At 45.9% G+C, this 57671-nt stretch carries 54 protein-coding genes and 2 tRNA genes (2 of these 56 cut by a window edge); 31 read left to right on the top strand and 25 right to left on the bottom strand.

Translation table 11 applies throughout. The annotated features are described in order from the left end of the window. Positions 1 to 851 carry the 5' portion of a tRNA dihydrouridine synthase gene (locus BMX05_RS05570; protein ID WP_093308980.1) on the bottom strand. The gene continues 166 nt to the left of window position 1, outside the view, so the window shows 851 of its 1017 coding nt (coding positions 1–851); it begins with the start codon at positions 849 to 851; its stop codon lies off the left edge, out of view. 41 nt (positions 852 to 892) lie between these two features. Further along, complete coding sequence (locus BMX05_RS05565) at positions 893 to 1615, bottom strand: pseudouridine synthase (RefSeq protein WP_093308979.1); 723 nt, start codon at positions 1613 to 1615, stop codon at positions 893 to 895. A gap of 128 nt (positions 1616 to 1743) precedes the next feature. Between BMX05_RS05565 and BMX05_RS05560 the strand changes: the two genes are divergently transcribed. Beyond that, positions 1744 to 2949 carry a phospholipase D-like domain-containing protein gene (locus BMX05_RS05560; protein ID WP_093308978.1) on the top strand — a complete coding sequence of 402 codons (1206 nt, stop codon included), beginning with the start codon at positions 1744 to 1746 and terminating at the stop codon, positions 2947 to 2949. Positions 2950 to 2984: 35 nt separating this feature from the next. Here the strand turns inward: BMX05_RS05560 and BMX05_RS05555 are convergent, their stop codons facing one another. Beyond that, positions 2985 to 3653 carry a YecA/YgfB family protein gene (locus tag BMX05_RS05555; protein WP_143051945.1) on the bottom strand — a complete coding sequence of 223 codons (669 nt, stop codon included), beginning with the start codon at positions 3651 to 3653 and terminating at the stop codon, positions 2985 to 2987. Positions 3654 to 4050: 397 nt separating this feature from the next. On the opposite strand from BMX05_RS05555, the gene acs reads away from it, so the two are divergent. Continuing rightward, positions 4051 to 6000: an acetate--CoA ligase gene (gene acs / locus BMX05_RS05550; RefSeq protein WP_093308976.1), complete on the top strand. Its 1950-nt coding sequence runs from the start codon at positions 4051 to 4053 to the stop codon at positions 5998 to 6000. A gap of 252 nt (positions 6001 to 6252) precedes the next feature. Then, on the top strand, positions 6253 to 6927 hold the full coding sequence (locus BMX05_RS05545) for a LuxR C-terminal-related transcriptional regulator (protein ID WP_093308975.1): 675 nt from the start codon (positions 6253 to 6255) through the stop codon (positions 6925 to 6927). 70 nt (positions 6928 to 6997) lie between these two features. Here the strand turns inward: BMX05_RS05545 and BMX05_RS05540 are convergent, their stop codons facing one another. The 3 genes from BMX05_RS05540 to BMX05_RS12475 are packed head-to-tail and all read right to left on the bottom strand — an operon-like array spanning position 6998 to position 7755. Next, positions 6998 to 7282, bottom strand: coding sequence for an antibiotic biosynthesis monooxygenase family protein (locus BMX05_RS05540; RefSeq protein WP_093308974.1), 285 nt, complete (start codon positions 7280 to 7282; stop codon positions 6998 to 7000). A gap of 9 nt (positions 7283 to 7291) precedes the next feature. Further along, positions 7292 to 7594 carry a hypothetical protein gene (locus BMX05_RS05535; protein WP_093308973.1) on the bottom strand — a complete coding sequence of 101 codons (303 nt, stop codon included), beginning with the start codon at positions 7592 to 7594 and terminating at the stop codon, positions 7292 to 7294. After that, on the bottom strand, positions 7591 to 7755 hold the full coding sequence (locus BMX05_RS12475) for a hypothetical protein (RefSeq protein ID WP_177166806.1): 165 nt from the start codon (positions 7753 to 7755) through the stop codon (positions 7591 to 7593). Before BMX05_RS12475 ends, BMX05_RS05535 begins: the two co-directional genes overlap by 4 nt. On the opposite strand from BMX05_RS12475, the gene gltX reads away from it, so the two are divergent. The 5 genes from gltX (at position 7742) to BMX05_RS05510 (ending at position 12488) form a co-directional block, all read left to right on the top strand. Then, positions 7742 to 9226, top strand: coding sequence for a glutamate--tRNA ligase (gene gltX, locus BMX05_RS05530; protein ID WP_093308972.1), 1485 nt, complete (start codon positions 7742 to 7744; stop codon positions 9224 to 9226). The two genes, BMX05_RS12475 and gltX, sit on opposite strands and share 14 nt — an antisense overlap. A 54-nt stretch (positions 9227 to 9280) precedes the next feature. Beyond that, positions 9281 to 9356: transfer RNA gene (locus BMX05_RS05525), tRNA-Ala, on the top strand. 17 nt (positions 9357 to 9373) lie between these two features. After that, positions 9374 to 9449: transfer RNA gene (locus BMX05_RS05520), tRNA-Glu, on the top strand. Positions 9450 to 9817: 368 nt separating this feature from the next. Continuing rightward, entirely contained in the window at positions 9818 to 11656 is a 1839-nt protein-coding gene (locus tag BMX05_RS05515) for an HDOD domain-containing protein (RefSeq protein WP_093308971.1), read from the top strand. A gap of 121 nt (positions 11657 to 11777) precedes the next feature. Further along, positions 11778 to 12488 (top strand): OmpW/AlkL family protein, encoded by a 711-nt coding sequence (locus BMX05_RS05510; protein ID WP_093308970.1) that lies wholly within the window; start codon positions 11778 to 11780, stop codon positions 12486 to 12488. Between the two features lie 51 nt (positions 12489 to 12539). On the opposite strand, the gene BMX05_RS05505 is transcribed toward BMX05_RS05510, so the two are convergent. Beyond that, positions 12540 to 12932, bottom strand: coding sequence for a DUF423 domain-containing protein (locus BMX05_RS05505; protein ID WP_245710442.1), 393 nt, complete (start codon positions 12930 to 12932; stop codon positions 12540 to 12542). A gap of 66 nt (positions 12933 to 12998) precedes the next feature. Between BMX05_RS05505 and thiS the strand changes: the two genes are divergently transcribed. Genes thiS through trmB form a run of 3 tightly spaced genes read left to right on the top strand, consistent with a single transcriptional unit; the run spans position 12999 to position 14838 of the window. Then, complete coding sequence (thiS, locus tag BMX05_RS05500) at positions 12999 to 13202, top strand: sulfur carrier protein ThiS (RefSeq protein WP_093308968.1); 204 nt, start codon at positions 12999 to 13001, stop codon at positions 13200 to 13202. A 52-nt stretch (positions 13203 to 13254) separates the two neighbouring features. After that, positions 13255 to 14037 (top strand): thiazole synthase, encoded by a 783-nt coding sequence (locus tag BMX05_RS05495; RefSeq protein WP_093308967.1) that lies wholly within the window; start codon positions 13255 to 13257, stop codon positions 14035 to 14037. 9 nt (positions 14038 to 14046) lie between these two features. After that, complete coding sequence (trmB, locus tag BMX05_RS05490) at positions 14047 to 14838, top strand: tRNA (guanosine(46)-N7)-methyltransferase TrmB (RefSeq protein WP_093308966.1); 792 nt, start codon at positions 14047 to 14049, stop codon at positions 14836 to 14838. 60 nt (positions 14839 to 14898) lie between these two features. Here the strand turns inward: trmB and BMX05_RS05485 are convergent, their stop codons facing one another. After that, positions 14899 to 15783 (bottom strand): LysR family transcriptional regulator, encoded by an 885-nt coding sequence (locus BMX05_RS05485; RefSeq protein WP_093308965.1) that lies wholly within the window; start codon positions 15781 to 15783, stop codon positions 14899 to 14901. A 201-nt stretch (positions 15784 to 15984) separates the two neighbouring features. Here BMX05_RS05485 and BMX05_RS05480 point away from each other — a divergent pair, with 201 nt between their 5' ends. Continuing rightward, positions 15985 to 16902, top strand: coding sequence for a LysR family transcriptional regulator (locus BMX05_RS05480; protein ID WP_093308964.1), 918 nt, complete (start codon positions 15985 to 15987; stop codon positions 16900 to 16902). Between the two features lie 59 nt (positions 16903 to 16961). Here BMX05_RS05480 and BMX05_RS05475 read toward each other — a convergent pair whose 3' ends face one another. The 3 genes from BMX05_RS05475 to BMX05_RS05465 all read right to left on the bottom strand — a co-directional run bounded on the left by BMX05_RS05475 (position 16962) and on the right by BMX05_RS05465 (position 19456). Continuing rightward, a complete protein-coding gene (locus tag BMX05_RS05475) occupies positions 16962 to 17555 on the bottom strand; it encodes a rhodanese-like domain-containing protein (protein WP_093308963.1) in 594 nt (197 codons plus the stop codon). 64 nt (positions 17556 to 17619) lie between these two features. Beyond that, positions 17620 to 18408 (bottom strand): hypothetical protein, encoded by a 789-nt coding sequence (locus tag BMX05_RS05470; protein WP_093308962.1) that lies wholly within the window; start codon positions 18406 to 18408, stop codon positions 17620 to 17622. A 25-nt stretch (positions 18409 to 18433) separates the two neighbouring features. Then, a complete protein-coding gene (locus BMX05_RS05465) occupies positions 18434 to 19456 on the bottom strand; it encodes a zinc-dependent alcohol dehydrogenase family protein (RefSeq protein WP_218138989.1) in 1023 nt (340 codons plus the stop codon). Positions 19457 to 19744: 288 nt separating this feature from the next. Between BMX05_RS05465 and BMX05_RS05460 the strand changes: the two genes are divergently transcribed. From BMX05_RS05460 to BMX05_RS05450, 3 genes are all read left to right on the top strand, one after another. Further along, positions 19745 to 21382, top strand: a complete 1638-nt coding sequence (locus BMX05_RS05460) for a methyl-accepting chemotaxis protein (RefSeq protein ID WP_093308961.1) — start codon at positions 19745 to 19747, stop codon at positions 21380 to 21382. Positions 21383 to 21466: 84 nt separating this feature from the next. Then, complete coding sequence (locus BMX05_RS05455) at positions 21467 to 21889, top strand: hypothetical protein (protein ID WP_143051944.1); 423 nt, start codon at positions 21467 to 21469, stop codon at positions 21887 to 21889. Between the two features lie 69 nt (positions 21890 to 21958). Continuing rightward, positions 21959 to 23308, top strand: a complete 1350-nt coding sequence (locus tag BMX05_RS05450; protein ID WP_093308959.1) for a glycosyltransferase family 4 protein — start codon at positions 21959 to 21961, stop codon at positions 23306 to 23308. Here the strand turns inward: BMX05_RS05450 and purT are convergent. Genes purT through BMX05_RS05435 form a run of 3 tightly spaced genes read right to left on the bottom strand, consistent with a single transcriptional unit; the run spans position 23289 to position 25483 of the window. Further along, a complete protein-coding gene (gene purT / locus BMX05_RS05445) occupies positions 23289 to 24473 on the bottom strand; it encodes a formate-dependent phosphoribosylglycinamide formyltransferase (protein ID WP_093308958.1) in 1185 nt (394 codons plus the stop codon). The genes BMX05_RS05450 and purT overlap by 20 nt on opposite strands. A gap of 23 nt (positions 24474 to 24496) precedes the next feature. Then, a complete protein-coding gene (locus BMX05_RS05440; RefSeq protein WP_093308957.1) occupies positions 24497 to 24688 on the bottom strand; it encodes a DUF1289 domain-containing protein in 192 nt (63 codons plus the stop codon). Between the two features lie 9 nt (positions 24689 to 24697). Beyond that, positions 24698 to 25483, bottom strand: a complete 786-nt coding sequence (locus BMX05_RS05435; RefSeq protein ID WP_093309066.1) for a GntR family transcriptional regulator — start codon at positions 25481 to 25483, stop codon at positions 24698 to 24700. Positions 25484 to 25990: 507 nt separating this feature from the next. Here BMX05_RS05435 and BMX05_RS05430 point away from each other — a divergent pair. The 11 genes from BMX05_RS05430 (at position 25991) to BMX05_RS05380 (ending at position 39416) form a co-directional block, all read left to right on the top strand. Then, positions 25991 to 27067, top strand: coding sequence for a TRAP transporter substrate-binding protein (locus tag BMX05_RS05430; protein WP_093308956.1), 1077 nt, complete (start codon positions 25991 to 25993; stop codon positions 27065 to 27067). A 91-nt stretch (positions 27068 to 27158) separates the two neighbouring features. Continuing rightward, positions 27159 to 27698, top strand: a complete 540-nt coding sequence (locus BMX05_RS05425; RefSeq protein ID WP_093308955.1) for a TRAP transporter small permease subunit — start codon at positions 27159 to 27161, stop codon at positions 27696 to 27698. 32 nt (positions 27699 to 27730) lie between these two features. Further along, positions 27731 to 29116 (top strand): TRAP transporter large permease, encoded by a 1386-nt coding sequence (locus BMX05_RS05420; RefSeq protein WP_093308954.1) that lies wholly within the window; start codon positions 27731 to 27733, stop codon positions 29114 to 29116. A 37-nt stretch (positions 29117 to 29153) separates the two neighbouring features. Next, positions 29154 to 29981: a (Fe-S)-binding protein gene (locus BMX05_RS05415; RefSeq protein ID WP_093308953.1), complete on the top strand. Its 828-nt coding sequence runs from the start codon at positions 29154 to 29156 to the stop codon at positions 29979 to 29981. Continuing rightward, entirely contained in the window at positions 29971 to 31407 is a 1437-nt protein-coding gene (locus BMX05_RS05410; RefSeq protein WP_093308952.1) for a LutB/LldF family L-lactate oxidation iron-sulfur protein, read from the top strand. The genes BMX05_RS05415 and BMX05_RS05410 overlap by 11 nt, the downstream gene beginning before the upstream one ends. Further along, the gene (locus BMX05_RS05405; protein WP_093308951.1) at positions 31404 to 32123 is read left to right on the top strand and encodes a LutC/YkgG family protein; all 720 of its coding nucleotides are present in this window, start codon (positions 31404 to 31406) and stop codon (positions 32121 to 32123) included. The genes BMX05_RS05410 and BMX05_RS05405 overlap by 4 nt, the downstream gene beginning before the upstream one ends. Further along, positions 32113 to 34938: an FAD-binding and (Fe-S)-binding domain-containing protein gene (locus BMX05_RS05400; RefSeq protein ID WP_093308950.1), complete on the top strand. Its 2826-nt coding sequence runs from the start codon at positions 32113 to 32115 to the stop codon at positions 34936 to 34938. The genes BMX05_RS05405 and BMX05_RS05400 overlap by 11 nt, the downstream gene beginning before the upstream one ends. A 129-nt stretch (positions 34939 to 35067) precedes the next feature. Beyond that, positions 35068 to 36972 (top strand): methyl-accepting chemotaxis protein, encoded by a 1905-nt coding sequence (locus tag BMX05_RS05395; RefSeq protein WP_093308949.1) that lies wholly within the window; start codon positions 35068 to 35070, stop codon positions 36970 to 36972. A 16-nt stretch (positions 36973 to 36988) separates the two neighbouring features. Continuing rightward, the gene (locus tag BMX05_RS05390; RefSeq protein WP_177166805.1) at positions 36989 to 37495 is read left to right on the top strand and encodes a universal stress protein; all 507 of its coding nucleotides are present in this window, start codon (positions 36989 to 36991) and stop codon (positions 37493 to 37495) included. 83 nt (positions 37496 to 37578) lie between these two features. Continuing rightward, a complete protein-coding gene (locus BMX05_RS05385) occupies positions 37579 to 38847 on the top strand; it encodes an ATP-binding protein (protein WP_093308947.1) in 1269 nt (422 codons plus the stop codon). A gap of 14 nt (positions 38848 to 38861) precedes the next feature. Continuing rightward, complete coding sequence (locus tag BMX05_RS05380) at positions 38862 to 39416, top strand: response regulator transcription factor (protein WP_395855066.1); 555 nt, start codon at positions 38862 to 38864, stop codon at positions 39414 to 39416. Between the two features lie 67 nt (positions 39417 to 39483). On the opposite strand, the gene BMX05_RS05375 is transcribed toward BMX05_RS05380, so the two are convergent. The 3 genes from BMX05_RS05375 to BMX05_RS05365 all read right to left on the bottom strand — a co-directional run bounded on the left by BMX05_RS05375 (position 39484) and on the right by BMX05_RS05365 (position 43095). Then, a complete protein-coding gene (locus BMX05_RS05375) occupies positions 39484 to 40812 on the bottom strand; it encodes a sodium ion-translocating decarboxylase subunit beta (protein ID WP_093308945.1) in 1329 nt (442 codons plus the stop codon). A gap of 18 nt (positions 40813 to 40830) precedes the next feature. Beyond that, positions 40831 to 42612, bottom strand: coding sequence for a sodium-extruding oxaloacetate decarboxylase subunit alpha (gene oadA / locus BMX05_RS05370; protein WP_093308944.1), 1782 nt, complete (start codon positions 42610 to 42612; stop codon positions 40831 to 40833). Positions 42613 to 42843: 231 nt separating this feature from the next. Continuing rightward, positions 42844 to 43095, bottom strand: coding sequence for an OadG family protein (locus BMX05_RS05365; protein WP_093308943.1), 252 nt, complete (start codon positions 43093 to 43095; stop codon positions 42844 to 42846). A 590-nt stretch (positions 43096 to 43685) separates the two neighbouring features. On the opposite strand from BMX05_RS05365, the gene BMX05_RS12870 reads away from it, so the two are divergent. Both BMX05_RS12870 and rsgA read left to right on the top strand, forming a co-directional pair. Further along, positions 43686 to 44789, top strand: a complete 1104-nt coding sequence (locus BMX05_RS12870) for a methyl-accepting chemotaxis protein (RefSeq protein ID WP_093308942.1) — start codon at positions 43686 to 43688, stop codon at positions 44787 to 44789. A gap of 8 nt (positions 44790 to 44797) precedes the next feature. After that, positions 44798 to 45853, top strand: a complete 1056-nt coding sequence (gene rsgA, locus BMX05_RS05355; protein ID WP_093308941.1) for a small ribosomal subunit biogenesis GTPase RsgA — start codon at positions 44798 to 44800, stop codon at positions 45851 to 45853. Here the strand turns inward: rsgA and BMX05_RS05350 are convergent. The 8 genes from BMX05_RS05350 to BMX05_RS05310 form a co-directional block, all read right to left on the bottom strand. Next, the gene (locus tag BMX05_RS05350) at positions 45850 to 47121 is read right to left on the bottom strand and encodes a GGDEF domain-containing protein (protein ID WP_177166804.1); all 1272 of its coding nucleotides are present in this window, start codon (positions 47119 to 47121) and stop codon (positions 45850 to 45852) included. The two genes, rsgA and BMX05_RS05350, sit on opposite strands and share 4 nt — an antisense overlap. A gap of 75 nt (positions 47122 to 47196) precedes the next feature. Next, entirely contained in the window at positions 47197 to 47964 is a 768-nt protein-coding gene (locus BMX05_RS05345; protein WP_093308939.1) for a substrate-binding periplasmic protein, read from the bottom strand. 158 nt (positions 47965 to 48122) lie between these two features. Next, complete coding sequence (locus tag BMX05_RS05340) at positions 48123 to 48824, bottom strand: ABC transporter ATP-binding protein (RefSeq protein WP_093308938.1); 702 nt, start codon at positions 48822 to 48824, stop codon at positions 48123 to 48125. A gap of 12 nt (positions 48825 to 48836) precedes the next feature. Continuing rightward, positions 48837 to 49604, bottom strand: coding sequence for a high-affinity branched-chain amino acid ABC transporter ATP-binding protein LivG (gene livG, locus BMX05_RS05335; protein ID WP_093308937.1), 768 nt, complete (start codon positions 49602 to 49604; stop codon positions 48837 to 48839). Further along, positions 49597 to 50856 carry a high-affinity branched-chain amino acid ABC transporter permease LivM gene (locus BMX05_RS05330; RefSeq protein ID WP_093308936.1) on the bottom strand — a complete coding sequence of 420 codons (1260 nt, stop codon included), beginning with the start codon at positions 50854 to 50856 and terminating at the stop codon, positions 49597 to 49599. Before BMX05_RS05330 ends, livG begins: the two co-directional genes overlap by 8 nt. Then, a complete protein-coding gene (livH, locus tag BMX05_RS05325) occupies positions 50856 to 51779 on the bottom strand; it encodes a high-affinity branched-chain amino acid ABC transporter permease LivH (RefSeq protein WP_093308935.1) in 924 nt (307 codons plus the stop codon). Before livH ends, BMX05_RS05330 begins: the two co-directional genes overlap by 1 nt. A 166-nt stretch (positions 51780 to 51945) precedes the next feature. Then, positions 51946 to 53085, bottom strand: coding sequence for a branched-chain amino acid ABC transporter substrate-binding protein (locus BMX05_RS05320; protein ID WP_093308934.1), 1140 nt, complete (start codon positions 53083 to 53085; stop codon positions 51946 to 51948). A 419-nt stretch (positions 53086 to 53504) separates the two neighbouring features. Beyond that, positions 53505 to 54401: a MurR/RpiR family transcriptional regulator gene (locus tag BMX05_RS05310; RefSeq protein ID WP_177166803.1), complete on the bottom strand. Its 897-nt coding sequence runs from the start codon at positions 54399 to 54401 to the stop codon at positions 53505 to 53507. A 213-nt stretch (positions 54402 to 54614) separates the two neighbouring features. On the opposite strand from BMX05_RS05310, the gene BMX05_RS05305 reads away from it, so the two are divergent. The 3 genes from BMX05_RS05305 to asd form a co-directional block, all read left to right on the top strand. Continuing rightward, positions 54615 to 55892: a pyridoxal phosphate-dependent aminotransferase gene (locus tag BMX05_RS05305; RefSeq protein WP_093308931.1), complete on the top strand. Its 1278-nt coding sequence runs from the start codon at positions 54615 to 54617 to the stop codon at positions 55890 to 55892. 279 nt (positions 55893 to 56171) lie between these two features. Further along, the gene (locus BMX05_RS05300; protein ID WP_093309065.1) at positions 56172 to 57332 is read left to right on the top strand and encodes an ammonium transporter; all 1161 of its coding nucleotides are present in this window, start codon (positions 56172 to 56174) and stop codon (positions 57330 to 57332) included. 101 nt (positions 57333 to 57433) lie between these two features. Further along, positions 57434 to 57671, top strand: partial view of an archaetidylserine decarboxylase gene (asd, locus tag BMX05_RS05295; RefSeq protein ID WP_093308930.1) — the beginning only. Its footprint extends 632 nt past the window's final position; 238 of the gene's 870 nt are visible here — the first part of the coding sequence; it begins with the start codon at positions 57434 to 57436; its stop codon lies off the right edge, out of view.

The following is a 57671-nucleotide window of genomic DNA, read 5'->3' as shown; positions in this document are numbered from 1 at the left end:
TTCAAGCTGTCACGTATGATTTTTTCCATACGTAAAGGCGCATATAAATCAGCATAGTGCACTAAAACCGCAGCTCTTTGCGGCCAAGTAGACACCCCATCCCAGTGCCCTGTTTGTAAATAAGCTTTTAATCTGACAGCTAAAAATGGATCTGCTAATAAACCACGCCCGAGCATCACATCTTCACACCCGCTGGCTTGACGGCAGGTAAGGTATGTCTGTAAATCAATAATATCCCCATTGGCAATTAAAGGGATCTTCTGTTGTGCTAATTGTTCACGCAAAGGGGCCAACAAATGCCAATGTGCTGGCGGCTTATATCCTTGTACTTTGGTACGCGCATGAATACAGACACTGGCAGCACCAGCACGTATCACAGCATCAACATTTTCCTGACTTAATGCAGCATCTGCATATCCTAAACGCATTTTGACATGCACGGGGACTTGTAAATCCACCAAGGCTTGCTGTACCTCAGCAACGATCTGATATAAGCGTTCTGGCGTTTGCAATAACACCGCACCACCTTGATGGCGATTGACGGTTTTTGCTGGACAGCCAAAATTTAAATCAATCACAGGTGCGCCTAGCTGAGCCGCACGCCGCGCATTGACAGCCAACATATTGGCATCACTGCCTAACAGCTGCACATGGACCTGGGTCCGCGAACGTGTACGACATCCATGATGTAGCTCAGGCGCTAGACGATAAAATACCCGCTTGGGCAACAACTGTTGGGTAACACGCACAAATTCGGTCACACAGAAATCAAGGTCACCGATAGCTGTTAATAAGTCGCGCACACTGGCATCGACAACGCCCTCCATTGGGGCAAGCGCGATTTTTGGCATGAAAAAAACTCGTACAAACAAGAAAATAAGGCAAGGGCCAATTAGGGAATACGTTTAGGCTCAGCAAGTTGCTGTACTTCTGCTGTTGTTAAAGCACGTGCTTGCCCAGGAGCTAAATCTGCATCTAAGATCAAAGTTCCAATTTGCTCACGATGTAAATGCACTACTTGAGTACCTAAGGCTGCTAACATGCGTTTGACTTGATGATAACGTCCTTCTTGTACGCTTAAACGGATACAAGTCGGATGAATGATCTCTAACTGTGCTGGGCGGGTTGGTTGTTTTTCCCCATGTAACATAATGCCTTGTAAACAGGCCGTTTTTGCTGCCTCCACATCCGTCAGAGGCGTGGCAATTTCAGCACGATACACCTTGGTGCATTGATAACGTGGTGAGGTGATTTGATGCGACCAATGGCCATCATCGGTAATAAGCAATAAACCACTGGTATCTGCATCCAAACGTCCAACTGTGTGTAAACGATCAGCATGCGTCACCTTGAGCAAGCTTAATACCGAAGGATAACTCCCCCATGTTTCTAAGTGTGTACACTCATAACCTGTGGGTTTATGTAGCATCCAATAGCGTAAACCAATGCAATGGAGCTGATCTTGGCCCCAATAGACCTGATCTTCTGGGTTGAGCGAAAAAGCCGCATCTTTAATAATCTGTGCTTGTACGCGAATTTGCCCCTGCTTAATCAAGCGTTTGGCTTGACTGCGGCTTAAGTCTGTACTGTGACAAAGAAATTTATCTAAACGCATGTTAAGGGGTACTCATAGCAACAAGTAACTAGGGTAAGGGGGAAGCTTGCAACCAGCGCAGAGTAGCACTTTGCAAGCATGGCGAGAAGTCTTGGCTGGATGGCAGCGTTCAGGCAAGTGGAGGGTTTATGTTACCTAGGGCACAGGAAATTTATTGGCGTGATGGTCACCAAATACAACTGCTTTCTGAAGGTGAAATTTATATTCCTGCGATGTTAACAGCGATTACCAATGCAGAAGATTTTATTCTGGTGGAATTGTATTTAGCTCAGGATGGGCGCTTATGGCGTCAGTTTCGTCGTGCTTTAATCCAAGCCGCTTTACGTGGTGTCCGTGTTTATATTTTGCTCGATCATTTTGGTAGCCAAGGCGTCAGTCGCCAAGAACGTGCTTACCTATCGCAAGCTGGGATACGACTACGATTTTTTAATCCACTGCACTGGCGCAAACTCAGCCATAATTTAGTACGGAATCACCGCAAACTTTTATTAATTGATGGGGATCTTGCTTTTGTCGGTGGTTTTGGTTGGTCAGATGAATTTTTACCCTATGCTTGGCACCCTAATCCTAAAGATGGTGACAAGGTCGCTTGGAAAGAAGTTGCTGTTCAAGTGCAAGGGCCTTCTGTACATCAATGGTTGAATTTATTTGTGCATACTTGGCAACAAGGACAAGCAGAAAGCGCCACCAGCGCAGCCATTCCAGAAGATTTTTCCTTAGCTTTTTTTACTCGTGCCGCTGATCAACAGCAACCTCTAGGTTTATTGCACCTAGGGCGTGTTGTGTGTGGCCAAGGTTTATTGCTACAAGGGGTTAAACGCTCCCTTTTATACCGCATTTTGCGCGCGCGCGAGTGTATTTGGATTGCGACCCCTTATTTTGCACCTTCTTGGCGTTTGAGGCGTTATCTCAGGCTTGCTGCACGCCGTGGTGTCGATGTGCGTTTATTACTAGCGGGTCCAAGACATGATCATCCTGCGGTACGCTATGCTGGGCAGCGTTTTTACTTACGTTTATTGCTTGCAGGTGTACGTATTTTTGAGTATCAGCCAAGGTTTACGCATGCTAAAGTCTGCCTCTGTGATACTTGGGTGTCTATTGGTTCTTGCAACTTTGATTCTTGGAGTCTGCATTGGAACTTAGAAGCCAATCAGGAAGTTTTATCCGCAGAATTTGCCCAAGAATTAAGCCAGTGGTTTGCCCGTGCTTGGCCAGAAACGCAAGAGATCCAATTAGAAACTTGGCTTAAACGCTCTTGGTACCGCAAAGCACGCCAATGGTGGTGGGGACGCGTCGACACTTGGCTAACACGTCTCACCAAAGCTAGCAGATAAATACCCATTATTGTCTTTGTAAAACGAGCTCCGCTTTAGCGTTTTTTACCACCAGAACGCGTTTTTTTCTTGCTACTTTTCGCCATTGTTGTAGGCGATTTAGGCTTTTGCTTTTCTTCTGGCGCATGGAGTACCACGTACAAATCAATCAAAATTTGCGGGACTTGCAATGCCATTTGTTGAAGTAAGGGAAAATTTTCTTGCAAAGAAGCCACTTCCGCTTCTTCCTCGAATAAGCCAGATAATGCCATTAAAGGGAGTAATAATTCAGCAATGTCTTGCTCTGCTTTGCTAAACCAAAGCGCTTCTTGCAAAAGTACGCTTTCAACAAAGCCTGCACACCAATCACATAAGGGGGATTCATAAGCTTGAATCTCGCCTTCATCTAAATTCAAGCTAACAGGCAGTTCAATTTCGTGTCCACGATAACAGGCGCTAGCAGCCGCTTGACGCAACTGAATTAAAAGATCACTTAATTGTTGGTAGGCTTCTTTTGGTAAGCTGGTTTCTCCATTGCAAACGGTGGCAATAAGATCTGCAGTTTCTAAAGGTTGTGGACTAAGCGCCTGAGCTACCATAAAACCATGCGCATATACCGCATCCATGGCTTCACTGTCGAGGTTATCATCATCTAACAAGTGATCCAGTAGCTCAAATTCTTCATCGCTCAAAAGTGCATAACTTGGTTCGGGTAAATCAGACATGGTACAAATCCCCAAAAATACATCAAGCAAAAATAAATCGTGTTTGCATAATAGCACCAAGCAGCATCCGACAAGATGAAAACTCTCCTTTCACTAGATGACTCATGAGTCGCTTTTATAGGGCTTTGGTCTAATACCCAAAATGGATTTTTCGTTACTTCAAGTGACTTCTGAGTCATGCATCCTTCACCAAATTGAAACCATTTTTTAAGTCATTGTTTTTAAAGAATAAAATGTTAATACCAATGTCTAATATGGTTTAGGTGGCTCGGGCGGTTATAACTGGAAGGGATTTTTAAGCCTTGGATGAGGCTTATGGCTGGAGTGACATAAGCTTAATGGCATAACAATAATTCCCATCCAAGAACAATATGACTGGCACAGAGGCATAGTCGAGATGAGTGAACAAGAAAAAATCTATCCAGTAACGGCAGAGTTTGCAGCTAACGCTTGGATCAATAACGAAAAATACCAAGAATTGTATGCTCAGTCGGTCGAAAATCCAGAAGCCTTTTGGGCGGAGCAAGGTAAGCGTATCACTTGGTTTAAAGAATATACCAAGGTAAAAAATACCAGCTTTGACCCACATAATGTCTCTATCAAATGGTACGAAGATGGCGAACTTAACGCCGCTTATAACTGTTTGGATCGCCACCTAGAAACCCGTGGTGATCAAACAGCCATTATCTGGGAAGGGGACAACCCAGAAAGCTCGAAAAATATTACTTATCGTGAGCTTTATGAAGATGTTTGTCAGTTTGCCAATGGTCTGAAAAAGTTAGGCGTACATAAAGGGGATGTGGTCACCATTTATATGCCTATGATTCCAGAAGCTGCAGTCGCTATGCTCGCTTGTGCGCGTATTGGTGCAGTGCACTCTGTGGTCTTTGGGGGTTTCTCTCCAGATGCGATTGCTGGTCGTATCATTAACTCAGATTCAAAAATTGTCATCACTTCGGATGAAGGCCGTCGCGGCGGCAAGCAAGTGCCTTTAAAAGAAAACGTTGATGAAGCCCTCACGAATCCACACGTTAAAACGGTAGAAAAAGTCGTTGTGGTCAAGTGTACAGGTGGCGATATTCATTGGCATGATCACCGTGATCTATGGTGGCATGATGTGGTGGCAGGCTGTGCCAAAGAATGCCCAGCCGAACCCATGAATGCAGAAGACCCTCTATTCATTCTTTACACTTCAGGTTCCACTGGTGCGCCTAAAGGCTTGAAGCACACCACAGGTGGTTACATGGTGTACGCTTCTTTAACGCACCAATATATCTTTGATTATAAAGAAGGTGACGTTTATTGGTGTACTGCTGATGTCGGCTGGATCACAGGCCACTCTTACATTCTGTACGGACCTTTAGCCAATGGGGCAACCACCTTAATGTTTGAGGGTGTACCTAGCTATCCGACACATGGCCGCATGGGCGATATCTGTGATAAGCATCAGGTCAACATCCTATATACCGCCCCAACCGCAGTACGTTCTTTGATGGCACAAGGTGATGATGTGATGAGCTCATCAACACGTCAAAGCCTACGTTTGCTAGGTTCTGTGGGCGAGCCCATCAACCCAGAAGCTTGGGAGTGGTACCATCGTGTGATTGGCAACGGCGAATGTCCTATTGTTGATACTTGGTGGCAAACAGAAACCGGCGGCATCATGATTGCGCCTTTGCCTGGTGCAACGGATCTAAAACCTGGTTCTGCAACCCGTCCTTTCTTCGGTGTGCAGCCGGCACTTTTTGATAGTGAAGGTAAAGAACTGCAAGGTGCCACCGATGGTAACCTCGTGTTGCAAGACTCTTGGCCAAGCCAAGCGCGCTCTATCTGGGGCGATCATGAGCGTTTTGTGCAAACCTACTTCTCCACTTATAAGGGTGTGTACTTCACTGGTGATGGCTGTCGCCGTGATGAGGATGGTTATTATTGGATCACTGGCCGTGTCGATGACGTGATCAATGTCTCTGGTCACCGTATGGGAACCGCAGAAATCGAATCTGCTTTGGTCGCCCACAAAGCGGTTGCAGAAGCTGCCGTAGTTGGTTATCCACATGATATTAAAGGTCAGGGTATTTATATTTATGTCACCCTGGCAGAAGGTCTAGAGGCTTCCGATGAGTTACGTATTGAATTAGTGAAGTGGGTACGTAAAGAAATCGGTCCTATTGCAACGCCAGATGTGATTCAATGGGCACCGGGCCTACCAAAAACACGTTCAGGTAAAATTATGCGCCGCATTTTGCGTAAGATTGCTGCCAACGAATGCGATGGTTTAGGTGATACCAGTACCTTGGCTGATCCAGGTGTGGTTGATGACTTGATCGAGCACCGTGCAAATCGCTAAGCTTTAAGCTTTCGCTGATTTGTGCAAGGCCCCCTGTAGATGCTACAGGGGGTTTTTTGTGCCTACCTTTACTCAACATTTTTTACAAAGCATTTGCTAGGTTATGAACAACAGAAAACCCTTCTACGACTTAAGGTGAGATAAACAGTAAAATAATGTATTTATTACACAGAGAAGGTAACCTTTGGCGCTCGACTAACGTATAATGCAACATAATTATAAGCTGGATTACAGGGACCTGGAGGAGAGTGAATGGCACTAGCCCACAAAATAATTATTGCAGATGACCATCCCCTGTTTAGAGCAGCCTTGCAGCAGGCCGTACAGCAGGCCGTACAGCAGGCGGTTGCAGATGTTGAAATTGTCGAAGCAGACACCCTTGATGCAGTACAAAATGCAGTAGCTCAGCACCCTGATGCGGACTTGATCTTACTTGATTTACATATGCCAGGTGCGCATGGTTTTTCTGGGCTGGTGTTTTTACGCGGACAAGCCGCAGATATTCCTGTGATTGTCGTTTCAGGTAGTGATGAGGCCCGCGTTGTGCGTCGTGCACTTGACTATGGTGCATCAGGCTTTATTCCCAAATCTGCTTCTTTAGAAACCCTAGCGGAAGGTGTTAAATCAGTGCTTGAAGGCAATCTCTGGTTACCACCTGAATTTGCACAAGGTTTAGAAAGCCTTTCTGAAGAGGAAATGCGCTTTGCTGAATCTTTAGCCTCATTAACACCACAACAGTTTCGTGTCCTTAATATGCTCACCGAAGGCTTGCTTAATAAGCAAATCGCCTATGAACTTAAGGTTTCGGAAGCCACCATCAAAGCGCATGTTACTGCAATTTTACGTAAATTAGGCGTGCATTCGCGTACTCAAGCCGTGATTGCAGCTAAACAACTCGAAGTTGATCCACCACGGATTGAAAGTTAAGGCAACACCTACATACAAAAGCCTGCAAGATGCAGGCTTTTTTAGATGCTTATTTTACAGTGCAAAAAAATTATAAGTGTTCCAAAATGGTCACTTTCTCGTCCCCACTAAGCAAAGGTGCAATCCCTGTCAGCACTTGATAACGCTCTTCCGAGGTTTCCCAACGGTGCCATGCCGTCTTATCACGCCATAAAGTAATAATAAAGCGGTGATTTGGATTATTGGCGTCTTTTAGTGATTCACCAGAAATATACCCTTCCGCACGCAAAGTTGCTTGCAAGATGGCACGTGCAGCCTGCTCATACTCAATCTCTAAACCTGGGGTCAGGGTACGCTCAATAATGACTTTAATCATGCGACTGTCCTAATCTTGGTTTTTAGCTTCTACATCAAGATGATGTGTTTCAATTGATATATCAACAATATTACAGGCACCAGGGCGTAAAACAATCATGCCATAGTCTGTAAGGTGATCTGCTTCATCTTCGCCACTACCTACTTCTAACGACATGCTGGCACCGGTCAGATGTTCAGGACTCAAAACTAAAGTTGCAGGTAACAAGCTAGCATCCCACTCTAAGCGTAATTCGCTTAATAAGGGCAGGTTAATCACCTGACCATCTGGGGTTACGCCTTGCAAACGGGGTAAGCGAGATTCATGACTCATGCAACTTCTCCATACAGGCATAACTGCCAAATGAGTTGATTGACTTTGATTTCTAGTATAGCACTGCCATCAACGAATATAATACCCTGTTCACTTACAGCACTGAGTGCTTGAATCGACATTCCCTTTTGCATACCGAGAGAAATCATGAGCATACGCACACGTATCGCCCCATCACCTACTGGAGATCCTCACGTAGGTACCGCTTACATTGCTTTATTTAATTTATGTTTTGCGCGCCAGCATGGCGGCCAATTTATTTTACGTATTGAAGATACGGATCAAACGCGCTCGACCTCAGAATCAGAACAAATGATCTTTGATTCGTTACGCTGGCTGGGCTTAAGCTGGGACGAAGGCCCTGATATTGGTGGTCCACACTGGCCTTATCGTCAAAGTGAGCGCCAACATATTTATCAAGAACATGCACAATATTTGCTAGATCAAGGGTATGCTTTTAAATGCTACCGCACCCCAGAAGAACTAGATGCACTACGTGAAAGCCGTCGTGAGCAAGGTTTACATACAGCCCTTAAACCTTCTGATTTAAAGCTAGATGCACAAGAAACGGCACGCCGTGAGGCTGCGGGGATGCCTTATGTTGTGCGTATGTATGTGCCTGAAGATACAGGGGTTTGTGTTGTAGAAGATTTACTGCGTGGTCGTATCGAGCTAGATTGGAGTATGGTCGATGCGCAAATTCTACTCAAATCAGATGGTATGCCTACTTATCATTTAGCCAATGTGGTTGATGATCATTTGATGCAAATTACCCATGTTTTACGTGGGGAAGAATGGATTAATTCCGCCCCTAAACACAAGTTGCTGTATGAATATTTTGGCTGGGATATGCCAGTCCTTTGTCATTTACCTTTACTACGTAACCCAGATAAATCCAAGTTATCTAAACGCAAAAATCCAACCTCGATCAATTATTACCGGCGTATGGGATATTTACCACAAGCTGTGGTGAATTATTTAGGGCGTATGGGCTGGTCCATGCCAGATGAGCGTGAAAAATTCTCGCTCGAAGAAATGATTCAAGCATTTGATATTCAACGTGTTTCTTTAGGTGGACCTGTCTTTGATGTAGAAAAACTTTCTTGGCTTAATGGACTGTATTTACGTGAAGATTTAAGCGATCACCAGTTAATGCAAGCGTTAATCGAGTGGGCTTTTAACCCTGAATATGTAGGTAAAATTCTCCCACAAGTTAAACCAAGGATTGAAAAGCTCGCTGATATTGCGCCTTTAGCAGGCTTCTTTTTTAGTGGACGCCTCTCATTAAGTGCACAGGATTTTGCACATATTAAGCTAGAAACAGAAACCCAAGTGCAGTTTTTACAGTTCTTACAATGGAAATTAGAGCAAATCCCCACTTGGCATAAAGAGGCCATTTATCAAGCCGTTCATCAACTTGCTGAGCATTTTGGCTTAAAAATGAAGCTTGCCTTACAGCCCGTCTTTATTGCAATTGCAGGTACAGCCTCCTCAACTTCTGTTTTAGATTCTATGGCCATTTTAGGATCTGATTTAACGCGGATGCGTTTACGCGATGCGATTGAAGCTTTGGGCGGTGTTTCCAAAAAACAAATGAAGAAACTGGAAAAAGAATTCCAAACACTGTCATAAAAAGCTTGACACCCCAAAGGCGAGTCGCTAATATGCGTCTCGCTTTAGAGGTAAGGGGCTATAGCTCAGCTGGGAGAGCGCTACAATGGCATTGTAGAGGTCAGCGGTTCGATCCCGCTTAGCTCCACCAGAACATCTAAAGATTGCGTCCCATTCGTCTAGTGGCCTAGGACACCGCCCTTTCACGGCGGTAACAGGGGTTCGAACCCCCTATGGGACGCCACTCAAGCAGTCTAGAAAATAATCACCAGCCTAATGCTGGTTTTTTTTCGTCTAAAATATTAGATAATTCTAATTAAATAGGGTGTCGACAAAAACGCTTAATTAACAAATAGTTAGAAACATTGATTAAAAAATAACCAATCTGTAAAAAAATATTATTTTTCAATTAGTTAGATTACTATTTATCGAGTTATACACAGACTTATCCACAGATTTTGTGGACAAATCAGCCAGCTAAGGTTTCTATCACACCAATTCACTTAGAGCAGCACCAACAACAAACTAGGATTTTTCTTGGTCTCAACAGCTTTTGTGATAAGCTGTGTAACATGCAAATGGCTCCCTGTTTGAGAAGGCGCTTTTCCGTTTATGACTCAAAACTCTGTTGCTAGAGGCTGCGCATACTGGCATGACAGGCTACACCAAACGCCTTTGCCCACCTTATTGCTTGGACGCCCTGGCGTACTTAGCCCCTTACTTGGTGCAAATACTTCCTTACAGCAAGTACAGCATGTACTAGAAGGTGACCCTGTCGCTGCCGTCTATGTACTCAATGCAGCCAACCGTGTTAATCGTAATCAAGAAACCGATATCCATAATCTACGCCATGCAGTCGCCGTATTGGGCATGGATAAATTACAACAGGTGCTGCGTGGTTTAGCGCGTACTAGTGTTGATATGCGCCAACCGGGGCATAGAGCTTTTATTCAAGCATTAAGTATTAGCGTACATGCCGCAGAACAGGCCAGAGATTGGGAAGATCAGCGCGCACCTGGTACAGGTGAGAATGCCTATTGGAACACCCTAGTTTATGGTGTAGCTGACTGGAGCTTGCCCCTTGCCTCACCAGAAGCTGCTTTGATGATAGAAAAGCTTATTCAGCTTGGCTATACACGAACAAGCGCACAAGAAAGGGTCTTGGGTTGTCGTCTAGCAGAAGTCGCGGCGGCTTTATTGCAACATTGGCAACTGACCGAATATACGCAAACCTGCATTCAGCCTTTATTACAACCTGATGTGCGGATTTTAGCACGTTTAGCACGCTGTGCATGGCATCAAGGCGCCGCCCCTGAAGTATCGAATACTTTGGCACGCGTGTTACATCAGCCTTATTTTTCTAGTTTATTAGCGAATTTATTGGCTTGGTCAAGCCATCGCTCTTGGTACTCAAAATCTACCCAAGCTTATTTAGGCATTTTATCTGCGTATCTTAATCAACCTTTCGATGCTGTTTGTGCACGTGTCCACAGGATCGCAGCTTTAGCCAGTCGTGATTTCCCGATGGGAGATATCTGGTTACCTGCAGAGCAACTCTTTTGGCCACCTTTGCCCTTACGAGGACGCACCCAACATCCCAAGCGTAAAGTGGCACAAAAACCAGCTGCCCCAACCAGCAAAAATAGCGCACCCGCCGCTGCCAGTACACAGGTACCAGAATCACCGAACAATCAAAAGGCGATGCAAACTCGCGCCATGCCAGCTCAGGATACGCAGATAACCGCCAGTCAGCCCGTGCCACCACCTAGCCCTAGCTCACAAACAGCACACACACCGCCGCCACCAACAAATGCTGTTGAAAGTAAAAAGCTCAAAGCAAAACCCAAGGTGGATGCACAAACTTTAGCAGAACGCTTAGCACTGCTAGAAGCACGTAAGACACAAAAAGCACCTCCCACCCCAACCGTTTTACCCAAAGTAAAACTCAGTTATATCAAAGCGCTACAAAATAGCATTGAAGATGGCGAGTGTGCTAATCTACATCAGCTGATGCATAAGGCAAGTGAGACCTTAGATAAGGCCATCGGTTTACCTCGATGTCTATTATTAATGAAATCAGCACAAGATCAGGCACTACACTGCTACTTTGCGCATGGATTTCATGCACAAGCAGATATCTTGAAAAGTTTAAAACTGCCCTTACAAGATGAAAATGCCTTGTTAACACGTCTGTTTAATTCAGGGGCCGCACTCTGGGTTCATGCAGAGAACCAAACTAAGCTAATGCCCGCCATGCCACCTAGCCTACAAAACCATCTTGATGCTAATACAGGGATGCTTGCCACTTTAAAAGTGAATACGCGGCACCTAGGCATCTTGTATGCAGATGCGCAAGGTCAGGGAGCAGCAAGTGAGGATCATTACAAGGCGTTTCGCTTAATTGCACAAAGTCTTAATGCGGGCTTACTGTATTTAACGCAAAAGCGTTAACAGCTACCTAAGCTTTGAGACAAGTCAAGTTGTTGTGGTAAGAAACGAGTACACTAGAGTAAATTTTTGTACACCTGGTGCAAAACCAGACTTAATACTTAAGAATCATAAGGAGCTTTGCATGAAAAACTTGAAAGTGGCTTTATTAGCAGCCGCCGTTGCTGCGGTCGCTCAACCTGCGTTTGCTTACGATGCAGGCGATATGATTGTGCGCGCCGGTGTAGCAACTGTGGCTCCTAATGATGAGAGCGGCTTTGTGATGGATACCAGCACACAAGATAAGCTCCTAGGCGTTGAAGCCATGGCTGAAGTAGACAATGACTCTCAGTTAGGCATTAGCTTCACTTATATGCTCAGCCCAACCATGGGGATTGAAGTTTTGGGTGCAACACCTTTCGAGCATGATATTAAAGGTGCCGGTGCACTCAAGGGTGTCACCATCGGAAGCACCAGCCACCTACCGCCAACCATTACGGCCCAATACTATCCATTAGGTGGCACAGATTCTAAAGCCCAACCTTATGTTGGTTTAGGTGTGAACTACACGGTTTTCTTTGATGAAAAAACCACAGATCAGTTCACACAAACCCTTAGCGGCCTGCTCAATGCACCTGGAATTTCCACTGATATCGAGTTAGACAACTCTTTCGGTGTTGCAGCTCAGTTGGGTATTGATTACGCTTTGACTGAAAACGTGATGCTAAACGCTGCTGTATGGTATATCGACATTGATACCACTGCAGATGTCAAAGTGAACGGTAATACTGCCGCACAAGTGGACGTAGATATTGATCCAACCGTTTACATGCTAGGTGTTGGCTACAAGTTCTAATTGTTGCTCTTAAGCTGCTTTAAGCCACCTTCATAGGTGGCTTTTTTATTTTTATGCTGATTGCTGGTGATTGTGCTTATAAATAGCAACCAAAATCAGTAGCCAGCCCAAAATCAATAAGCTGCCACCAATTGGCGTGATAAAGCCCAGATAATGAATACCAGTGAGCGCCAGCAAATATAAAGAACCTGAAAAAAACATCATACCTAAGGTCCATGCCCAAGCCACAGACGACCACCAAGGGTTGTCAGGATCACGATGCATCCACACACACACCCAAGCTAACGCCAAGGTATGCAGCATTTGATACTCTACTCCCGTTTGAAAAACCTCTAGCAAATACGGGGTCAGGGTATTTTTTAATCCATGAGCAGCAAAAGCCCCAAGTGCAACACCTAGCGCACCGCTACAAGCACTGACAGACATCCACGCCGAGATTCTCAAAGGCGAACTCCTGTACAAATTAAGTTAGAATGACGGTTTTTCGTTGAACATTTGCGGAATCACCCTATGCAGATTCAATTAAACGGTCAAGCTTACCACTTGGATCAAGACACCTTGTCTGTCCAAACATTACTCGAACACCTTAAGTTGACAGATAAACGGGTTGCAGTGGAAGTAAACGAACACGTGATCCCACGTAGTCAACACCCCAAAACACAGCTGCAAACAGGGGACAAAGTAGAAATTGTGCAGGCGATTGGGGGCGGTTGAAGATAAAATTGTCCACATGCTCCTTCAGTTGATTTAAATAAAAGAGGTTTGTATGCAAGATACACTCATCATTGATGGCAAGGCTTACAATTCGCGTTTATTAGTAGGCACAGGCAAATACCAAGACTTCCAACAAACCCAAGATGCCATTCAAGCATCTGGTGCCGAGATAGTGACCCTTGCGGTACGACGTACCAATCTGGGCCAACATCCTGATGAACCTAATTTATTGGATATTCTGCCCCCCAGCCAATATACCTTATTACCCAATACAGCTGGTTGTTATAACGCTAAAGATGCTGTGCGTACTTGTCTGTTGGCGCGTGAACTGCTTGATGGCCATGATTTAGTCAAGTTAGAAGTTCTAGGTGATGAAGAGACTTTATATCCTAATATCACAGAAACTTTAATTGCCGCTAAAGAATTAGTCAGTGAAGGTTTTAAAGTCATGGTGTATACCAGTGATGATCCTATCGTGGCACGTCAGTTAGAAGATTTAGGCTGTGTGGCCATTATGCCTCTTGGCTCCTTGATTGGTTCGGGTTTAGGCATTTTAAATCCTTATAACCTGCAGTTAATTGTACAAAATGCGCAAGTGCCTGTGATTGTCGATGCAGGCGTGGGTACAGCCTCAGATGCTGCGGTGGCAATGGAATTGGGTTGTGATGGGGTTTTAATGAACACAGCGATTGCACATGCGCAACGCCCCATCTTGATGGCACAAGCGATGGCAAAAGCCGTCGAAGCAGGACGCCAAGCCTTTTTGGCTGGGCGGATGCCAAAGCGTCAATTTGCTAGCCCAAGCTCGCCTATGGACGGTCGTATTAATATCTAAGGGGGAAATATGCCCGATCCTACTGAGCACAGTGCTGACATTAAAGTGTTTGAAGAACCACAGTGGGCCACGCCCTATACGCAAGCCTCTTTAATTCAAACGCCACAAGTGGCACCAAACCAACCACCTCATCAGCGGCGCATTCGTAGTTTTGTTGTCCGCACTGGGCGAATGACGCTCGGCCAACAAAGGGGCTTACAAGTTTATTGGCCAACGCATGGATTAGAATTAGCAGCTGGCCCTCTACAACTAGAGACCTGTTTTGCTAAAGCACAACCTTGTATTGTCGAAATTGGTTTTGGTATGGGGCAATCATTACTCGAACAAGCGCAAAAAATGCCGGAAACCAATTTTATTGGTATCGAAGTCCATGCCCCAGGCGTAGGTAAGCTCTTGGCACAAGCGGGTGATTTAGGGTTAGAGAACCTTAAAGTCTATCAAGCAGATGCGATTGAAGTATTAGAGCAAGCCATTCCAGAGGCAAGTCTGGCCGGTGTGCAGGTGTTTTTCCCTGATCCTTGGCCTAAGAAAAAACATCACAAACGCCGTATTATACAGCCACCTTTTGTTGATTTAGTGCGTTCCCGTTTACAAGTGGGTGGACGTTTACATCTAGCAACAGACTGGCAACCTTATGCAGAACATATGCTAGAGGTATTGCAAGCTACCCCAGGCTGGCGTAATTGCTCTGCGACTGGGGATTATATTGAACGTCCATTGACGCGCCCACTCACTAAATTTGAGCATCGCGGACATAAATTAGGCCATGGTGTATGGGATTTGCTGTTCGAGCGTCAATAAGCAAACCCGTCGTTGATCGTCTCCCCGCCCTCAAGGACGGGGTTTTGCGTACTTTATTGATTAAGCAGCGCTTGCTGCATGTTTGGTCGCTTGCTGCGTTAAAGTTTCTACCCACCAACTTAACGCCTTGCCCTGCTGAGGACGTCGCCAAGCAGCCAAAATTTGCTGTGTTAAGGGCGCCATTTGTGCTAAAGCCACTAAATCGCCACGTTGAACATAGGCCTGTGCTTGCGTCCAAGGTAGCCATCCCCAACCCAGGCCAGCGCATAAAGCCGCTATTTGTGCATTAGCGTTTGGTAGACGTACTTGGGCGCTTAGCTGGTTTTCTATAGCCGTGGGAACTTGCTTATCTAAACTCATACAATCATACGCGATAAGCGAGGCTTGCGGATCTTGTGCAAGTGGATGTTGAGGGGCAGCAAATAAGCCAAAATCTAATTGACCTAATTCTAAAGTAATCACTCGACTATCTAACACAGTGACTTGCGGTGCTCCCAAGATCAAGTCAGCTTGCTCGGTGAGTAAAGCATCCCAACACTGGGTACCTGTAGCCTCTTGGACACTCAGTTCAACATGTGCATGTTGTGCGCGGAATGCTTTTAGCAAGGGCAAAAGGCTTTCTATACTAAAATAAGTGTTATAGTAGATATGTAGTTTTTGTTCCCAACCCTGCGCGAGTTGACGTGCTGCATAGGTAAGCTCATCGGCGGCCTCTAAAATACGACGTCCTTGCTCCAGTGTTAATTGGCCAGCGGGAGTTAGCGTCGCTCTGTGTCCATCACGATTAAATAGATCAATCCCGAGTTCTTGCTCTAATTTGCGTACTGTATAGGAAATCGCCGAAGGCACCTTATCCAACTCACTGGCTGCGGCGGCAAAACTTCCTCGGCGAGCAATCGCATCTAAAACTTGTAGCGCTTCTAAAGTAATCGGCGTGGTCGGCATGGGGCGTTCCGTTACAAGCACAGCGGACAAGAGGCTTAGGTGTTAAGCATCTTGTGACTCTAAAGAGTCTCAAGCGGCTTGATTTTGATACGTGTCAAGGCTGCGACATTCTGCCGCATTTTTTGCCTAGAACAAAGTTTGATTAGAAATTTGGCGGCCCTGTGTAACCTGTGGCCTCTTTTGTGGGAATTTGGCTGTCTTATGTTTAGTACAACTTACTTAAAAACTTTTTTAACCCTTGTGGAAACAGGTAGCTTTACCCAGACAGCGCGCAAGTTGGAGATGACCCAACCTGGTGTCAGCCAGCATATTCGTAAGCTGGAAAGCTATTTTAGCTTACCCTTACTGGATAGACGCGGTAAACGTTTTGAGCTTACTGAGGCAGGGCGCCAAGTCTATGATTATGGCGTGCGCTTATTTGCCGAGCATGATCAATTTTGCCATGCATTAGAACAGGATACGCCTAACCGTGGCGAACTGAGAATCGCGAGCAATGCTAGTTTTGGCCTGTTGTTTTATCCTTATCTTTTAGGATATCAACAAAAGCATTCTGGTATCAAAGTCAACTACTTATTTAGTGCTGCTAATGAGATTACGCGAGATTTACTTGCAGGGCGTTTTGATGTTGGCATCTGTAATGAGGTGATTAAACATCCTGATTTGCGCTATACACCCTACTTAGAAGAGCCCTTGATTTTAGTCGTGCCTGCAGATTTCCAAGGGACACATTTGCAAGATTTAGCTGGGTTAGGCTTAATCAATCATCCAGAAGGTGGTCAACAAGCCAGCCGTATCCTTAAGGCAAATTTTCCGGATGAATTTCGTACCCTCAGCACCTTACCGCAACGTGGTTATATCAATCAGTTGCATTTAGTGCTAGATGGCGTGGCGCGCGGTTTAGGTTTCGCTGTCTTACCGCGTTCTGTGTGGGAGGCTTCCCCTTGGCAACAGCAAACACGCGAATGGCAACTTGCACAACCTGTGTGGGAGTCTATTTATTTGATGAGCCGAGCTTCGGGTGATTTCCCTGCACGCTACCGTGATTTATTTGATGAATACCGCAGTTGGCGACAAGGTTTGGTTGCACCTATACATCCAGCCAACACGCCTGCCAATTAATACTCATCTTATCGCCCCCGCTACCCATCGGGGGCGATCTTTAAAGACCAGCGATTGCTTTAAGATTCTGGTTGCCAAGCAACTTTAGGATCAATTCGATAGCTCCAAGGTAAGCCTGCATTGCGCCACCCATTCAGGGCACGCACACCTTTTGAATCACCTGTTTGCAAACGGTCACCTTCAAAACCATCGGTAACAGTCCAAACTTGTGTATAACCCAGTTTGGCAAGCTCATCAACGACAGGGGCACTACGCGTTGAGCCAGAACGGCACATCACAATAATGGGTGTTTGTTGATCTGCTTGATGAGCTGCTAATTGTTGTAAAAGTTCTGTCATAAAATGTGGGTTTTTACGCATCGCCCAACTTTGTTGTTTCTCATCCCAAGCACTCACATCGGCTAACATCCAAGGGACATGAATATCCGTTGCAGTTGCCATACCGGTAAATTTAATTTCTATGGGATCTCGCACATCGACTAACAAGGCGTCTTGATGGTTTTGCAACAACTGCCAAGCTTCGCGAGCATCGACATACAAATCGAGTTGGGTTTGGGCCGTTGTTTTATTCGGTTTTTCAGCCGCATAAGCTGGTGCAAGGCTCAAGCTTAGACTCACACCCGCCAAGGCTAACCAATGTAAAGGACGCAGCATAAATAAGAACTCCTTAAATCAATAAAATCTTATTTAAGGAGTATCTTAAATAAAGACGCTAAAATCAAGCCTGATAGCGCCAACGATGCCAACCCCAAAGATAACAAGTCGCCAAAACAAAGCCGGCAAAAGTCCCCCAAACAAGCCCCCAGTGCGGATACGTGTAGGTCAGGCTTAAGGTATAAATCAGTAAGGCCCCTAAACCACTAGGATAATGCTTGATTAAGGTGAGCGTTTGTGCGCCGCCATAACTCATATGAATAATCAATAAAAGGGGATACAAGGTGACCGGAAAAGCCGCAAGCAAGCCCGCTAAACTAGCAGGTAACCAATGCGCTGCGGCAGTAATCGCAATAATCATAGCGGCCGCCGCCAACCCACGTAACACAATCACCACCCAAGTGGTACGCCCACCAACGGCCATTGCCTCTGGCCAAGTACGCATCAAATAATGACACACTCCAATACAAAGCAAGCTGATACCTGTCGTTGCCCACAGGACAGGGGGTAAAAATTGCAATATCCAAGCCGTCAATGCATAGGCGCTTAATCCTGCAAGAACGGCTAAAGCAACTTCTTGAAGGCCAGAATAACCACGACAACGGCAAAAATAGATGGCCCCCGCATGCGCACTGACTAAAGCTAGCGCACAACTAAAACCCGCTTGGGTATATAAGGCACTGGCTGCAGCAAATTCAGGAGAAATTTCATGGCCAATAAAATACAAGCTAATGGCAGTCCCTAGAGGATAACCTGCTAATAAGCCGGCGATTTTAGCACCAAAACGCTGGGCAACCCATGCAAGGCCAAGTACCATACCGATGGCAAGGCCAAGTTTAATCAAAGTTAACATACTGCTTCCTAAGCAAAATTTTGCATTAACGCAAAATAACCACCTTCCCTAGTGCTTGACCACTCGCTTGATACTCATGCGCCGCTAGCGCATCTGACATGGCAAACAAGTGCGGATCTAGCACTACCTTGATTTTGCCTTCCTGTACCCAAGCGCACAGGGTTTGTAAAGCAGTCTGTTGTTCTTCTATCCCCAATCCGTGCAATAACGATGTGCCAATAAAGACGGCATCTAAACGCAAATTGCGTGCATGTAACGGGCTAAGATCTTGGGTAGAGCGGGCATTAATGGTGACCAAACGTCCACCAACCTGAGTGCTTTGCATAGATGCCGCGAGATTGTCCCCACCGACCGTATCAAAGACCACATCAAAACCTTGGCCTTGGGTATAAGCTTGTACATAGTCTGCTGGGCTTTGTTGTGGGTACAAGATGCACACATCAGCCCCTAAAGCCTGTGCAAGCTGTGCTTTTTCTTCTGTAGATACACTGGTATACACGTGTGCTCCCAAAGCTTTCGCAACCTGAATCCCTAGATGGCCTACCCCGCCAAGCCCTGCATGAACAAGCACTTTTTCACCTGCTTGTACTTGTGCACGCTTCACCAACGCCTGCCATGCCGTAATAAAAACTACAGGTAAGGCTGCTGCCTCTGCAAAAGAAAGGCATTCCGGCTTTAATGCTAATAAAGCCGCAGGGGCACACATATATTCAGCAAGTGCGCCTGGGTACTGCCCTAAACCACCTGCAAAACCAAAAACAGCATCCCCTACTTTAAATTGGCTAACCCCTTCACCCACTTGCGTGACGACACCAGCAACATCACCATGCAAAATCGCAGGACACGCTGGCCCTGCAGCCACTAAGCCCGTACGGATTTTAATATCTAAAGGATTGACGCTCGTAGCAGCGACTTTAATCACCACCTCACCGACACCGGCTTGCGGTTGTGCCATCACTAACGGCTGAAAATCTGCCTGCGGACCATACGCATGAACAACATACGCAAGCATTTGCCCTTCAGGCAGAGTCTGGTGAACATCTGGCATGCTTAACTCCTTGCTCGAAAACACTTTATTTATATGGACATATCAATGTCTTTGGCGTAACTTATTGTAACAGCTTCTTGCTTGAGCAGAGGTTTCGTCTGACGTAAACTCCTGCGCCTGTGTCCTAATAATTATTATAAAAATCTAATTTAAATACATCTTAAACCTCGTAAGCGGTATCTTTTTGCAGCTGTATCTGAAGTAGGTGCAACTGCCTGATCCTAACTTTTGTCGCCTTCATGCATTTCGATCGCTTGCATTTGCTGCCTCTTGGCCGGAGTTTGATCCATGTTAGCTGCCCTGTGTAATATCCGTATTCAGCAAAGGATCTGGCTGATTATTAGTCTGGCGGTTGCCAGTATTTTATTATTACTTGTTTTAGTGTTACGCGAGCAATACCAAGAAATCCTATTACTGAAACAACAAGAAACCCAACACCTAGTAGAAAGTGCCTCCAGTTTAGTTGCCCAGCTACATCAGCAAGCCCAACAAGGCCAGCTCAGCGATACAGAAGCACAGGCATTGGCCTTAGCCAGTATCCGCGCCATGCGTTATGGCATCAATCAGGATTATTTATGGGTCAACGACATGCAAGGCCGTATGTTAGCCCACCCTAGCAAGCAACTTGAAGGGCGTAATGTCTTAGATTTAAAAGACATTCATGGAAAAACCTTTTTTCGTGAGTTTGTTGACATTGTCGCACGCCAAGATGAAGGCTCCACCGAGTATTACTGGAACCGACCAAACAGCCAAGAACCTTTACGTAAAGTGGTGTATATCAAGGGTTTTACCCCATGGAACTGGGTCATAGGCACTGGGGTTTACATGGATGACGTCGATGCCATGTTTAACGAGTTGGTCTGGCGTATCGGCCTCATTAGCTTGCTGTGTATCGGCATTTTGTTTGTTTTAGCCTCTATCATTGCTCACAGCATTACCAAGCCTTTGCAACAAACTGTTGCAGCTTTAGCTGATATAGGCTCAGGTGAAGGGGATTTAACCGTACGCTTACCAGTACGAGGACGTGACGAAATTAGTCAACTGACCCAACACTTTAATGCCTTCGTTCTAAAAATTCATCAGTTAGTGAAAGAAGTGAATACCACAGCTTCTTCTGTGGCCACCGCTGCCGAAGAACTGGCTGCAGTGACTCACCAAAGCGATATCACGTTGCGCCAACAAAGCACAGAAACCGATCAAGTAGCTGCCGCGATCAATCAAATGTCAGCCACAGTGCATGAGGTCGCCAATAGTGCCAGTCAAGCAGCACAAGCCGCACAACAAGCCGATGATGAGGCCGAAAATGGTCGCCAAAGTTTGCAGCAGGCTTCAGATGCAATTAGTGCCCTAGCACACCAGGTCGAACGCTCTGCTCAAGTGATTCATAAGCTGCGTCAAGATAGCCAAAATATTGGTAGTGTATTGGATGTGATCCGTGATGTTGCCGAACAAACCAATTTGCTTGCGTTAAACGCTGCCATCGAGGCAGCACGCGCTGGGGAAGCCGGTCGTGGATTTGCTGTCGTTGCTGATGAAGTGCGCTCGCTAGCACAACGTACCCAGGATAGCACCCAAGAAATTCAGAACATGATAGATGCACTTCAGCAAGCAGCTGTCGATGCGGTGCACGTGATGGACGCCAGCTTACAGCACTCGCAGCACACACAAACCAGCGCAGGTACAGCTCGGACTTCACTCGATCATATTCTCACCGCAGTAGAAAATATTCGTGATATGAACCATATGATTGCCAGTGCGGCCGAACAACAAGCCTCGGTGGCAGAAGAAATTAATCGTAATGTGAGCAACATTGTGATTTTGACTCAACAGTCAAGCGCAGGCTCAACCCAAACCACTCAAGCCAGCCAAGAATTAGCACAATTAGCCGAAAAATTACGAGGCTTAGTGGTACAATTTCGCGTATAGCTGCATCCTTGGTCAGGCAAGGATGCCTAGACACCTTCAGCAAGGGCTCATATCTCTTGTGGTTTAAAAAAAGGAGTTCTTCCCTTGAGTATGTTACTGGGTATCCACTTGGCAGCCATCGCTGCTTGGATCGGGAGTTTATTTTTGCTCTTGTGGGCCTTGATGCCTGCCTTGACCGGCTTGCCACGAGAGTTCCGTTTAATGACGTGGCAACGCCTGTTAAAACAATGGTTTTGGCTAGGTTGGATCTGGCTGCTGATTATGTTTATTACCGCCGTACTTTTAGATACCTCATTAAACGGTTGGATTAGTATCCTAATTGGCAGTATGTCCTTTATTCACCTTTTGGCCCATTTATTTCCAACCCAATCACTAAAACGTGCCTGTATTGCAGTTAATTGGCGGGAAGCAAACAATCAACTTTTGCGCAGTGTGATTCTTTTATGCCTCAACACACTTTTGGGGTTGGGTCATTTAGGTTTACTTTTGCTACTCAAAACGAGCTAGCTTGTTTCACCAGCGGCAAGCACTGTCGGGTTTGCCGTTTGCCTTATAGACTGAAGGATCTACCCACTGATGTCGATCTATCAATTTCCCCAGCCGATTGCGTATTGCTCCCCCATGCTGCCTAAGCGTACTGGGATTGCCGATTACTCCGCTTATATCTTGCCTTATCTACAAGCCCAAATTGATGTACAAGTCTATGATGATGATTCTTCTACTTGTTCCGCTTGGCTCGCACGCGCTCCTTGGGATCAAACCGAAGCCCAGCAGGCTTATTTAAGTACACAAACGCTACTTACAACACCTGCACCAGAAATCCCCAAAGTACGCCTTTATCATTTGGGTAATAACCCTTGGTACCACAATGGGATTTACCAAGCGTTGCAGGCTTATCCTGGGATTGTCGTCTTACATGATGCTGTCTTGTATTACTTATTTGCTGGCCAAGATCCACAACAACTCCACCAAGCATTTCAGCTGCATTATGGTACTGAAAAAGGCGAGCAAAAATTTCGTGTATTAATGCAAACCACCCCAAATTATGACCCGACACAATGGCCTAAGCCAGAACAAGAACCCTTATTAGGCGCGATTTTCCCCTATGCTCTAGGGATTTTTGTACATAGCCATACCAGTGCGCAGCGAGTACGCCAAGCCGGTTATACTGGGCCCATTCAAGTGATTCCCCTGCCTTATTACCCGCAAGAGAATCCAGCCACTGCACTATCAACAGAAACGCAAACCATCTGCACACGTTTACAAACTTATCAAGCGCAAGGTATACAAGTTTTAGGTATGTTCGGTTTTGTCACCCGTACCAAGCGGATTGATACCATCTTACGTGTGCTGGCAGCTTTAAACACGCCACAAGAGAAAGTTCATTTACTGATTGTCGGAACTGGCGATGCCCTCGCGGCTAAATTAGCAGGTTATGGCGTCCAAGCTTGGGTGACAGAAACTGGCTTTGTAGACGAGGAAGATTTTCATACTTACTTACAAACAGTTGATGTGGTGTTGAATCTCAGATATCCCAGCATGGGGGAAAGCTCTGCGACCCTGATTCAAGCCTTAGCCCATGCACGCCCAACCTTGGTGACGGATGATGCTTGGTTTAGTGAGCTTCCTGATGAGGTGGTAATTAAATTACCTTGGCAAGCAGAGCAAGAAGAACAGACCCTCATGCAAGCCTTACAAGACTTGCTCGCTGATCCACAAAAAGCACAAGCGCTAGGCGCACGTGCGCGCGCTTACGTGCAACAAGCTCATCCGCCAGAAACCGTTGCACAAGCCTATTTGCAAGGGATCGAGGCTTGTTGGCAGGCAAGGCACCCCACGCAGGCCAAAACTTTAGCGCCAAGCCTTGAGGTCGTGAACTATTACCAGCAAGGCTTGCAAGCACAGCTTAACGTAGACGCACTTTAACCTTATCGACAACCGCTTTTGCTTTGGCAACAGCGGCTTCTGTGTCCTTACCCAAGGCTAAAGCCACGCCCATACGACGTTCGCCCACCACTTCAGGCTTACCAAATAATTTAAGATCCGTATCTTCCTCACGCAAAGCTTGATCTAGATGCATATAACTTACGTCTTTTGACTCGCCTTCTACCAATAAAACTGCTGAGGCAGCCGGCCCATATTGACGAATATGACTGATTGGTAAGCCTAAAATCGCGCGTGCATGTAAGGCAAATTCGGACAAGTTTTGTGAAATTAAAGTCACCATGCCGGTATCATGAGGACGTGGCGAAACTTCGCTAAAAAAGACGTGATCACCTTTGATAAACAATTCCACCCCAAAAATGCCATATCCCCCTAAAGCATCAGTAATTTTTTGTGCAATTTGCTGGGCCTTTTGTAAAGCCGACAAAGGCATCACTTGTGGCTGCCAAGATTCACGATAATCGCCCTTTTCTTGACGATGACCAATAGGTTCACAAAAGTGTGTCCCTGAAACCGCACGTACTGTCAGCAAGGTGATCTCATAGTCAAAATCTACCACGCTCTCGATAATCACTTCACCTTCACCACCACGCGCGCCGGCTTGTGCATACTGCCATGCAGCCAATACTTCCTCTTGTGTGCGTACCAAACTTTGTCCCTTGCCTGAACTCGACATAATCGGTTTGACGATACAAGGTAAACCAATGGCATCAACAGCTTGTATATAAGTTTCTTGCGTATCGGCAAAACGATAATCAGATGTCGGCAAGCCGAGTTCTTCCGCTGCTAAGCGGCGAATCCCCGCACGGTTCATAGTTAAACGTGCTGCGCGTGCTGTGGGTACTACGGTAAAGCCTTCGCTTTCTAACTCTAAAAGCGTGTCTGTGGCAATAGCTTCAATTTCTGGTACTAGATAATGCGGCCGCTCTTTTTCCACTAAAACACGAATCGCTGCTCCATCCAGCATATTAATCACATAAGCTCGGTCAGCCACTTGCATTGCAGGCGCATTGGCGTAGCGATCAACCGCAATTATTTCACAGCCAAAACGTTTTAACTCAATGACCAACTCACGCCCTAACTCACCACACCCCAACAATAAAACACGAGTTGCACTAGAAGAAAAAGGAGTACCTAAAATAGTCATAAATCAATACCTTACATAATTTATTATAGACGCTGTGCCTGCGCACGTTGGCGACAAGCGGCAAGAACTTGCTGGCGTTCAGGGTTGGTTAAACTTGGCCAAGCTTGAATTTCTTGTGCATGACGGCGGCAACCGATGCAAATATCTTGTTCATTGAGCGCGCAAATATGCACACAAGGAGAGGGCAGAGGCTTTTCATTGGCTGCTGTGGGCATAAATCTTCATCAAATCAGGCTAGTGGACGGATTAAGAACACGCGCACGCCGAAGTGCACGCTCTTTGCGAGTTTCCATGCGTGATAATTCTAACAGGGAATCTTCTACAAATGCTAAATGCTCATGGGCGGCTTGCTGAGCACGTTCTGGATCAGCATTCATAATGGCATCATATAAGGCTTGATGCTGTGCTTTTAATAAAGGACGAGATTCACGTTTTTCAAATAAATTACTTAAATTAGCAACAATACTTTCTTTCAGTAAATTAAATAAACCGCGCATCGTATGGAGTAAAATTACATTATGTGCAGCCTCAGCAATCGCCAAATGAAAAGCCGCATCAGCTTCAGCTTCAGCTTCTAATTCTGGATCCATATTCTCGTAAATAGCTAATAAGCTATCAAAATGCTGAGTAATTCTTTGTTTATCCTCAGGTGTAGAGCGCAAAGCAGCATAATAAGCAGAAACCCCTTCTAAGGCATCACGAAATTCTAATAAATCATATTTAAACTCATCGTGACTTGAGAGCAATTGTAATAAAGGATCACTGAAAGAATGGCCTATCTCTTCTACCACATAAGTCCCCCCACCTTGGCGGCTATATAGAAAACCACGCGCGACTAATTTTTGAATGGCCTCTCGTAATGAAGGTCGTGAGACTTCAAACTGAATTGCCAACTCACGTTCTGGAGGTAATTTCTGTCCTGGATTAAAAGTCCCATCAAGAATCATACTTTCTAATTGCTGCATCACCATATCAGAAATACGAGGTTGCTTAACACGTGGATATTTCATCATTTGCACAATTCCATAGCAGAAAATAAGCCTAGCGCTTAAGTATAAAAGTCTATTTTTAGTTTTCGAACCTGATTTTAAGGGCTCTCAACTGCATCTCTTGGTGACCTGTTTGATGCTCACACGCCTGTTAATTGGTCATACCAAACTTAGCACTTTCCCAGCAAAGATGTCGAGTCACTTGTACTCGCTTCCCCCGATTTAAAGTAATCAATAGAGCTTCTTAACCCAATATTTATAAGCAACTGCAGCATGCTAAAATGCATATACCTTGTTCTAATACCTTGATGCAGTTTTTATTTGACATGTTCTCCTAGCTTGCCTATCTTATTTCGAGTCAAGTGGTTAATTGGTTTTACCAATTTCCAGGTTATGGGGTGAGCGTCTAGTTTAATCTTGATGTGGATTAAATCGATTCAGCTACCCCACTTTTTTCCGCTTAGGCACTTTTGCACCGTAAAACCGAACAGCTTCATTAATAATAACAAAATGGAAGGATGGCCTCTGATGTCTAGCTTCGTAAAAACCACCCTCGCCGCTGCACTTGCTTCCAGTCTCACCTTAGGGATGCAGGCTTCTGCACAAGCTGCGGATTTAGATCGTATCCAATTAAAAGTACCTATCGCTTTTTCAACCCAGCTGCCAGGTCTGGGCAGTCCGATTGCTAAAGTCGCTGATAAAATTCAAAAAGTTTCTAACAATACCTTGCGTTTTAAAGTATACGAGCCGGGTAAACTAGTCGCCCCTTTTGAGATTCTTGATGCGGTGTCGCGTGGTAAAGTTGATGCCGGTTATGCCACCGCTGGATATTGGGCAGGAAAAATCCCCGCATCACCTTTATTTTCCGCGATCCCTTTCGGCCCAGAAGCTGGCGAGTATATCGCTTGGATGTACTATGGTAACGGCATGAAGTTGTACCAAAAGATGTACGATCAAGCCGGCTATCACGTGAAAGTGCTCCCTTGTACACTCAATGCGCCAGAAACCTCAGGTTGGTTTACTAAACCCATTGAAAAACCTGAAGATTTACAAGGTTTACGGATGCGCTTTTTTGGTCTGGGCGCTAAGGTGATGGAAAAGTTAGGTGTTGCCACCTCTTTATTACCAGGGGCAGAAATCTTCCCAGCCTTAGAAAAAGGTGCCATTGATGCCACTGAATTTTCCATGCCTGCCGTCGATGCCCGCCAAGGTTTCTATAAAATTGCCAAATACAATTACTTCCCTGGTTGGCACCAACAAGCCACCATATTTGAGCTACTTATTAATAAAGATGTGTGGAATAAAATGCATGAAAATCAACAAGTCATGGTCGAAGAAGTCTGCAAAGCTTCGATGGCTGATTCTTTTGCTGAAGGAGAAGCCTTACAGTTTAAAGTCTTGATGGAAAATGCAGAAAAACATGGCGTACAAATTATGCGCTGGAACGACACCATGCTGGCTGCTTTCCGTCAAGCTTGGGAAGAAGTCGCCCAAGAAGAAGCTGCGAAAGATGCTTTCTTTAAAGAAGTTTGGGACGATTTAAGCCAGTTCCGTGCTCAATATGAGCTTTGGGAACGCAATGCCTTCTTGCCACGAGAATTTTAATCGTCTCTGTCAATCGTCGATAACCGCAGCACAGACTGCGGTTTTAAACTTTTGATTTTATTAATTTTCTCTTGCATGGAGGTTGGCCGCTATGGGCTCACCATCAGAACCTTCCCACCAGCATTCTATGCCTTTTGCTGATGCCTTAGATGCAGGTATCCAAGCTATTGGGCGTGTATTTGCTTGGAGTTATGTCCTCTTAGTCGCCGTGATCATTTTACAGGTCGTGCTGCGTTATGGGTTTAACCAAGGCCTTGTCATGCTGGAAGAGCTACAATGGCATTTATATGCACTTGGCGTCATGTTTGGTGTCAGCTACGCCCAAACAACTAACTCACACATTCGCGTTGATTTATTCCATATGCGCATGAGCCGTCGCCGCCAAGCTTGGGTTGAAGTCTTGGGCATTTTATTTTTACTCCTGCCTTTCGTATATGTCGTCCTCAGTAATAGCTTCGGTTTTGTGTATGACGCTTGGCGGATCAATGAAAGTTCTGCCGCACCGACAGGTTTACCTTGGCGCTGGTTAATTAAATCTGTGATCCCCTTGAGTTTTGCCTTACTTGGGCTCGCTGCTTGCGCACGTTTATTACGTGAACTGCATTTCTTATTTCACCGCCCTGCGCACTAATTAAGTGCCCTAATTTCGATAGGAGTGATTTCATGGAAGTCAATGAAATTCTCGTTGTCGCCATGTTTGCCAGTTTTATTTTATTGCTTTTTACTGGCTTTCCCGTCGCTTGGGTACTCGGCGGCATCGGCGTTATTTTTACTGGCATTGGTTATTTAGCAGATATTTATCTAGACACTTGGACAGGCCTAGATATGTTGACCTTAAGCCTTGTGGTCAATCGTATTTATAAGATCATGGATAACTGGGTACTGGTTGCCTTACCTATGTTTATTTTTATGGGCATTATGCTCGATCGTTCTGGGGTTGCAGAACGTTTAATGGAATCTATCCAAGAGTTATTCGGTCGTGTCCGTGGTGGTTTAGCCATTACCGTCACTTTAATTGGTATTATTCTTGCAGCCTCCACCGGTATTGTTGGTGCCTCTGTAGTTTTATTAGGGCTTATGTCCTTGCCTGCGATGATGCGCCAGAATTATGCGACCCCTTTAGCTTTAGGTACTATTGCCAGCGCGGGTACTTTAGGCATTTTAATTCCGCCTTCGATCATGCTTGTCATTATGGCAGATCAATTAGCCCTTTCCGTTGGCGATTTATTTATGGGCGCTTTGATACCAGGGCTTTTGTTAGGCTTTTTATATATCAGCTATTTATTAATCATGGGTTGGTTAAAACCTGAAGCTTTACCCCTGCCAGAAAATGCTCAGCCTTTAGATAAAGCCGTTGTTTGGAAAGTCATTAAAAGCATTTTACCACCTGTTGCCTTAATTTTTGCGGTGTTAGGCTCTATTTTCGCAGGCATTGCCACCGCAACAGAAGCCAGTGGCGTTGGTGCTTTAGGAGCAACCTTATTAGCTTGGTGGAATGGCAAGTTAAGCTTTACCACTTTAAAAGAAGTTGTTGTTGGCTCTTTTAATACCACAGCCTATATCTTTGCTATCTTTTTAGGTGCCACTTGTTTTGCTTTGGTATTACGTGAACTCGGCGGAGATGAACTGATTGAAAGTTGGTTAACCGGCTTACCTTTTGGTGAATATGGTATTATTGCCTGTATTTTGCTGATTATCTTCTTATTAGGTTTTTTTCTTGATTGGATTGAAATCACTTTAATTGTCTTACCCTTGCTTGCTCCGGTTGTCACTGCGTTAGGCTTAGATATTAACGGTTATGGTGTGGTGGATAATCCTGAGCTGGTGTGGTTTGTGATGTTAGTGGCTATGGCCTTGCAAACCTCATTTTTAACCCCACCTGTTGGTTTCTCTTTATTTTACTTAAAAGGTGTCTGCCCACCGGATGTCACTTTGGGACAGATTTATCGCGGTGTCGTGCCTTTTATTATTCTGCAATTAATTGGTTTATTAGCTTTAGTGATCTGGCCCCAGTTAGTCCTTTGGTTACCTGCCGTTGCTTATGGTTAAACCACGCCTTTTTTAGGTTTTTTAAGAGATCCAAGCTATGCACACATCCTCTTCTTCTAAAGTTGCACCTTTATATACGAATGCGGCACCGGCTCAACAAGCAAGTCATCGCCTCAAGGTCTATCCACCAAAGCCGCAAAAAGTCTATTTTTTTGCGACCTGTTTAGTCGATTTATTCTATCCAGACGCCGGTATGGCGGGTATCCAATTGCTCGAACAACAAGGAATAGAGGTTCTGTACCCGCAAACTCAAACCTGTTGTGGTCAGCCTGCCTATACCTCTGGATATCATGATCAAGCGCGCGCCGTTGCCCAAGCCCAATTTGACCTTTTTCCTGAACCTTGGCCCATTGTGCTGCCTTCAGGTTCTTGTGCTGGCATGATGCGCCAGCATTACCCACAGCTTTTTGCCAATACGCCTGAGCAAGCAAATGCTCAAGCCATCGCAAACCGTGTGTTTGAACTGACAGATTTCTTATTGCATGTGTGTCAGCTACAGCTAAAAGACGAGGGCAAGCCCATCAAGGTGGCTTTGCACACTTCCTGCTCAGCACGTCGTGAACTTGGCATTGCCCATGTGGGGGAAACCTTGTTAGATCAACTGGCGCAAGTTGAACGAATCGAGCCAAAACGCACGAGTGAATGTTGTGGTTTTGGTGGGACTTTTGCCGTGCGCCATCCACAAATTTCTGCCGCTATGGTGGAAGATAAAACGCAAGCACTCATAGACGCAGCTCCCCACTTTGTCACCACAGATTGCGGCTGTTTGATGAATATCCAAGGTCATGCTGAAAAAACCCGTCTTAAGTTGCAAGGCGAGCATCTTCTGAGCTTCTTATGGAGGCGCACCCAAAATGACGCTTAAAACAGATCATCTAGCGGGAGGGCAGTTTTATATCCGAGTGCAAGACGCACTTGCCAATGCCCCTATCCGTGCCAATTTCCGTAAGGCCATGGATGGGCTGATGCACAAACGTGCCACTGCTTTAGAAGATACCCAAGAACGCGAAAGCTTGCGCGAACTTGCTGCGAATGTGCGCCTACGTGCGCTTGCGCGTTTACCTGAGTTATTGATTCAACTGGAAAAAAAATGCCAATCCCAAGGGATTCAAGTGCATTGGGCACAAGATGCTCAGCAAGCATGTGAGCAGGTACTGGCCATTTGCCAACAGCGCCAAGCACGCACTGTAATTAAAGGCAAATCGATGGTTTCGGAAGAAATGGAACTTAACCATTTCTTAGCAGAAGCAGGCATTGAAGCTTTAGAGTCCGACTTGGGCGAATATATTGTGCAATTAGCCCAAGAAACGCCTTCGCATATTATTATGCCGGCGATTCATAAAAATACGCAGCAAATTTCCCAACTCATGCACGAGAAAACGGGGACCCAGCTATCGCACGATGTGGCGTATTTAACCGAATGCGCACGCCAGCAATTACGTGAACGTTTTCAGCAAGCGGATATCGGCCTGTCTGGGGTGAATTTTGCTGTCGCTGAAACAGGCACCCTGTGCTTAGTGGAAAACGAAGGCAATGGCCGCTTAACCACCAGTGTTCCTTCTTGTCATATTGCTGTGATGGGGATTGAAAAAGTTGTTGAGCATTTAGAGGATGTGACGCCTTTACTCTCCTTACTGACCCGTTCAGCCACTGGACAAGCCATTACCACCTATTTCAATATGATTTCGCGTCCACGGCAACCCGATGAGAAAGATGGTCCAGAGGTAGTACATTTGATTTTGGTGGATAATGGCCGCGCTCATCTCTACCAAGATCCTGAACTCAGGGATACCCTCAGATGTATTCGCTGTGGGGCTTGTATGAATCACTGTCCCGTCTATACCCGTATCGGCGGCCATGCTTACGGCACCACTTACCCTGGGCCAATAGGCAAGATTCTTATGCCGCATCTCACCGGCTTTGCCAATAACGCCGCCTTGCCCAGTGCCTCTACCTTATGTGGTGCCTGTGCGGAAGTTTGCCCAGTAAAAATTCCGATTCCGGATATCTTGGTCCGTTTACGCCGCGAAGCGGTCAATGGCGATCAAATCAACCCGAGCGTCATGGCAGAAAAAGGCTTTAAACGCACTTGGAAAGAGGCCTTGGCTTGGCAACTTTGGGCTTATTTGGCTCAACGTCCACGCCTTTACCAAATCGCCACCAAGATAGCTCGCTTAGGGCATTATTGGATGCCGCAATCCCTTGGTGCTTGGACTCAAGTCCGTACAGCACCACGCCCAGCCGCCAAAAGCCTGAGCCAATTAAGACGTGATGCGGAGAAATCTCTATGAGTGCGCGCGATACGATTTTGCAACGCCTATTTGATGGACGCACAGAGGCTTTAGGCGAGACCCAAGCCCAAGTACCTGCCAGCCAGTTTCATGTTCTTGCTCAAGTAAAAATGAGTTTGCCAGCACGTTTACAAGCTTTCCAACAAGCCATGGCCAAGGTGGAAGGAGAAGTTATTGTATTAACGCGTGCACAGTGGCCACAAAAAATGGCGGCTTGGTTGGCAGACCATACGCAAGCACAACGTATCTTGGTGCCACCGGCACATCATGTCCTTGGACAAGCGCTTGCACCCCTTTGGCAGGGGCAATGGGGACATACTTGGCAAGTGCGCACTTATGATGCACCGATCGAAACTTGGCAAGCTGAGTTATTTAATGAGGTCGATCTGGCGATTACTTCGACACGCGCCGGCATTGCACAAACAGGCTCTTTGGTGCTTTGGCCAACGCCGGAAGAGCCTAGACTAATGTCTTTGGTGCCGCCGATTCATGTCGCTATTTTGGATAGCCAGCGTTTGTACAATACCTTTTATGAAGTGCTGCAAGTGGAAGCTTGGGCACAACAGGGGATGCCCACCAATGCCTTGTTAATTTCTGGGCCTTCTAAAACCGCAGATATTGAACAAACTTTAGCGTATGGGGTGCATGGGCCAAAACGCTTGATCGTCTTTGTATTAGTAGATGAGGAAATGGCGGAGGTCTGTGATGCGCCCTGAATATGCGGCTTTTGTACAACAGATGCTAGAGGTCATCCCAGAAGCTCGGGTCAAAACGGACTTATTAAGTCGCTTGGCCTTGGGAACCGATGCCAGCTTTTATCGCTTAGTCCCTCAAGTGGTCGTTTTAGTTGAAACCGAAACCGAGGTCCAAGCGGTTTTAAAAGCCTGTCATCAACATCAACTTGCGGTGACCTTTCGCGCTGCTGGGACTTCTTTATCTGGGCAAGCGGTCACAGATTCTGTACTTATGGTGCTTGGGCATCATGGTTGGCGGCATCATCAAATTCTGCAAGAAGGGCAACAGATCCGCTTACAGCCTGCGATTATTGGTGCACAAGCTAACCAATATTTAGCCCCTTATGGTCGTAAAATCGGTCCAGATCCTGCTTCCATTAATGCTTGTATGATCGGGGGGATTGTCGCCAATAATGCCTCAGGCATGTGTTGTGGCACAGCACACAATACGTATCACACAGTGCAGGCGATGCGTTTTATTTTAGCCGATGGCACCTTGGTTGATACGCAAGAGATACAAAGCGTGGCGCGTTTTCGGCAAACCCACGCAGACTTATTGGCAAAGTTGGGCCAGTTACGCCAACAAATCCTCGAAAACCCTGATTTATTAGCGAAGATCAACCATAAATACCGGCTCAAAAATACGACAGGTTACAGCCTCAATGCCTTGGTTGATTTTAGTGATCCGTTAGATATTTTGCTGCATGTGCTGGTCGGTTCCGAAGGTACTTTAGGTTTTATTAGCGAGATTACTTATCAAACCGTGCCAGAACCCCACTATAAGGCCGCAGCGCTGATTCTTTTTGCTGATATAGAAGCTGCTTGCCAAGCCACTGCCTCCCTGAAAAGCACCCCAGTGGCCGCAGTTGAGTTAATGGATCGTGCCGCTTTGCGCGCGATACAAGATAAACCTGGGATGCCAGAATATTTGCGTACTCTGGAAGCAGATGTGACCGCTTTGCTAGTTGATGTACGCGCTTCCACGCAGCCAGAACTCACACAGCATTTACAACAGGTGGAAGCAGTATTACATGACTTTGCCTTGGTGCGCCCGCTAGCTTTCACCCAGGATGCTGCCACATATGCCCTCTATTGGAATATTCGTAAGGGTTTATTTCCTGCTGTCGGTGCAGTGCGCCAAACAGGCACCACAGTCATTATTGAGGACGTGGCTTTCCCAATAGACAAGCTCGCCGCTGGCGTACGTGCTTTACAGGAAGTCTTCCGTAAATATGCCTACCATGAGGCGTTACTCTTTGGGCACGCACTCGAAGGCAATTTGCACTTTGTATTTACCCAAGGCTTTGACTCTGATCAGGAAGTGCGACGTTATCAAGCCTTGATGGATGAGGTGGCCGATCTGGTAGCGGTGCGTTTTGGCGGCTCTCTTAAAGCAGAACATGGTACCGGCCGCAATATGGCCCCGTATGTAGAGCTAGAATGGGGGCAGGACGCTTATCAATTAATGTGGGCATTAAAAGCCTGCTTGGACCCGCAGCATTTACTCAACCCAGAAGTGATTTTATCCCGCAATCCTCAGATCCACTTGCAGGCATTAAAAGCTTTACCTCAAGCCTATCAGCGGGTTGATGCTTGTATTGAATGTGGATTTTGTGAGGCTGTCTGCCCTTCACGTAAGCTAACGTTGACGCCACGTCAGCGTATTGTGATCCTTCGTGAAATGGCGGCGTTGCGAGCGCAAGCCAGCAAGACAGATGATTTACGTCTTTTGGAAAAGGATTTCCAATATGCAGGTATTGATACTTGTGCAGGGGATAGCCTCTGTTCTACCCGTTGTCCTGTGGGCATAGATACAGGGCAGATGATCCGTGAATTACGTGCACAAGCAAATGCCAAATATGCGCCTCTAGCCCAAGCGATCAGCCACCATTATCAGTGGGCCCAGTTGGGATTGCGTTGGGGACTGGCACTCTGGCAGCAAATTCCAAAAGTGAAAAAATCGCCATCCCCTGTTCAATACTATCCATCACAGAACCAGCAAGCACAAGCACGCCGCCCCGCCTTGCCTCAGCCAGTTCCGGCGAAAACACGTCAACGTTTAGCTGCAAGTGCACACACAGATTTCAAAGACACAGACATAGGTTTGGTTTATTGGCCTTCTTGTGCCAGCCGTACTTTAGGCGCGGCGGCAGATGCACACAATACAAGGTGTGTCGCAGACGTCTTTCTCGATTTATGTGCGCGTGCTCAGATCCCTGTGCGCGTAGTAAAAGATCTAGAAGGTGACTGTTGTGGTATGCCTTTTCATTCTAAAGGCCATTTTGCTGCTGCTGAGGCATCCCGAACGCGCGTTTGGCAAAAGCTGCTGGATGCAAGTGAGCAAGGTCGCTGGCCTATCGTGTGCGATACGAGTCCCTGTAGTATGCGTTTATTAGCTACCTGCCCTGAACCAGTGCGCTTGTATGATTTACCCCAAGCCTTAACCGATCTCCTGTTACCCCGCTTACAGGTGCGGCCGTTAGCACGCAAAATTGCTTTGCATGTCAGCTGTTCTGCCACCCATAACGGTCAAGCAGCAACCATGTATCAATTGGCAAGCGCCTGCGCACAAGAAGTCGTCATTCCAGAAGGTATCAGCTGTTGTGGTTTTGCAGGCGATAAAGGCTTTAGCTTACCTGAACTCAATGCCAGTGCTTTGCAAGGATTAGCACCTCAAGTTGCCGACTGTGATGCAGGTTATTCTTCGAGCCGTACCTGTGAGCTTGGGCTAAGTGAACATACAGGGATCCCTTATCAATCGTTAGTTTATCTACTCGAGGAGGCTAGCCGAGGTTAAAAATACACCGAGGTGGCAATAAAGAGAGTTAAAAGGTCATACAAAAAATGACGGCAGCATGTGCTTAAGTGTGATACAAGTGAAAATCTAGACACTCTGACCAATAAAAAGAACGAAGGATGTCCTAGCATGCTGCCACTTACTTTACGCCATAAATTATTCGCAATTTTAGCTTTAGTGATGCTGGGTTTTATATTAATGGGTGCGTTTGCTATCCGTAATTTAGATGCTTTAACACACATTATGCATAATTCTAAAGCCCTACATACACAAGCTTTAGCATTAACCCAACTAGAAAACCGTTTATTACAATTAGAAGGTCACCAACAAACACAACAAGGTTTGCAAACTTATCAAACCCAAATCCAAAGCTTACAAACTTTTGCACAACAAACACTCACGCAAGCTGCTGACTTTTTCGCTAGCCAGCCACAAACAAAAGCCAGTGCCCAAGTGTTGCAAAGCTTACAACAGCCTTTGGCAGAGTATTTAACCAGTGCGCAAGCCTGGGCCCAAGGTCGGGCAAATTTGGGATTTGAGCAAACACAAAGCCAATACACAGGCTTATTGGCTAACTTGCATACTAGTGCGGTGCGTTTAGCTGATGAAGTTTCTATTTTTGGTCAGCTTGCCAGTCGCCTGCGTGAGGTTCGCAATGCAGAAAAAGATGTATTTATGAAAGCCAATATGGCGGCTTATCGCTATTGGCAAACACGCTTAACCCAGCTTAAAAACGACATGGCTGGTTTAGGATTTTTAGAGATTTATCAAGAGGTCACGCAAGCTTATCAAGTAGCGGCAGAGGCAAGTATGCAACAGCAACTAGAACTCGCGCGTTTAGATGCTTTGTTGGAAACCCAAGGCCAAGAAGTCAACCGCAAGCTCACCGCCCAAGTTGCACAAGTGGTTCAAGTGTATGTACCTCAAGCCACGCAAGCAGCACAGGTCAGTGCTCGCTGGTTATATTCTCTGATGCTCACTGTCAGCATTAGTTTAACCCTAGTCGTTGCTGGCGTCATGCTCAGTACACAAAGAGGTATTGAACGCCAATTAGCGCGTCTACTAGCAGCCTTACACCAGATTGCCGAAGGGGATTTAAGTCACAAACTCCCGTTTCAGCCAGATTCACAGGAAGAATTTAACCAGCTTGCAGGTGCCGTCAATCGTACACAAGATGATTTAAGCCAATTGGTGATGCATTTACTCGCAGCCAACCAACAACTGCAACATATGGCACAAGCCATGGCACAAGTGGCGCATACCTTGCAAGAAGATAGCCACAGCATGACAGATAAAAGTGCGCTCTTAGTTTCAGCAACAACGCAAATTAATGCTGCGACTGAGTATCTGGCGACCAATACACAAGCGGTAAGCCAAGCAGCCCAAGGCGCTGATACCAGTGCGCATTCTGGCGGACAAGTGATTGGTGAAGCCTTACACGCCTTAAGTGATGTCGCACAAGTCGTCGAACAAGTCGCCTCTGTCGTTGAGGCCTTAGGTGTCAGTTCAGGCGAGATTGATACTGTGATCGAGCTGATCGAAGGTGTCGCTGAGCAAACGAATTTATTAGCTTTAAATGCTGCGATTGAAGCGGCACGGGCAGGTGAGGCGGGCCGAGGCTTTGCCGTGGTGGCAGATGAAGTACGCTCATTGGCAGAGCAAACCGTACGCGCAACCGGCGATATTACTGCCAAAGTAGAAGGGATTCAGCAACAAGCCCAGAGTTTACTTGCGGCCATGCATACCTCTCGCCAGCGAGTGCAAGAAGGGCGTCACTTAGGAGACAAAGCTATTCATTCCGTACAAGTGATTGAAAAGCAAATTCGCTATGCCAGCCAAAAAACCCAAGAAATTCAACATTCTGTTCACGAAGTTGCCCAAACCACCCATCAGATGAGTACCGAAATGGACGCCATTGCGGCCCTTATTCAACAACATAAGGTGGTGGCGCAAGAAGTCTTGCAATCCACGCAAGAATTGCATCAACAAGCCGATGCAGTGCAACACTTGGTTGCACGCTTTAAGCTCAGTTAATTTGAGGTCACAACTTATGCTACCGCAAGTCAAACACATCCTTTATGCCACTAATTTAGGTCAGCATACACGCCCTGTCTTCCGTCATGCAGTCCAATTGGCGCATTTATATGGTGCCAAAATCAGCATGTTGCATGCCTTAGAACCTTTATCAGACTATGGTCATGCCATTGTCGAGCATTACGTTGCCAAAGAAGCACTACAAAAAATTCATCAGGAAGGTATGGAGCGTGTACGTCAAACCATGCAAACACGTGTACAAGCCTTTGTTGACGAGGAATTGCAACAGCTTGGTTTAACCCATCTGGATATTGATTATCTTATTGATGAAGGGGTGCCCAGTGAGCTTATCTTAGAGTATGCACAAGCGCAAAACGTGGACCTGATTGTGCTTGGCTCACATAGTGAACATGGTTTTTTTGGGCGGAAGTTGCTTGGGGATACCGCGCACCAAGTCAGTTTACATGCCCAAGTCCCTGTGCTTGTGGTGCCTAACAAACACCAAACTCCACCCAAAAAATAATCCCCTGCGACCGAGCGTCGCACCTGAAGGACTAGGCATCCGGTCTTAACCTTAGCTAAACTTGCATTTTTTGTGATTTTACCATGCCTAGTCCTCTATCTGCGCCTTTATCTCTCGCCACACCTCGCCGTAATCTCGCACGCTTAACTCTTGTCCGTGGGATTAGTTGGACGGGGTTTTTAGCCTGTATCATTATTGGGATTGAGATCTTTCAATTTCATCTCGCAGCTGCGGGTGTGTTTGTTGTCGTGATTTTAATGGGCTTAATTAATATTGTCAGCTGGTGGCGTTTACAAAAAGCTTGGCCAGTGACTGAAAGTGAATATTTCTTTCATTTATTATTTGATGTCACTGGATTAACCTTATTATTTTATTTTACAGGAGGTGCAACCAATCCTTTTATTTCTTACTACTTAGTTCCACTGACAATTTCCGCAGCGACTTTACCTTGGATTTATAGTTGGATTATCGCCACCGCCACTTTAAGCGCCTATACATTTTTAATGCAGTTTTATCACCCGATTCCTCAACTTGTACATGATCAGAATTTAGGTGTTGTTAATTTACATATTTTAGGTATGTGGATTAATTTCCTTATGAGTGCCGGCTTGATTACTTTTTTCGTTTTTAAAATGGCTAATGCACTGAGAGCACGAGATGCACATTTAGCACACATCCGTGAGCAGGGTTTGCGTGATGAACAAATTCTTGCCATTGCCACACAAGCCGCAGGCACAGCACATGAACTAGGCACACCTTTATCGACGATGGCCATCGTTCTAGGTGAAATGTGTGAGGCTTATCAGGATGACGAGGAGTTAATGCAAGAACTTCATTTGCTTCAGCAACAAGTGAAAACTTGCAAAACGACCTTACAAGGCTTGGTAAAAGCTGCCGACCGAGATCAGTTAGCCAGTCGCCAAGTACAAATGTTGGACGTGTGGTGGCAACAAGTGATGACACATTGGCAGGTCTTACGTCCGGATGTTGTCGCACAAATAGAATGGGCCAGCACTGGGCCAATGCCACAGATTGCTCCAGAAGTCACTTGGCAGCAAGCCATGCTCAATCTGCTCAATAATGCCGCAGATGCAAGCCCACAAGCAGTACATATTCGTTTTACTTGGGATACCACCCAAACCTATATCAATATTCGTGATCAAGGCACTGGGATTGCAGAGGAAATTATTGAGCAACTCGGCGATAGCCTCATTTCAACCAAACAAGAAGGTATGGGCTTGGGACTTTTATTAACGCATGCCACTTTAAATCGTGCAGGTGGCGAGGTGCGTTTATATAACCATCCCGAAGGGGGGACCTTGACTCAAGTCGTTTTGCCTTTGGCAAGTTAATGGATAAGGAGCTGATTTCAATGCCGTCAGAAAGATTTTTAGTGGTCGATGATGATGACGTATTTCGTGGCGTACTCAAGCGCGCCCTGAGTAAACGTGGCTATCAGGTACTCGATGCGCCTGATGTAGAAACTGCCTTAGCTTTGGCACAACAATGCCAAGAACACCATGAGGAAATATTGTGGGCGAGTATTGATTTAAAAATGCAACAGGCTTCAGGATTAACCTTGATAGAACCCTTGTTAGCCTTGCATCCACAATGCCGTATGGTGATGTTGACTGGTTATTCAAGTATTGCCACTGCGGTAGAAGCGATTAAGTTAGGCGCTGTTAATTACCTATGTAAACCTGCAGATACGCAAGAAATCCTTGCAGCACTTGCACACCCTGAAGCGAATCCAGAAACTGAAGTGGCTGAGCAACCACCTTCAGTGAATCGTTTAACTTGGGAGCATATTCAAAAAGTGCTGCAAGAGCATGAGGGCAATATCTCTGCAACTGCACGTGCTTTGGGGATGCATCGGCGGACCTTACAACGTAAATTGCAAAAACGTCCTGTGCGCCAGTAAATCCACCGCATAAAAAAACCGCCCAGAGCCATACTGGGCGGCTTATTTTCTACTCAATATCTCGGTATTAACCTAGATATTTAATCATCACCCCAGCGGCAACTGCTGAACCAATCACGCCCGCCACATTCGGCCCCATAGCATGCATCAACAGGAAGTTATGTGGGTTAGATTCCAAGCCTAGCTTGTTTGATACACGCGCTGCCATAGGCACTGCAGAAACCCCAGCCGAGCCGATCAAAGGATTAATGGTCATGTCGGTGTACTTATTGAGTGCACGCGCCATCAAAATACCCGCTGCAGTCCCTATACCAAAGGCCACCATACCTAAAGCTAAAATTCCCAGCGTTTCTACCGCAAGGAATTTCTCTGCCATCAGTTTAGAACCCACGGATAAACCAAGGAAAATCGTGGTGATGTTAATGAGTGCATTTTGTGCTGTATCAGATAAACGCTCGACCACACCACACTCACGCATCAAGTTACCGAAACAGAAGGCACCTAAAAGCGGTGACGCATCTGGCAGTAGCAAAGCCACCAGAATTAACAGGACCAGAGGGAAGACAATCTTCTCTGTTTTAGATACAGGACGCAGTTGCGTCATCACGATCTTGCGTTCTTCTTCAGTAGTCAAAGCGCGCATAATCGGCGGTTGAATCAAAGGCACCAAGGCCATATAAGAGTAAGAAGCGACCGCAATGGCTCCTAAAAGCTCAGGCGCTAAAATGCTGGATACATAAATTGAGGTTGGGCCGTCTGCACCACCAATAATACCGATCGCCGCAGCTTGCTGGATGGAGAAATCCATTAAGCCCATAGAAGAAAGTAAGATAGCACCAAATAAAGTCGCAAAAATACCAAACTGAGCGGCTGCCCCTAAGAAAAGGGTACGAGGGTTGGCCAACAAAGGACCAAAATCCGTCATGGCTCCCACACCAATAAAAATGACCAAGGGCGCTACACCAGAGGCAATGGCAACACTGTAGAAGTTATACAGCATCCCATTTGAGTAACCACCATCTTGCACAATCTGCGAGGCAAGCAGGTGTTGCGCGCTGGTGATATGCTCACCATGATAAAAGTGCCCTAAAGCCTCTTGGACAGCCTCTTTCCCTGCATCTAGATTGATAGAGAGGTTAAAAGCTTCAATTAAACCTTGAATCACCTGTGGCTTATCGTACAGGTGAATTGCATTTTCCACCGCATTTAAGGCTAAACCCGCTTCAGGAATGTTGGCTAACAAGCCGCCAAAGCCGATAGGAACGAGCAGTAAGGGTTCAAAGTTCTTGCGGATGGCAAGATACAGCAAACCCAGACAGATAAAGATCATCACAAATTGGCCGAGGGTCAGGTTATAAATCCCTGAGCCGTACCAAAGGGTTGCAAGCTTTTCCATTCAATCAAGCTCCAAGGATTAAAGAGTCAGAAGGGTATCACCAACTTGAACTGAATCGCCTTCGCGTACATTCACGCTGACGACAGTACCACCACGCGATGCACGGATTTCAGTTTCCATCTTCATCGCTTCCATAATGATAATCACATCCCCTTCATTCACCACCTGACCAGCAGAAACCAATACTTTGAAGATATTGCCTGCTAACGGTGCTGTGATAGGTTCACCAGAACCGGCTGGTGCTGCCGCTGGCGCCGCTGCAACAGGTGCGGCTGCTTGCACTTGGCTAATATCACCGCCTTCGTTGACCTCAACCACATAGGCTTGGCCATTCACTTTCACTGTGTATACATCTGCAGCGGCGGCCGATTTGGCAGGTGCTGTTGCGGGTGCGACATCTTGTGCACTAGGGACAGGTTCGAAGGCTTCAGCATTACCGCGATTTTGCAGGAATTTAAGGCCAATTTGCGGGAATAGTGCGTAAGTCAGTACATCGTCAATACTTTCTTGCGCTAAGCTAAAGCCTTTATCTTGCGCGATTTCTTCAAGCTCAGTGGTCAACTTGTCCATTTCTGGAGTAAGCAAATCTGCTGGACGGCAGGTAATGGCTTCGGCACCATCAAGAACACGTGCTTGCAATTCTGCATTATAAGGCGCAGGTGCCGCACCGTATTCCCCTTTGAGGATACCTTGGGTTTCTTTGGAAATGGTTTTGTAACGCTCGCCGGTCAGGACGTTCAATACCGCTTGCGTACCTACAATTTGTGAAGTTGGAGTCACCAGAGGAATAAAACCTAAATCTTCACGGACACGAGGAATTTCTTCCAATACTGCATCAAATTTATCGGCAGCACCTTGTTCACGTAATTGGCTTTCCATATTGGTCAACATGCCACCAGGCACTTGAGCCACCAAAATACGCGAATCTGTGCCTTTGAGAGCACCTTCAAACTTGGCGTATTTTTTACGGACTTCACGGAAATAAGCTGCAATTTCTTCTAATAAATCAAGATCTAGACCTGTATCACGCTCTTGACCGCGTAAAGCAGCGACCACAGACTCTGTTGAGGTATGGCCATAAGTCATGGACATTGAAGAAATTGCTGTATCCACACGGTCAATACCGGCTTCTACTGCTTTGAGAATGGTCATATCCGAAAGACCAGAAGTGGCATGCGCATGTAATTGCACTTCTAGGTTAGTTTGCGCTTTTAAACGGCTAACCAGTTCATAGGCATCATAAGGCGTCAGGATACCTGACATATCCTTAATCGCGATAGAATCAGCGCCCATATCCTCGATTTGTTTGGCAAGGCTAATCCAAGATTCCAAATTATGTACTGAGCTGGTCGTGTAGGAGAGGGTTCCTTGTGCGTGCTTCCCTTGTTTTTTCACCGCTTTTAGTGCAGTTTCTAGGTTGCGTGGGTCGTTCATGGCGTCAAATACGCGAAATACGTCCACTCCGTTGGTCGCGGCACGCTCAACGAACTTTTCTACCACGTCATCCGCATAATGGCGATAACCTAAAAGGTTTTGCCCGCGCAGCAACATTTGCATTGGCGTGTTAGGCATGGCTGATTTGAGCGCACGAATACGATCCCAAGGATCTTCACCTAGGTAACGAATACAAGCATCAAAGGTTGCACCGCCCCAAGTCTCTAAAGACCAAAAACCGACCTTGTCGAGTTTTTCTGCAATGGGCAACATATCATCAAGGCGCATCCGTGTGGCAAGGATCGATTGGTGTGCATCACGTAAAACCACATCAGTAATGCCTAGGGGCTTTTTAGATTCAGTCATGGGTTTGGGCCTTTTAATTGTTTTCAGTGTGAGGGTGAAGCAAAAATAAATGCTAACAGGAATCTAAGTTTTAAGTGTTGGCACTGGATTTGCTTACTCAGTCTCTTGATGACCTACCTAATACATCACCGAACCAGACACAAAATGTCATCTCAATACATTAGGTTATTGCTGACTAAAGATTGCCGTCGCAGGTCATCCATCACAAATACCAGTGAACACACCAGAGACTTATTTGTCCTTATTACGATGGCGATGGATAGCAGCACTAATGACAGCCATCAGCTGATTATCCTGTGTAGGTGCGGCCGTTAGCTTAGCTTGAGGCGCTGCACTAGGTACAGGATCCGGCTTTGCGTATTTCATCACCAACTTAGACATAAAACCTGTGGCATACACAAGCAAAGTCAAAAACACAAACACAAAGCCCATACCAGAAATTAACAGGGTAAAGCCTTCGCCAAGCAGTTGTGCAGCTGTCATGTCAGGGGACTCCTATCAAAAAGATGCACACTCAGGTGCAAAATGCGCAAGAGGCAACACAAGGGCAAAGTCAACTCTAAAATATTTTATTGTTGACAATAAGCCCAAGCTAAAACACCAGTATTTTTCAGTGGTTGCATGTAGTCAAGCGATGATTTGACTACAAAAAGGTTCGGGGTGGCTTCCTCAGTAACTGATAGTCGTTTGCAGAGACTAGAAGTGGTGCGCTAACAAGGACTTAAAGAAGTTAACTCAAAGTGACTCTAACGTCACACATTGACTCTTACTTGATCTAGATCAGACTAACTCACACAAGATTTTGTAGTCTTAACAAATTGCTTCCATCCTAAGTATTTTGCGTATAAATCCATGTAAAAAATGGCAAAGTAAGCTGGAATGTCTACATCTTACCTAGAATGTTTAGGTGAATTCCTTGAACCTTACGTATAAAGAGGTTGCATTCTTGGTAACTTTAGATCAAGAATCTGTCAATTAAAGTGACTAGACCTGAGATACTTGATGACATCAATCATCTCTCTGCGTCTGGATCTTGTGTCTCTTTTAGAGTCAATCTGTCGAGGATAAGCCCTATGTTTGCGGGTAAATGGAAACAGGCTTTAGCAGCATGTGAACAAGAAAACCAAGAACTTAAACAACGTATTTATCAGCTTGAGCAAGAAACAGCCTCACTCCATTTAAACACACAAGGGCAAATTACCCGCGCAAGCCCAGCTTTTTTACAAGCAGTGGGCGCACGTGCTGAAGAAATTGAAGGCGTTGCTGCCGTTCAATTACATCCTAAAAATGCCCGTGCGCAAGCAGTTATCGATGCTTTATATCGTTCGTTAGCGGTAGTGGAATTTACTCCGCAAGGGGAAGTGGTCTCCGCTAATGAGAACTTCCTTCGTTTAATGCGCTATTCGTTATCCGAACTTAAAGGTAAGCATCACCGCCTATTTTGCCCGAAAGAGGTCGTCAATAGCACTGAATACACCTCGTTTTGGCAACAACTTGCCCAAGGACGATTTTTCTCTGGCGAATTTAAACGTGTAGATAAACACGGGCAAATCATCTGGTTAGAAGCAAGTTATAACCCAATTTACGATGCCAACCGCAAAGTGATTAAGGTGCTTAAATTTGCCAGTGATATTTCTGCCCGTGTACGTGAAGCGGAAGAAGAAAAACGTATTGCTTACTCTGCCCACGAAAATGCACTGAAAACTGCAGCAACCGCCAATGCAGGACGCGCCAGCATTGATAAAACTGTGCGCATGATAGAAACCTTGGCGGAAGATGTCGCCAACGCTAGTAAGCATATTGATGCACTTGTGGTACAATCGCAGCAGATCGACGCGATTGTTAATACAATTAATGGGATTGCTGAGCAAACCAATTTACTAGCGCTCAATGCGGCTATTGAGGCAGCCCGTGCAGGTGAATCTGGACGTGGTTTCGCCGTGGTCGCTGATGAGGTGCGCCAGCTAGCTTCCCGAACAAGCCAGTCTACACGCGAAATTACTAGCGTAGTAGAACGTAATCAGGAATTAGCAGACAATGCTGCCGGCGCCATGCAAACCAGTTTAAATCGTGCACAAGAAAGCGTGACCCTCGTTAAACAAGCAGGTGATGTAATCCGCACGATAGAAGAAGATGCGCAAAATGCCGTAGATGCCACCCGAGGATTAGCCAATTAAGAGTCTTTATGAGTAAACGTAAGCTGTCACGGCAACAACGTTGGCGTGTAGAAAAAATTCAAAGTGAACGCGCGGCGCGTTCTGTACGTCGTGAACAGCGGATCCAAGCCGATGAGCAACACTTGGGACCAGCGCAAACTGGGTTGATTACTGCGCATTTTGGGCGTTTATTAGAAGTGGAAGCCTTGCAAGCACCTTGGCAAGGCCAAAGGATTAAATGCCATCTTCGTACTAACTTGGATACGCTTGTTACAGGGGACCAAGTCGTTTGGCGGCCACAAGTACAAGATGACAAGCTGGTCTCTGGGGTAATAGAAGCCTTATCAGAGCGCTCTTCTTTACTAGAACGTCCAGATATGCGCGGACAAATGCGTCCTGTAGCGGCAAATATCGACCAAATTTTACTTGTTGTGGCCCCTGAGCCAACGCCTTTTGCTAACTTAATCGATCGCTATCTCGTTGCTGCCGAGGTGACAGGAATTCAGGCTGTATTGGTGCTTAATAAGACGGATTTACTTGATCAACATCCACAAGTACAAGCCCTATTGGCGGCTTATCAGGCTTTAGGATATCCCCTGATTACCACCTCCACTCAAACAGCCGATGGCTTACAAAATTTGCAAGCCAATTTAGTAGATAAAGTCAGTGTGTTTGTTGGCCAGTCAGGTGTAGGGAAATCTTCCTTAATCAATGCGTTGCTGCCTGATGTGGACTTAAAAGTCAGCGAGCTTTCCACACAAACCCGTAAGGGTGTACATACCACAACCACTGCACGCCTGTTCCATTTTCCTAGTGGCGGGCAGTTAATTGACTCGCCTGGAATCCGTGAGTTTGCACTTTGGCATATGGATGCCCAAGCGATTTTTTACGGTTTTCGTGAGTTCCGCCCTTTGATTGGTCAATGCAAATTTCGTAACTGCTCCCATCAACAAGAACCTGGGTGTGCTTTGCAAGCAGCAGTCGATACTGGAAAAATCCAAGCTTCTCGCGTGCAGAGTTATTTTCATATTTTGGCAACCGCCAATGAATATGCACATCTACAACAACGTTTACAACCTGATTAAGCCGATAGCATGGAAGGCTGGGGGTGTGCCAATATGACTTGGTTACGCCCTTGATGTTTGGCCTGATAGAGGGCTTGATCTGCTTGCTGTAATAATACCTCTCCTTGACCTGATGCGGGTAAATGATCAGGCGCGCACCAAGTCAAGCCTAAACTTAAAGTCACATGTGGCAAAGCTGCATGCCTCTCGGTTGCACGACTAATTTGCAAACGGATATGCTCACATATTTGCTGACACTCACGCATAGAAAGTGCTGGTAGTAATAAGGCAAATTCTTCTCCGCCTAGGCGACCTAAAAGGGCATGATTGGGCAAAAGTGCTGTGGTTTCCACCACTAGGGTACGCAAGACTAAATCTCCCACCGGATGACCATGCTGATCATTGACTTGCTTAAAGTGATCTAAATCCAACATAGCGACCCCTAAAGGGTGCGCTTTCTTTGGCAGTTGATCGAGTAAACGGTTGAGCTCGTCAACAAAATGGCGCCGATTAGCACATCCTGTCAGCGGATCTGTGTGCGCCCAATTATGTAAATCCTGTACACGCTCAGCCAGCTTATTCACAGCTTGATGTATGGTCGCCATTTCTTGGCTTTCTGCAGGCGCTAGCTGATATTTTTGCCCGCTTTCTAAAGCATTTAAAGCACGGCTTGCCGCTTGCACCGGATGAATCAGTTTATGCGCTAACCACCATCCCCAAATGACTATAAAAGCAGCCACTAAAATCGCTACCACTAAACCAATATAGGTCAGACGGATATTGTTATAAGCAATAGATTCAAGCGCCTGCGACTGAATTTTAGTGGCTTCTGCAATAATTTGATTGCCCAGCTTTTGTAAACGATGTTTTTGTGCTTGCCAACGAGTTTCGATGAGTTCTCTGGAATCGACCTGATCACTTTGCAATACTTGGTATAAGATTTCTCGAATCACCTGATAGGCTTGATGTAACTCTTGACGTACTTCATCCGTATACGCAGCAGAGGGTTGATAACTTAAAGCTTGTGCCGCTAATGCAGCTTGGCGCTTGGTATGGATATCACCAGCATAAATCACCAAGTCACCAAAATGCTGTAGACGCTCTAAGTTTAATGCTGCACGCTGTTGTTCCAAAATCTTGGGTAAAACCGCATCGGCACTGCGGCTTGCTTGCAATGCATTATCTAAATTCAAAGTGACCAACCCACCAAGCAGCAGGGTAATGCCAATCCCTAACAAGACACTATATTTTAGCGTCAACCCTTTAATTGAAGGCAGATGATAAGGCATCTGAAGCAGCTCCTTGCGGCAAAAAAGCATCCAAAGCGCACTAGTGTAGCAAAGTCTATGATCACTGGGGGTTTGTTAGTAAATATTAAAGGGAAAGTAACGATACACTAGGCTTTCATAGCGACCATCATTTAAAACTTGTGTAAGTGCATCGTTTAATTGTTGGTGCAAGTCAGGCTGCAAAGGGCTCACACCAATATGCGCACTTCCTGCTAAAGGTGCCTGGGTAAAAGGTTGGGAAACAATTTCAAAATCCTGTCCGGCTGGTGAGCTCAAAAAATCAAAAGCGTACAAGGTCGGTAACATAGCAAGATCCACTTGTGCCGCTATCAAAGATGCCAAGGCAGCATCTAAAGTCGCCTCACTGACCAGCTGATTCTCACTATGTTGTTGAAGATATTTCGCTTGCACAGATCCGCTTTGCACCGCCACTTTAAGCTGCGCATTAGCCAATAAATTTGCTGTATCTTGATCTTGCCAGAGCTGCGCAGCACCAATCAGGCTGGTGGTAGAACGCCAATAATGCTGGGTAAAAAGCACGCGTTTTTGTCGCTCTGGTGTGATGAGGAAATTCGCTGGGGCGAAGTCAATTTCGCCACGCTCCAGTGCCGGAATAAGATCCGGAAATTTAAATATCTTAAATTCACAGGTACGAGCCAAGGTCGCACACAGCAAATCCGCAAGTTCTGGATTAAAGCCACGCACTTTTCCCTGAGGGTCTAAATACCCAAAAGAAGTTTGCGTCAGCGTTACCCCTACACGCAAAGGAGGCGCTGAATCTGCCCAGCAAGTGAAGCTAACCAAATGCAACAAAAGTGTAAATAGTCCGAGGCGCATCCGCATAAATAAGGTATCCGGTCATCACAAAATAAAAGGTTACACCGCTAAGATTATAAATAAGTTTGTAATTCAATGTAACCTTAGAAAAGCACAGAGTAAAAAAAAGACGCAAGCCACTGGGCTTACGTCTTGAGAACCAACAAATGGTTGGCCTTTCAGAATCAACCGCCTAGATAGGCCTTGCGCACCTCATCATTATCTAATAAGTTCGCACCGGTATCGTGTAAGACGAGGTGTCCGTGTTCAATCACATAACCACGATCAGCAATACTCAAGGCACGATGGGCATTTTGTTCCACTAAAAAGACTGTGGTGCCTTCTTGTCGTAACTGCTGAATAATCTCAAAAATCTGCCCGATGACAATCGGTGCCAACCCAAGAGAAGGCTCATCCAAAAACAATAAGCGTGGGCGACTCATTAAAGCACGCCCTATCGCAAGCATTTGCTGTTCACCACCGGACATGGTCCCAGAACGTTGGCTAAAGCGCTCTTTTAAACGTGGGAACAAGTGCAAGACATACTCAAGCTGTTGCTCAATACTGTCTTTTTCCTGAAAATAAGCACCCATCATCAAGTTTTCTTCCACTGTCATGCCAGTGAAGACCCGCCGGCCTTCTGGCACGACCGCAATGCCTGAACGCATGATTTTTGAAGTGAGTAAACGGCTGATGTCTTGACCTTCAAAAAAGATAGTGCCAGATGTCGCCCGTGGATCGCCACAAATGGTCATTAACAAAGTGGTTTTACCCGCTCCGTTAGCACCAATTAGAGTGACAATTTCCCCTTGGCGGACTTCTAAGGATACCCCTTTTAAGGCTTCAATCGGCCCATAATGGGTATGGACTTCTTGTAGCTCTAACATGCGTTAGTCTCCTTATTCTTCACCGAGGTAGGCTTTAATCACATCTGGATTACGTTGGATCTCTTCCGGTGTCCCTGTAGCTAAAGGCGCGCCTTGATTAATCACCACGATTTGATCGGAAATATCCATCACCAGCTTCATATCATGCTCGATTAACAGCACAGACACCTGATGTTGATGGCAAAGCTCACGAATCAGGGCGTTCAGTTCTGCGGTTTCTTTTGGGTTAAGGCCTGCTGCAGGCTCATCAAGCATTAATAACTTAGGCTGGGTCACCATGCAACGAGCAATTTCTAAACGCCTTTGTTGGCCATAAGCTAGCGTACCAGCTTCACGATTGGCAAAATCAAGCAAACCAACACGCTCTAACCAAAAGGCCGCACGTTCAACTAATTCTTGTTCTTTAATGCGAAAGTTTTTTGTCAGCAACAGACCTTTTAATAAATTGCGCTCTGCATGCATATGCTGGGCAACCAAGAGATTTTCCAATACGGTCATCTCTTTAAAAAGGCGGATATTTTGGAAGGTTCGCACCATACCTTCGCGAGCAATCTTATGCCCTGGCAGCTTGTGCATGGCTTTACCTTGGAAGACGACCTCCCCTTCCGTTGGCGTATAAAAACCACTAATACAGTTAAAAACCGTGGTTTTGCCTGCACCATTAGGGCCAATGACAGAGACAATTTGTCTTTCATCCACGGTTAAGGACACACCATTCACCGCTAACAGGCCGCCAAAGCGCATACTTAAATCACGCACCACTAAGAGAGTATCAGCCACGTTTCAGCTCCATATGCGGACGTTTCATGGGTAATAACCCTTGCGGGCGCCAGATCATCATCAACACCATAATCAAGCCAAACAGCAACATGCGGTATTCGTTAAATTCGCGCGCCAGCTCGGGCAGAATAGTCATGGCAACCGCCGCCAAAATCACACCTAATTGCGAACCCATCCCGCCCAGCACTACGATGGCTAAAATAATTGCTGATTCAATAAAAGTGAAAGATTCAGGATTAATAAAGCCTTGGCGTGCGGCAAAGAAAGCACCGGCAAAACCGGCAAAACTTGCACCTAGAGTAAAGGCTGAGAGCTTGATCATCGTCGGGTTTAGCCCCAGCGAGCGACAAGCAATTTCATCTTCACGCAAAGCTTCCCAAGCACGTCCTATCGGCATGCGAATCAAACGACGAATCACATACACAGTAATCAAGACTAAAATCAGCGCCAACAAATAAAGGAAAATCACCTTATATTCTGGGCTATATTTGATGCCAAAGAATTCATGGAAGGTGCCCAAAGCATCTTCGGCAGCACGACGGTTAAATTCTAAGCCAAACAGTGTCGGTTTAGGAATTTGGCTAATCCCATTCGGGCCACCAGTAATTTCCGTCCAGTTATTGAGCAAAATCCGGATAATTTCCCCAAAACCTAGGGTGACAATGGCTAGATAATCCCCTCTAAGCCTTAATACGGGAAAGCCCAGTAAGAAGCCAAATAAAGCGGCTAAGGCACCGGCAATCGGTAAAGCTTCCCAAAAACCAAAGCCAAAATAGGTGTTTAGCAAGGCATAAGCATAGGCACCTACGGCATAGAAACCGACGTAACCTAAATCCAAAAGTCCAGCAAGGCCGACAACAATATTCAGACCTAACCCTAGCATGACGTAAATTAAAGTCAGGGTGGCCAGATCAATCCAACCACGCGAACCGATGACAGGGAATAATAATAAGGCACCAATCGCCAGCATGGTCCATAAACGCTGTTGCTGTTGCGTGCGTAAAAAAGCCGGCAGTTCTACTTTACTTTCTTGCGAGCTTTTTAACAGGCGCGAAAAGCGTTCGGTGAGTCGAAAATATTGCAGGATAAAAACAAATAAGCTGGCAGCAATTAACCCCAGATAAACATGTGTCGGTGCGGAAGTGACTTCCAGAGAAATCCCTGCAGGCTGCAGGCGAATCCCCATCACAGAGGCCCCTAAAATAAAGGTGACTCCAGCGGCAATCGCCGCGGGCATAAAGCTTGGCTGCATTAGATTTTCTCCACTTCCGGTTTACCCAAAATACCTGTGGGTTTAAATAATAAAATTAAAACCAGTAAGCTAAAGGCAACCACATCTTTATATTCAGTGGAGAAGTAAGCCGCGGTCATACTTTCTGTGACGCCTAAAATCAGTCCACCTAACATGGCTCCAGGTAAACTTCCTATCCCGCCTAAAACAGCGGCTGTAAAGGCTTTTAGGCCCGCAATAAAGCCAATCATAGGGTTAACAACCCCATAATATAATCCAAGTAAAAAGCCTGCAACGGCAGCTAAGGCGGCACCAATCACGAAAGTGACTGCAATAATTTGGTTGGTATCTATTCCTAAAAGGTTGGTCATGCCCTGATCTTGGGCACAAGCACGACAAGCACGGCCCATGCGAGAGCGGCTAATAAATAAATGTAAGCTCCACATGGAAATCACGGTCACCACAAAAATAATGACCTGCATATAAGAAAGATTGAGTAAGTTGCCATCCAGTGTCCAACTCCAGCCCCCTTGGATTTGGCCGGGCATGGCAATGTCACGCGGTCCTTGCGCTAAACGCATATAATTTTGCAGGAAAATCGACATCCCTATGGCAGAAATCAGCGCAATTAAACGTTTGCTACCACGTACAGGACGGTAAGCAACCCGTTCAATCGTAAAGCCATAGGCACCAGCAACCATCATGCTCACAATCAGGGCGGTAAGTAAAATAAAAGGAAGATTTTCCAAACCGAGCATGGTTAAACCAGCAATCACGATAAAAGATAGGTAAGTGCCTATCATATAGACTTCACCGTGTGCAAAGTTAATCATGCCGATAATGCCGTACACCATAGTGTAACCAATCGCAATCAGGGCATATGTACTGCCCACGGTAAGGCCATTGATCACTTGCTGGGTGAAATAGAGCAAGGATTCGGTCATAAGTAGGTCGTCCAAAACAAGTAAACCGAGCCTTAGGCTTGTGGCCCAAGGCAGGGTTTGGTTTCTACAGTTGAGGGATAAAATAACTGCGAGGCCGATAAGAGGCCGATTCAGTTTACCGCGAAAGTGACGCGCTCAGCGCCTAACCTTGTCGTGGCCTACTTACTTAGTTAGCAGCTTCTTGCGTGGCGGCGGGTGTTTTTGTGCCGTCTGCGTGCCAAGTGTAGACTACGAAATTAAATTCTTTCAGATCGCCCTTAGCATCATATTCCACGGTACCGATAGGCGTTTCGAAAGGCCCTTGGTTACGTAGGTAATCAGCAACGTCTAAAGGATCCGTGCCTTCTGTACCTTTCATGCCTTGAACCATCAGCTCAACTGCAGTATAAGCGGGCATCACGAAAGGACCAGAAGGATCTTGACCTTTGGCTTTAAACGCTTCTACAAGCTGAGCATTTTTTGGATCAAGATCAAAGGAGGGTGGCAAAGTCACTAACAAGCCTTCGGAAGCTTCCCCAGCAATTGCGCTAATATCTGGATTACCAACGCCTTCAGGCCCCATAAAGCCCGCATTAAAGCCTAACTCTTTGGATTGACGCAAAATAGAGCCCAATTCTGGGTGATAACCACCATAATAAACAAAATCTACATCTTCTTTTTGCATTTTAGCGATTAGAGCAGAAAAGTCTTTATCACCTGCAGTGACCCCTTCAAACATCACCACAGAGATCCCAGCTTCTTCAACGGTCGCTTTGACTGCACGCGCGATACCTTCACCATATTGCTGCTTATCATGAATCACAGCCACACGCTTAGGCTTAATTTGCTCAACAATATACCGGCCAGCCACTGGGCCTTGGCGGTCATCAAGACCGATTGTACGGAAAATTAACTCATAGCCACGATTAGTAATATCAGGGCTAGTTGATGCGGCAGTAATCATTAAAATGCCTTCATCTTCATAGATATCAGATGCTGGCTGGGTCGAGCTTGAACATAGGTGGCCAACGACAAACTTAATACCATCATTGACAATTTTGTTAGCCACTTGCACGGCTTGCTTTGGCTCACAAGCATCATCATAAATGACACCTTCCAACTGCTTACCATTGACGCCGCCTTGTGCATTGATTTGCTCAATGGCCATTTGCGCACCAATAAATTGCATGTCGCCATACTGAGCTACAGGACCAGAAACTGGGCCTGCCATGGCAATTTTAATGGTATCTGCAGCTTGGACTTGCATTCCCAAGCTAGCCAGTGCGATAGAAGTGCCTAAGAGTGTCTTTTTAAGCAGGGTTTTCATAGAGGGAATATCCTATTATTTTCGTTATTAACCAGTTTGCATTGACAGCCAAGTGAAAGCCTAAGCCCTTTGCTGTGTCCTTGAGTCACCAGATTGTCACCTAGTTGCCCTAAGATAAAAGGCAAAATCAGTGCCATCTTTACCTTAAAAGCAGGATAGTGCTGCGTCTTAGATCATAAAAGACCAAGAAAAACTCAAGCTTAGGGTGAAGTCTCTGCACCAAGATGGACATGTGTGCAGAGTTTGCCAACTTTATACCTAGGATTAAACTCAGCAAGCTGGTGTTTTTTTCCGTCTTTAGTTGGCGCTTAAGTGATTTTTTATTATTTTGTGTGCATACAATCACTAGGATGCTGACAAACTGGATAAATAAAGCAAAAATCACCTTTTTTTATCAAAAATACAAAAAAATGCTGCGCCTAGAACTCATCATTTAGTCGATTAATCATTTCTTCACGCGCACTTAAACGCTTGACTACTGGTTCCCCCAAGCGCCTTGCTGTGTGTAATAACAAAACCTCCATCAAGACATACGCCGCCAGCATACTATTGGTATACAAAGGCGAGTCACAAGGCGCAAATAAGGCCGTATCTGCTAAAGGCACTAAGGGAGAAGCCTTGGTATCTGTCAAAGCTAAAATGGGAATGCCTTGCTGGCGGGCAATTTGTGCAAAAACTACGGTATCTCGGCTATAAGGTCGCATTCCTAACACTACGACTAAATCTTGCCCTTTCAGCTCGGTTAACGTCTGTGCTTGCCCTTCACCAGCAGCCCCCACGACGGCCACATTATCGCGAATCAACCCCAACATATAACTTAGACTCACAGCCAAGCCGTAAGATTGACGCCGCCCAGCGATACGAATGCGCCGCGCATGACACAAATGAAAGACAGCCATTTCCAGATCTTCTGCAGCCCAATGACGAGGTAACGCCTGTAAAGTTTCGCAATAGGCATGGATTTGTGTCTGTAGATGCTGGGTTTGGCTTTGTAGCAAATGGTGCGCGTTTTGGCTGTAAAAGCGCTTGGGTTGCGTATAGGCCTGAGTAAATAAGGCTTGCAACGCAGGAAAGCCACTGAGTCCAAGCGCTTTGGCCAAGCGTGTTAAAGACGCTGGACTAATCCCTGTATGGGGCGCTAACTGCGTAATATTTAAGGTTGCTGCCAGTTTAGGCTGTTCACACATTAAATGTAAGGCACGCACTAACTTGGGGCTTAGCCCTAAATCTAGATGCTTTTGCTGCAAATCACCCAAGATTTGATAAATATCACTGAGTATTTTGGGAGGAAACTCAGAGGTCGAGGCGGTAGACATAAGGCAAACCCTTGTATCAACTAGGTAAATTTTCATGCATTTGCAATTTTATAAGCTGCCAAACATTAATTTGATATAAATCAAAGATTTAGCCTAGTTATTTTTTTGATCAAGATCAAATAATGAAAATTTATTTTTATTTTTATTCGACCTTAGTCAAAGAAAGCATCTTTTGCGATAGTCAGTATAAATCCTCACATAAATAGGTGATGTATGTTGACTGCCGCAGATCTCCGTCCGATTAGCCACTCAGAAACCTTACTCATTAACGAACGTTCTGGTGCCTTAGCAAGCACACGTACCTTATATCGTTTTGGCTTTGGCGAATCACCGTTCCCTGTACCTCTTTTGCTGCAAGAAGCCTTGAACGCTGCACGTGCAGAAAAATCTTATTTACCTGTGCAGGGTTTACCTGCTTTGCGTGCGCAAGTCGCCGAATTTCATCGTCAACAAGATCAAGTCACTTGGGATGCACAAGGCGTCGTGATTGGTCCTGGGAGTAAACTCCTTATTTACGCGGTACTCGCCTCTTTTGTGCGTGCTCAAGTCTTGCTTGTCTCACCAAGCTGGGTCTCTTATCAGCCACAAGCCGAGCTTGCAGGCTTATCCGTAGCCCGAATCTACACCCAAGCACACGAGCAATGGCGGTTAACGCCTGAAGCTTTAGAGGCTTTTTGTCAACATAGGGAAAATCCGCATCTCCCCTTAATTTTGGTGCTCAATTATCCCAACAATCCCACGGGCGATACTTACACAGGTGAACAGCTTGCCGAATTAGCACAAGTATTACGCCGTCACCAAATCATAGTGATCAGTGATGAAATTTATGGTGTTTTGCACCATCAAGGCGCACACCAATCGCTCGCACGCTTTTATCCTGAGGGGACTTTAGTCACTGGTGGCTTATCCAAGTGGGGTGCTTTAGGTGGTTGGCGCCTAGGTGTTTTGCATATCCCTAAACCTTTACGTGCACATTTGCTGCCACGTATTTTAGGCGTAGCTTCGGAAACCTGGTCGAGCGTGGCAGCCCCCGTGCAATATGCAGCCATCCAAGCCTATGCTTATCCACAAGCTATTGCGGATTTTGTCGCCCAAGAAAGACGCGTGCTCGCGCGTATTGGTCAGCAAAGCGCCGCTATCTTGGCACAAGTTGCCGTAGAAACCCCGCAACCTACCGGAGGATTTTATCTCTTTCCCAATTTTGAGGCATGGCGCACTCAATTGGCGCACGTGGGCGTTTTTACCTCAGCCGATCTGTGTGCTTACTTGCTGGAACAAGCTGGGGTAGTCTTGTTGCCGGCAAGTGCTTTTGGTATGCCCGCTTCCGTATTAGCTGCCCGCCTTGCGTATGTCAATTTTGATGGTCAAGCCGCGCTAGAAGCCGCCTCAGATCAACAAATTGATGTGGTTGCTGCGCCTGTATATGCTGGAATGCAGGCGATTGTAGAGACCTTAAATAAGCTGCTAACGCCAAGGGTTGTCGGTGCTTAAGTGAGCAGACCTAGATAAAAATCAGGTTTTTTCTAAAGACTTTCCCCATTTTGGCACACTCTATGCTTACTTTTTGTGCTAAGTGGTTGCTTCAAAATGGCGCTTACAGGGAATCATTAAACGCTGCGAAGTGGCTCAAGCCTAATACTAGTGCCTTTAATCTTAGCAGCAATCTTAGAGGAAAAAGGCACCTCAACACTTAGGATCTTGCCTGTGGAAAGTCTTTCTCTCGATCAAGTACAAGCAAACGTCAGTGCCCTAACACAAGGCACTGACACCATGTTTATTCTGATTGGCGCCATTTTGGTGCTGGCCATGCACGCAGGCTTTGCCTTCCTTGAGGTGGGAACCGTGCGTCATAAAAACCAGGTCAACGCTTTAGTCAAGATCATGGCAGATTTTGGCATGTCTGCCATGGCGTACTTTTTTGTTGGCTACTGGATTGCTTATGATACGCACTTTTTTCAAAGTGCCAGCTTACTGGCTGAAGGGCATGGCTATGATCTAGTGAAATTCTTCTTCCTTTTAACCTTCGCCGCCGCCATTCCGGCTATTATTTCTGGTGGCGTGGCCGAGCGCGCACGCTTTTATCCTATGCTGATTGCTGCAAGTTTATGTGTGGCCTTAGTGTATCCCTTTTTTGAAGGCTTAGTTTGGAATGGTAATTTCGGCCTACAAGCTTGGTTTAGCGACAACTTTGGTGCCAGCTTCCATGATTTTGCAGGTTCTGTGGTCGTACATGCAGTTGGTGGCTGGATTGCTCTGGCGGCAGTTCTATTATTAGGCAGTCGCAACGGGCGTTATCGTGGTGGCAAGGTAGTGGCTTTCGCACCTTCTAATATTCCCTTTCTGGCCTTAGGCGCTTGGATTTTAACGGTTGGCTGGTTTGGTTTTAATGTCATGTCGGCACAAAGTATTGAAGGCATCAGCGGTTTGGTGGCTGTCAACTCTTTAATGGCAATGGTTGGCGGTGTCCTTGCCTCTATGGTGCTGGGCAAAAACGATCCAGGTTTTATCCATAACGGACCTTTAGCCGGCTTGGTTGCTGTATGTGCTGGTTCAGATGTAATGCACCCTTTAGGTGCTTTAATCACAGGCGGTATTGCTGGTGCTCTCTTTGTACACATGTTTACCCTTGCACAAAACCGCTGGCCTAAACTGGATGATGTTTTGGGGGTCTGGCCTTTACACGGTTTATGTGGTGCTTGGGGTGGAATTGCTGCGGGTATTTTTGCAACACCTGCTTTAGGGGGCCTAGGTGGTTTAAGCCTCAGTGTACAAATTATGGGTACCTTATTAGGCGTTATTTTTGCTTTTGCTGGGGGATATTTTATTTATGCACTGGTCAAAGCGACGATGGGGATTCGTTTATCGGATGAAGAAGAGTTCAATGGTGCAGATTTAAGCATCCATAAAATTGGGGCCAATGCCGACGATTAATACGAACCTATCGCTTTTTTCGAGGTGGCCTTTTGGCTACCTCTGGCATAGCAAGACTGGTATGCTTATCTATTCCGTCGTTTTCCAAAGGTAAGATCACAGTGTCCAAGGCAAAAACCTTCGCTCAATTACAATATCTCCTGCCTCAGCATTTACTCTCACGTACCCTAGGTCAGGTAGCAAGCTGCGAATTTTCTTGGGTAAAAAACCCACTAATCAAGGCTTTTATTAAGCAATATCAAGTTGATATGAGTGAAGCGGCTCGCCCTGAACCTCAAGCCTACACCAGTTTTAATGATTTTTTTATGCGCCAACTGAAAGCCGGCGCGCGTCCGGTGG

It is taken from the genome of Allopseudospirillum japonicum (assembly GCF_900108915.1).
Classification (GTDB): domain Bacteria; phylum Pseudomonadota; class Gammaproteobacteria; order Pseudomonadales; family Halomonadaceae; genus Pseudospirillum; species Pseudospirillum japonicum.
This window is presented reverse-complemented; position numbering and strand designations above follow the sequence as displayed.

What these genes read in the sequence shown, in the direction of transcription:
- BMX05_RS05565 (WP_093308979.1), bottom strand. Translation starts at nt 1,615, where the DNA reads ATGCGTTTAGATAAATTTCTTTGTCACAGTACAGACTTAAGCCGCAGT.
- BMX05_RS05560 (WP_093308978.1), top strand. Translation starts at nt 1,744, where the DNA reads ATGTTACCTAGGGCACAGGAAATTTATTGGCGTGATGGTCACCAAATA.
- BMX05_RS05555 (WP_143051945.1), bottom strand. Translation starts at nt 3,653, where the DNA reads ATGTCTGATTTACCCGAACCAAGTTATGCACTTTTGAGCGATGAAGAA.
- acs (WP_093308976.1), top strand. Translation starts at nt 4,051, where the DNA reads ATGAGTGAACAAGAAAAAATCTATCCAGTAACGGCAGAGTTTGCAGCT.
- BMX05_RS05545 (WP_093308975.1), top strand. Translation starts at nt 6,253, where the DNA reads ATGGCACTAGCCCACAAAATAATTATTGCAGATGACCATCCCCTGTTT.
- BMX05_RS05540 (WP_093308974.1), bottom strand. Translation starts at nt 7,282, where the DNA reads ATGATTAAAGTCATTATTGAGCGTACCCTGACCCCAGGTTTAGAGATT.
- BMX05_RS05535 (WP_093308973.1), bottom strand. Translation starts at nt 7,594, where the DNA reads ATGAGTCATGAATCTCGCTTACCCCGTTTGCAAGGCGTAACCCCAGAT.
- gltX (WP_093308972.1), top strand. Translation starts at nt 7,742, where the DNA reads ATGAGCATACGCACACGTATCGCCCCATCACCTACTGGAGATCCTCAC.
- BMX05_RS05515 (WP_093308971.1), top strand. Translation starts at nt 9,818, where the DNA reads ATGACTCAAAACTCTGTTGCTAGAGGCTGCGCATACTGGCATGACAGG.
- BMX05_RS05510 (WP_093308970.1), top strand. Translation starts at nt 11,778, where the DNA reads ATGAAAAACTTGAAAGTGGCTTTATTAGCAGCCGCCGTTGCTGCGGTC.
- thiS (WP_093308968.1), top strand. Translation starts at nt 12,999, where the DNA reads ATGCAGATTCAATTAAACGGTCAAGCTTACCACTTGGATCAAGACACC.
- BMX05_RS05495 (WP_093308967.1), top strand. Translation starts at nt 13,255, where the DNA reads ATGCAAGATACACTCATCATTGATGGCAAGGCTTACAATTCGCGTTTA.
- trmB (WP_093308966.1), top strand. Translation starts at nt 14,047, where the DNA reads ATGCCCGATCCTACTGAGCACAGTGCTGACATTAAAGTGTTTGAAGAA.
- BMX05_RS05485 (WP_093308965.1), bottom strand. Translation starts at nt 15,783, where the DNA reads ATGCCGACCACGCCGATTACTTTAGAAGCGCTACAAGTTTTAGATGCG.
- BMX05_RS05480 (WP_093308964.1), top strand. Translation starts at nt 15,985, where the DNA reads ATGTTTAGTACAACTTACTTAAAAACTTTTTTAACCCTTGTGGAAACA.
- BMX05_RS05475 (WP_093308963.1), bottom strand. Translation starts at nt 17,555, where the DNA reads ATGCTGCGTCCTTTACATTGGTTAGCCTTGGCGGGTGTGAGTCTAAGC.
- BMX05_RS05470 (WP_093308962.1), bottom strand. Translation starts at nt 18,408, where the DNA reads ATGTTAACTTTGATTAAACTTGGCCTTGCCATCGGTATGGTACTTGGC.
- BMX05_RS05465 (WP_218138989.1), bottom strand. Translation starts at nt 19,456, where the DNA reads ATGCCAGATGTTCACCAGACTCTGCCTGAAGGGCAAATGCTTGCGTAT.
- BMX05_RS05460 (WP_093308961.1), top strand. Translation starts at nt 19,745, where the DNA reads ATGTTAGCTGCCCTGTGTAATATCCGTATTCAGCAAAGGATCTGGCTG.
- BMX05_RS05450 (WP_093308959.1), top strand. Translation starts at nt 21,959, where the DNA reads ATGTCGATCTATCAATTTCCCCAGCCGATTGCGTATTGCTCCCCCATG.
- purT (WP_093308958.1), bottom strand. Translation starts at nt 24,473, where the DNA reads ATGACTATTTTAGGTACTCCTTTTTCTTCTAGTGCAACTCGTGTTTTA.
- BMX05_RS05440 (WP_093308957.1), bottom strand. Translation starts at nt 24,688, where the DNA reads ATGCCCACAGCAGCCAATGAAAAGCCTCTGCCCTCTCCTTGTGTGCAT.
- BMX05_RS05435 (WP_093309066.1), bottom strand. Translation starts at nt 25,483, where the DNA reads ATGAAATATCCACGTGTTAAGCAACCTCGTATTTCTGATATGGTGATG.
- BMX05_RS05430 (WP_093308956.1), top strand. Translation starts at nt 25,991, where the DNA reads ATGTCTAGCTTCGTAAAAACCACCCTCGCCGCTGCACTTGCTTCCAGT.
- BMX05_RS05425 (WP_093308955.1), top strand. Translation starts at nt 27,159, where the DNA reads ATGGGCTCACCATCAGAACCTTCCCACCAGCATTCTATGCCTTTTGCT.
- BMX05_RS05420 (WP_093308954.1), top strand. Translation starts at nt 27,731, where the DNA reads ATGGAAGTCAATGAAATTCTCGTTGTCGCCATGTTTGCCAGTTTTATT.
- BMX05_RS05415 (WP_093308953.1), top strand. Translation starts at nt 29,154, where the DNA reads ATGCACACATCCTCTTCTTCTAAAGTTGCACCTTTATATACGAATGCG.
- BMX05_RS05410 (WP_093308952.1), top strand. Translation starts at nt 29,971, where the DNA reads ATGACGCTTAAAACAGATCATCTAGCGGGAGGGCAGTTTTATATCCGA.
- BMX05_RS05405 (WP_093308951.1), top strand. Translation starts at nt 31,404, where the DNA reads ATGAGTGCGCGCGATACGATTTTGCAACGCCTATTTGATGGACGCACA.
- BMX05_RS05400 (WP_093308950.1), top strand. Translation starts at nt 32,113, where the DNA reads ATGCGCCCTGAATATGCGGCTTTTGTACAACAGATGCTAGAGGTCATC.
- BMX05_RS05395 (WP_093308949.1), top strand. Translation starts at nt 35,068, where the DNA reads ATGCTGCCACTTACTTTACGCCATAAATTATTCGCAATTTTAGCTTTA.
- BMX05_RS05390 (WP_177166805.1), top strand. Translation starts at nt 36,989, where the DNA reads ATGCTACCGCAAGTCAAACACATCCTTTATGCCACTAATTTAGGTCAG.
- BMX05_RS05385 (WP_093308947.1), top strand. Translation starts at nt 37,579, where the DNA reads ATGCCTAGTCCTCTATCTGCGCCTTTATCTCTCGCCACACCTCGCCGT.
- BMX05_RS05375 (WP_093308945.1), bottom strand. Translation starts at nt 40,812, where the DNA reads ATGGAAAAGCTTGCAACCCTTTGGTACGGCTCAGGGATTTATAACCTG.
- oadA (WP_093308944.1), bottom strand. Translation starts at nt 42,612, where the DNA reads ATGACTGAATCTAAAAAGCCCCTAGGCATTACTGATGTGGTTTTACGT.
- BMX05_RS05365 (WP_093308943.1), bottom strand. Translation starts at nt 43,095, where the DNA reads ATGACAGCTGCACAACTGCTTGGCGAAGGCTTTACCCTGTTAATTTCT.
- BMX05_RS12870 (WP_093308942.1), top strand. Translation starts at nt 43,686, where the DNA reads ATGTTTGCGGGTAAATGGAAACAGGCTTTAGCAGCATGTGAACAAGAA.
- rsgA (WP_093308941.1), top strand. Translation starts at nt 44,798, where the DNA reads ATGAGTAAACGTAAGCTGTCACGGCAACAACGTTGGCGTGTAGAAAAA.
- BMX05_RS05350 (WP_177166804.1), bottom strand. Translation starts at nt 47,121, where the DNA reads ATGCCTTATCATCTGCCTTCAATTAAAGGGTTGACGCTAAAATATAGT.
- BMX05_RS05345 (WP_093308939.1), bottom strand. Translation starts at nt 47,964, where the DNA reads ATGCGGATGCGCCTCGGACTATTTACACTTTTGTTGCATTTGGTTAGC.
- BMX05_RS05340 (WP_093308938.1), bottom strand. Translation starts at nt 48,824, where the DNA reads ATGTTAGAGCTACAAGAAGTCCATACCCATTATGGGCCGATTGAAGCC.
- BMX05_RS05330 (WP_093308936.1), bottom strand. Translation starts at nt 50,856, where the DNA reads ATGCAGCCAAGCTTTATGCCCGCGGCGATTGCCGCTGGAGTCACCTTT.
- livH (WP_093308935.1), bottom strand. Translation starts at nt 51,779, where the DNA reads ATGACCGAATCCTTGCTCTATTTCACCCAGCAAGTGATCAATGGCCTT.
- BMX05_RS05320 (WP_093308934.1), bottom strand. Translation starts at nt 53,085, where the DNA reads ATGAAAACCCTGCTTAAAAAGACACTCTTAGGCACTTCTATCGCACTG.
- BMX05_RS05310 (WP_177166803.1), bottom strand. Translation starts at nt 54,401, where the DNA reads ATGTCTACCGCCTCGACCTCTGAGTTTCCTCCCAAAATACTCAGTGAT.
- BMX05_RS05305 (WP_093308931.1), top strand. Translation starts at nt 54,615, where the DNA reads ATGTTGACTGCCGCAGATCTCCGTCCGATTAGCCACTCAGAAACCTTA.
- BMX05_RS05300 (WP_093309065.1), top strand. Translation starts at nt 56,172, where the DNA reads ATGTTTATTCTGATTGGCGCCATTTTGGTGCTGGCCATGCACGCAGGC.